The sequence below is a fragment of the Kaistella sp. SH40-3 genome (assembly GCF_030686865.1).
Classification (GTDB): domain Bacteria; phylum Bacteroidota; class Bacteroidia; order Flavobacteriales; family Weeksellaceae; genus Kaistella.
Window position 1 is genome coordinate 1 of sequence record NZ_JAQYUS010000008.1, and the last position, 55,596, is coordinate 55,596.

Genomic DNA, 55,596 nt, shown 5'->3' on the forward strand with positions numbered 1-55,596 from the left:
TCTGAAGACTATTTCGTAGCAGGCGCTTCGTTTTGAGGAGCAACTAAATCATTTTGCAAAGTTGCTGCTGGTGCTTCTGGCGCTTTTAAACCTGTAATTTTGTCAAGTACCGGAACCAATTCTGGATCTCCTAAGTTGTAGAAAAATTTGCTGGCCACTTTACCTTCTTTATCAATGATAATAAATGATGGAAGTTTGAAACCATAGATTCCTAAATCTTTAGCAATTTGAGAATTCATACCGCCTTCAGCATAAACATTTGTTCCAGGCATTCCTTGTAACATTGCTTTGCTGGTTTTAGAAAACTGATCTTTGGTGTCGTCTAAATTCACATAAATGAAATCCATTTTCGACTGGTAAAATTTGCTTACCTCTTTCAAGACAGGAATAGTAGCTTCTGAAATATACGGGTTCCAAGATGCGTAAAACATTACCATTGCAGGTTTTGCTTTATTGTCTGTCAGTTTATAAGCGCTACCATCTTCTTTTACTAATTTCGCAGAAGAGATCGCGTCGCCCATTTTAGGACCAGAAAGTACAAACTGAATACGCTCTAAATCTTTTTTAATATCAGCATCTTTAATTTTCTCTTTGATGATTTTATTGATTTTCTCAGCGTTTTCTGGAGTAGTTGAAGGGTTGATATCGCTGTTTGACATTACAAATGCTAACAGATAATCTTTCTCTAACTGAGACAGATCTTTTTTAGTATCTAAATATTGAGAAAACAGAACGGAAGAAGTTTCCTGACCTGTTTTGTTATTTGCCGATGCAAAAGCCTGGAAATCCTGACTTAATTTACCTAACAAATAATTTCTGTAGATCGGTTGATTTTTCAACATTCGTGCGCTTTCTTTCTTCAATTTATCTTCAGCATCGGTAAAGTTTTTAGAAACTTTGAAGTTTGGTTTTCCACTTACTTGTGCGTGATTCATTTCGTACTGACTCATCAATCCAAGAACACTTGCATTCATTTCATCTTTTTTCCACTGAATAACTTCGCTGTCTGGTGAAGTTTTTTTAGCGGCAGCATCGATTCTTTTTTCTAATTCTGATCTTACCTTTTCAAGTTCCTTTAGGAAAGCAGGTTCCTCTTTGGTAACCATTTCACCAACATTAATTTTGCTTGCGTAAGTTTGAATCTCCTCTAATGATTCTTGAAGAAAGTCATTGTTTTTCTTAGCATCACCGGTAACGGTAAATTTAGCTGGGAAAGCATCTGCTTGTCCAGAAATATTTATTTTTTGTCCACCCTTCAAATAAATCATTGCTTGTTTACCTGCGTAAGTCATGATGTACATTCCATCTTTTGGTGCATCGAACGATCCAGAGAAACTTCCTTTGCTATCAACTCCAATGTTGATTAAAGGTAATGTTGCCACTCCAGATGCCTCTATAAATTCTATTCTTTCTAATGGAGAACCACCGGCAAAATTACCAGAAACTTCTACTTTTTTCGAACATGACATTGCAACGAATGCAACCAATAACATCATAAAATACTTACTCATCTTTTATTGTTTTTTCTTTTTTGTAATTAACATTGATTTCAACTTACTGAATCGGGTTCCAAATCGGGGCAAAAATAAGGTTTTCACCGAGTTATTAAAAATATTTTGTTAAGATTTGTGAAAGTTTAACAAAGAAAAACTGCTTTCATTTCTGAAAGCAGTTTTTTATGATTGTCAATCTAATATTAACCTTGATCGATATTCGCTGAAATGTACTCTCTGTTCATTCTGGCGATTACAGAAAGCGTAATTCCTTTCGGACATTCAACTTCACAAGCACCGGTATTTGAACAGTTTCCAAATCCTTCTTCATCCATTGCAGACACCATATTAAGAACTCTTCGTTTGGCTTCTACTCTACCTTGCGGAAGTAATGCGAACTGAGAAACTTTAGCCCCAACAAATAACATTGCGGAACCATTTACACAAGTGGCTACACAGGCACCACAACCGATACAGGCAGCAGCATCCATCGCGTGGTCAGCGTCATCTTTTGGAACCGGGATTGCGTTTGCATCCAACGTGTTACCTGAGGTGTTTACGGAAATGAATCCACCCGCAGCCATTACTCTGTCGAAAGCACTTCTGTCAACCACTAAATCTTTAATGATTGGGAAAGCAGCACTTCTCCAAGGTTCAATATGAATGGTTTCACCGTCTTTGAACATTCTCATGTGCAACTGACAAGTGGTGATCCCAGTATCTGGTCCGTGAGGTCTTCCATTGATATACAATGAACACATTCCACAGATTCCTTCTCTACAGTCGTGGTCAAATGCGATTGGCTCTTGACCTTCGTTAATTAAGTTCTCGTTGAGCATATCCAACATTTCCAGGAAAGAAGAATCCGTAGAAACGCCGGAGATTTTGTAAGTCTCAAACTGTCCTTTTGTTTTATTGTTTTTCTGTCTCCAAATTTTAAGAGTCAGGTTTAATCCTTTTTGTGCACTCATTTTATTAACTTTTTTGGAGATTATTTATAACTTCTTGTTTTAACTTCGATATTTTCATAAATCAAATCTTCTTTATGCATCTTCTCTTGATTAATATCATCTCCCTGATATTCCCATACCGCAACATACTTGAAATTTTCATCATCTCTCTCTGCCTCACCTTCTGGTGTTGCATGATCCCAACGGAAGTGCCCACCACAAGATTCTTCTCTTGCCAAAGCATCTTTCGCCATCAATTGTCCTAACTCCAAGAAGTCTGCAACGCGGAAGGCTTTCTCCAATTCCATGTTCATTCCGTTTGCTTCACCCGGAACTTTTACATCTGCCCAGAATTCTTTTTTAACTTCTTCGATTTCTTGAATTGCTTCCTGTAAACCTTCAGGAGTTCTTCCCATTCCAACTTTGTTCCACATAATGTGACCCAGTTTTTTATGGAAATAATCAACACTGTGTTTACCATTATTGTTCAAAAAGAAATTTACTTTATCCTGAATTTCTTTTTCAGCGGCAGTAAACTCTGGAGTGTCCGTAGGAATGGTTCCGGTTCTAATATCCGCTGCCAGATAATCTGCAATCGTGTAAGGAAGAACGAAGTATCCATCTGCCAAACCTTGCATCAAAGCAGAAGCACCCAATCTGTTTGCACCGTGATCAGAGAAATTCGCTTCTCCAATTACGAAACATCCTGGAATGGTAGACTGTAAATTGTAATCAACCCAAACTCCACCCATGGTATAGTGAACCGCTGGATAAATCTTCATTGGAGTTACATAAGGATTGTCGGCGGTAATTTTTTCGTACATCACGAAAAGGTTTCCGTATTTTTCTTCAATCCACGCTTTTCCTAAGTCGTAAATCTGCTGATCGGTAGGATTATGAATATTTTTTTCGATAGCGGCTTCTTTACCTTTCTTCTGAATTTCAGTAGAGAAATCTAAGTAAACCCCTTCTTTGGTATCGTTATTTTCGATTCCGTAACCTGCGTCACATCTTTCTTTTGCTGCTCTTGACGCAACATCCCTTGGAACTAAGTTACCAAATGCTGGATATCTTCTTTCCAAATAGTAATCACGATTTTCCGGAGCAATGTTTTCAGGTTTCAATTTTCCTTCACGAATTGCCACTGCATCTTCGATATTTTTAGGAACCCAAATTCTTCCGGAGTTTCTTAAAGATTCTGACATCAAAGTCAGTTTCGACTGTGCCGTACCGTGAACAGGAATACAAGTTGGGTGAATCTGTACATAACAAGGATTTGCGAAATACGCTCCTTTTTTATGAATTTTCCAGGCGGCAGAAACGTTAGAACCCATTGCATTGGTAGAAAGGAAATAAACATTTCCATAACCTCCGGAAGCAATAACTACAGCGTGTGCAGAATGTCTTTCGATTTCTCCGGTAACTAAGTTTCTGGCGATAATTCCTCTCGCTTTTCCATCAACGATTACTAAATCAAGCATTTCGTGACGGTTGTGCATTTTGATTCTACCTTTACCGATTTGACGGCTCATTGCTGAATATGCTCCTAATAATAACTGTTGTCCTGTTTGTCCTTTTGCGTAAAAAGTTCTTTTAACCTGAACTCCACCAAACGAACGGTTGTCTAACTGGCCACCATATTCACGTCCGAAAGGAACACCCTGTGCAACACATTGATCGATGATACTCGCCGAAACTTCTGCAAGACGATAAACGTTTGCTTCTCTTGAACGGTAATCTCCACCTTTAATAGTATCGTAAAACAATCTATAAACCGAGTCACCATCACCTTGATAATTTTTAGCAGCATTAATACCACCTTGAGCAGCAATCGAGTGCGCTCTTCTAGGTGAATCCTGGTAACAAAACGCTTTTACATTATACCCTTGCTCTGCTAATGTTGCGGCGGCTGAACCACCTGCTAAACCGGTTCCTACAACAATGATATCGATTTTATCACGGTTGTTTGGCGAAACCAAGTTCATATGATCTTTATGATTTTTCCATTTGTCCGCTAAAGGACCAGCCGGAATTTTTGAATCTAATTTGCTCATTTTTAGAAATTTTAAATTTTAGATTTTAAATTTTAATGTCGATATAAAATTTAAAATTTATTGAGTTACGTAATGAAAAACGGCGATAAAAATAAAACCTGCAGGAATAAGGATTGAATACCAAGTTCCTAAAGTTTTAATCATTGGTGTATACTTCGGGTGTCTTGCTCCTACCGACTGGAAAGAAGATTGAAAACCATGTGCTAAGTGTAATCCTAAAAGAACAAAAGCAACTACGTAGAAAAGAACTCTTCCAATGTTACCGAACTGTGCATGAAGTTCTGGCCAAAACCTTGCTTCATCGCGTACATTTCCTACAACATACTTGTAGTCCATTTCATGCCACCAAAAATCATACATGTGCAATCCTAAAAATGCCAAAACAACCAGTCCTGAAATAATCATATTTCTCGACATCCAGGTTGAGTTTGCTGCTGAACCGTTGACTGCATACTTCACCGGTCTTGCATTTCTATTTCTGATTTCCAGAATAAAGCCCATTACAAAGTGGAAAATAACTGCGAAACCAAGAACAGGTTGCATTAAAAATTGAATTAGCGGGTTGTAACCCATGAACTCCGATGCCGAATTGAATGCATCTGGACTAATAACTGAGAGTAAATTCACCGAGAGGTGCATCACTAGGAAAATGAGCAAGAACATTGCAGATAATGCCATTGCGTACTTTCTACCAATAGTAGAACTAGTTAATCCTGCCATAATTAATGTTTAAATTTGAAATTCCCACAAAGTTAGAAAATTGTGAAGCGATACGCACGTGAGAAATGTCAGAATATTTTAGTTTGTAATCTTTCTAAATAAGAAGTTAAAATTTAGTTAAAATCACTTCCTGTTAAACTCATATTGCTTACCTCGAATTTCAATATTGGAAATATTTTTGGGTATTGCAGTAAGAGTAAAGTTCTTAGTTCTTCTCGACGTTAAATAAGGTCCTATAATATACTGTTGTATTTTTTCCTGATTAGAATTTTCGCCACAATAAAAATGAACTGCACTTCCCTCTTTCACCGAAATTATTTTTTCTTTAAAAAATTGATGAACCAAAACCTCATCTAATTTCTCCGCCCTATAATTTAACATGAATCGCAGCGAAACAAAAATCAGAACAAAATAGGTGACTTTGGCTACATTTTTAATGGTAATTTTTTTAATCGCAAATCTTAGAAAATAAAAGAGCAAATATAAAAGCAGCACTTCTAATAAAGTTAACGGAATCATCTTCTGCATAAACGAATCAGCGTCGGCAAAGAAGTGAATTACCTTTAAAGTAAAACTGATAAGTTCGTCATAAAGAACATTTAGCCAACTGAAATTAAGATTCAACGAAATTAAAATCACTATTAATAATGAAAATACAATCACGATTTCAGCAAAGGGAATTATCACCAAATTCGCAAGAATCGAAACCGCGGAATACTGATGGAAATAATAAATTACCAAAGGAATCGTCCCGAGTTGTGCAGATAAACTGATGGATAAAACATTCACCATGAAATTTTGAAACTTATTTTTCGGCTGTGGTAAATATTTTAAAATGGGTTGATTAAACCAATATATTCCGAAAACAGCCGCAAAACTTAATTGAAATCCGACCTCAAAAAGTTGATTTGAATTTAAAAACAAAATAATAAATCCTGCCAAAGCCATAGAGTGCAGTAAGTCGGTTTTCCGTTGCAATAAAATAAAAGTGTAATAGGCGGAAATCATGATACAACTTCTGACAACCGAATTTCCGAAATCAATAAAAACGGCAAAAGACCAAATCAAGAGGAGCGCGAGAACAATCTTATATCTTCGATATTTCGGTGGAAAAACAAAATTTAAAATCAGCAAAATCACGCCGAAAATAATCGCCATGTGCGTTCCTGAAATGGCCAGAATATGCATCATTCCGGAATCTCGGAAATCACGAACGGTTTCCTGATCCATTTCAGTGCGGTCGGCAAGAATAATTCCTTTGGCAAATTCACGGGTACGCTTTTGCAAATTTGTATGATCGATTTTTGCCAAAGTTTCTAAACGCCGTTGTTTCACTTTTTCACTGAAAACCAGATCTTCCCGTTTTGCAAACTGTAACGAATTTGGCAAGTAACTTTGAAAGTAAATTCCTTTTCTGGAAAGGTATTTCCCGTAATCAAACTGAAAGTCGCTGTACGGCTTTTCAATCTGATTAACGTAAACTTCTCCTTTATAATAATGAAGATAATTCAGTTCCTTTTCAGTTTTCGGAAAAGACAAAACGCTTTTGAAATACGCTTTATCTTTCCACGCATCGATTTCATATCGGCGGTTTTTATCGTTGGAATTAAGTTTTTTTGTAATTTTAAAAGTAATCGTTTCCTTACCTTTCAATAGAGGAAGTTCTGGTTTTTGAGAATGTAGAGAATGAATGAAAACTCCAATAACAAAGGCCAAAAAACCAAATAGTACAGGACGAAATTTATAGAAATAAAAACTTTTAACAACGGTAATGAACAGCGATAAGAAACCACCAGTCAGTAAAATATAAATTGTACAATCGGACAGAAAAAGATAATCCTGAAAGAAAATTCCAAGGACGAAACAGACGAACAGAATAAGTAAAGGTTGTTTATGCAATTTCTTTTACCGTAAAATTATCAACTTCCGCTGATAAAATCACGGGTAAAATCACCCATTTATGATGAGATCTGCGGCTTCATCACTTGCTCCTTTTCCACCTAACTTTTTTCGCAGTTGTTCGAAATTGGCAAGCATGCGTTCTCTTTTGTCGCCTTCGATAATTGCTCTTAATTCGGTTACTAAATTTTTCGTATTTAACTCACGTTGAATAAGTTCTGTCACAATTTCCTTGTCCATAATTAAATTGACCAAAGAAATATATTTAATGTTTTTAACAACACGTTTTCCAATTTCGTAAGAAATCGTGCTGCTTCGGTAACAAACCACTTCGGGAATATTTAGAAGTGCCGTTTCTAAAGTTGCCGTTCCAGAAGTGACCAGAGCTGCTTTTGAACATCTCAATAAATCATACGTTTTGTTGGAAACGAAATGCACATTGTCATCAACATATTTTTGATAAAATTCCTTTGGCAAACTCGGCGCACCGGCAATTACAAACTGATACTCTTTAAACTGCTGACGAACAGAAAGCATTAATTCTAACATCTTGGCAACTTCCTGCTCCCGAGAACCAGGCAAAAGTGCGATGATTTCTTTTTCATTTAAATTGTTTTCTTTCTTAAACTGATCAATATTGATTTCGGGCAAATCGGAAATCGCATCTAATAAAGGATGTCCCACGAAATGAGCATTTACATTATGCTTTTTATAAAAGTCTTTTTCAAAAGGAAGAATCACCAGCATCTCATCTACGAACTTTCTGATTTTCTCTACACGACCTTCTTTCCAGGCCCAGAGTTGCGGTGAAATATAATAGATAACTTTAATTCCTAAACCTTTAGCGAACTCAGCAATCCGTAAATTGAAACCAGGATAATCAACCAGAATTAAAACATCGGGTTGATAACTTTTAATATCTTCTTTACAGAATTTAATGTTTTTCAGAATCGTTCTCAGGTTTTTAGCAACTTCTAAAAATCCCATAAATGCTAACTCCTTGTAATGTTTCACTGGTTCAAATCCTGCCACAGCCGTCATTAAATCTCCGCCCCAAAAACGAAATTCCGCTTCAGAATCTTTTTTGAGAAGTGATTTCATTAAATTAGAAGCGTGCAGATCTCCCGATGCTTCGCCAGCGATGATGTAATATTTCAATTGATATTTTAGATTTTAGATTTAGATTTTAGATTTTTCAACCCTCAATTTAAATCGATTATTTACCTTAATTTTGTTCAAAGATAAAATAAAAAAATGTCTGATTTAGAAATAAAAAATAAAATAGCCGAAAGCGGATTGGTCAATTTCGATCTGTCACAACTGGTACCAAAAGGTAAGAGAATCGGCATCGATTTGAAAGACTATCTCTTTCAGGAATTGATTTTGAAGGAAAAAGATTTCCGGGAAAAAATAGCCAATCTAAATGTGGAAGATTACAGAGATGATTACGTTTACATTTATAATTCAGCCGATGCCATTGTTCCACTTTGGGCATACTTTCTCCTTACCGCAAAATTAACCGAAACGGCCAAAAAAATTGTTTTCGGAAATCGGGAAGATTTAGAAGTTCTGTTGATGCATAATGCAGTTCAAACTTATGACTTCACCGAGATGATCGGAAAAAGAGTTTTGGTAAAGGGATGCAGCGATGAATCGATTCCAGAAAACGCTTATATCGAATTGGTGCAACAGTTAAAGCCGCTCGTTAAATCGCTGATGTTTGGTGAAGCATGTTCAAACGTTCCTATTTTCAAAAACTAAAATTTAACAACAATTTAAGTGTTTGAGAAAATAGTAGGAATAATTTTTGATAACTTTAATCGTCAAAATTACTAATTTTAAAAACAAACAAATATGAGTTTAATTGACCTTATCACAGGGAACGCAGGAAATCAAGTGGCTGCAGATGCTGAAAACAAATTCGGAATAAGTAAAAACCAGGTAATCGCTTTACTAGCAGTTGCTGCACCATTAGTCATTTCTTATTTAAGAAAAAAATCACAGGAAGATCCTAAGGAAGCAGATGCTTTGAATAGTGCCCTGGATAAAGATCACGATGGAAGTATTTTAAATGACCCCTCACAAGCAGCAGCGAGACAACAGGAAGGCGGATCGATTCTGGACCATATTTTCGGAGGTCAAAAAGCAGATGTTGAAAATCAACTTTCTCAAAATACTGGAATTTCAATGGATAAAATCGGACCGATTTTAGCGATGTTAGCCCCTGTAATTATGGGATTCATCGGCAAAGAAAAACAAGCCAGCGGTGTAACTTCAGGGGGTGGTTTAGGAGATTTACTGGGTGGTATCTTAGGCACTGCAACTAACCAGGTTCAGCAACAGCAAGCACAGGGAGGTTCAAATCCTTTAACAGATATTTTAGGAAGTGTTCTTGGCGGAGCGACGCAAAATTCAGGAGGAGGACTCGGAGATATTCTGGGTAGCGTTCTCGGCGGTGGCGGTCAGCAACAAACTCAAGGAGGTTTAGGGGGACTTTTAGGAAATCTTTTTGGCGGAAAATAATCATACAAAAATACAATCATAAAAAAACCGAAGATTATTCTTCGGTTTTTTTAGTTTTGGTTTCCTTTGGCTTTTCTTCTTTTAGGTCTTCCTTATTCTCTGCTTTAGGTTTTGCAGCAACTTTAGGTTTTTCATCTACTTCAGCGTTTTCAGATTTTTCAGTAGGATAACCGACGTCTTTTCTTACTTTTTCTTTAGGCGCTTTTTTATCGTTCTCATCTAAAGCTTTTACCGGGATATGACTTACTGAACTAACTTTTCTTGGTCTTTTCTTACCATAACTGCCTGCAATAATTTTTCCTTTTTTTGACTTTTGATCTCCTTTTCCCATAATAATTTTATTTTTTTGGATGTTGATATACACAAAGTTAAATAATATATAAGCAATGGACTTCTTAAAAATTCATAAATTTTTAGTCTTTACATTTTCTAACGTTTACAAAATATCATAATAATTTAGAGCATATTGGATGGGCTTTTTGTTGTATATTTTTTCGTATTTCATTTTCGATAGAAATATGAACACTCATCAACTTATATTAAATGGATAGAATTCATAAAGCAAGGAAGCGTTTAACAAAAAAATATAATTAATAAATTTTAACAATTAATTATCGTAAAATAATAATTAATTATCATGAAAATCGTAGGAAAAAATTCACTCTCGCGTTACATTAGTTTCTTTCTTTATCTTGCTTATATTATTTTTCTTTTCCATTTGCTTTATTTTATAATTGGAGTGTCAATTTGCTATCTCAATTATAATCAGGATGTTAATATATTCCCAGAAATTTTCAGCGTTGAAAAAAAACTGTACCATGAAAATTATTTAGCAAATATGTTTGCAATAAAGTTTCCTTTTAGTGAACAGAATTTTTTTAATGGAGAACTGAAGTGGCGTACAATAATTACCGCCAGTCTGGGATTCGCATTTCTTACCTATTTTTTCTACAGCAGTTTTAGAATATTTAAGAATTTAAGTTCTGAAATTATTTTCACTGAAAGCACGATTAAATGGTTGCAAAGATTTGCATACATTAATGTTATATCGGGAATTCTTTTTATAATATTTTGGTATTTCGTGTGGCATTTAATTAATCCCACTGAATTGATATTTTATAGTCTATTTCTATTCCTGTTAGGTGGTACTTTCCTTTATCTTGCAGCGTTTTTCAAGAAAGGGCATGAATTACAAACCGAAAACGATTTAACAATTTAAATTATGCCTATCATCATCAACATCGACGTTATGCTTGCAAAACGCAAGATGCAAAGTCAGGAATTGGCAGAGAAAATTGGAATTACACAAGCCAATCTTTCTATTCTAAAAACCGGAAAAGCAAAGGCCTTAAAATTATCGACTCTAGATGCAATTTGTAAAGCCTTAGATTGTCAGCCAGGAGATTTAATAGAATATAAACCTTAGCAATCTCATTTGAAAATTATAGAATTTAACCTGATCTTGAGTATTGACTGGTTTCGTTTAAAAGACAACGCTTTTATTTCACCTCTTCCAACCAAAAATATTATCTTTGCACCTGGAATTTTAGACCAAATCTATCTTTCAATTTTAACTTCTAATATCTGAAAATTATGTTTCGTACGCACACCAACGGAGAATTAAATATCCAAAATCTAGATCAAAACGTAACCCTCTCCGGCTGGGTTCAAACCATTCGTGACAAAGGATTTATGATGTGGATCGATTTACGCGACCGTTATGGAATTACGCAATTGGTATTTGATGCAGACCGTTCATCAGCGGAACTATTAGAAAATGCTCACAAACTTGGAAGAGAATTCGTGATTCAAATCGAAGGAAAGGTTATTGAAAGAGTGAGTAAGAATCCAAAAATTCCGACTGGAGAAATCGAAATTCTTGTTGAAAAACTGACAATTTTAAACCAATCAGAAGTTCCACCATTTACCATTGAAGACCAAACTGATGGCGGTGAAGAACTTCGTATGAAATACAGATATTTAGATATTCGACGTAATCCGGTAAAAGACAAATTGATTTTCCGTCACAAAATGGCGCAGAAAGTCCGCAATTATTTATCCGCACAAGATTTTATCGAAGTAGAAACTCCGGTTCTTATTAAATCGACTCCGGAAGGAGCGCGTGATTTCGTAGTTCCAAGCCGTATGAATCCGGGACAGTTTTACGCGTTGCCACAGTCGCCACAAACTTTCAAACAATTATTGATGATTGGTGGAATGGACCGTTATTTTCAGATTGTAAAATGTTTCCGTGATGAAGATTTAAGAGCAGACAGACAACCGGAATTTACACAGATCGATTGCGAAATGGCATTCGTAGAACAGGAAGATGTTCTGCAAATCTTCGAAGGAATGACCGCAACTTTATTGAAAGGTATTGCCGGAAAAGAATTTGGAAAATTCCCAAGAATGACTTTCGCCGACGCGATGCAAAAATACGGAAACGACAAACCGGACATCAGATTCGGGATGGAATTCGTGGAAGTAAACGAATTGGTCAAAGGAAAAGATTTCAAAATTTTCGACGATGCAGATTTGATTGTCGGAATCAACGTTGAAGGTTGTGCGGAATATACCAGAAAACAAATCGACGAATTGATCGATTGGGTAAAACGTCCACAAATTGGCGCCAATGGAATGATTTGGATTAAATTCCAAAATGACGGAACAGTTACTTCTTCCGTAAATAAATTTTACAATGAAGAAGACTTAAAGAAAATCACAGAAAAATTCGGCGCAAAAGCAGGTGATTTAATTTTCCTAATGTCCGGAAACGAAAATAAAGTAAGAGCCCAACTTTCCGCCTTAAGAATGGAATTGGGGAACAGATTAGGATTAAGAAATCCGAAAGAATTTGCGCCACTTTGGGTCATTGATTTCCCGTTATTAGAATGGGACGAAGAAACAAACCGTTATCACGCAATGCACCATCCATTCACTTCACCAAAACCAGAAGACGTTCATTTATTAAAAACCGATCCAGGAAAAGCAAGAGCTAATGCGTATGATTTAATCCTGAACGGAAATGAAATCGGTGGCGGTTCCGTAAGAATTTTTGATAAAGATTTACAGGCAAAAATGTTTAATTTATTAGGTTTCACCAAAGAGGATGCAGAAGCACAGTTTGGATTTTTGATGAATGCTTTTCAATATGGAGCACCGCCACACGCTGGTTTAGCCTTAGGTTTTGACCGTTTGGTTGCGATTCTTGATGGTAACGAAGTGATCAGAGATTATATCGCTTTCCCAAAAAACAATTCCGGAAGAGACGTGATGATCGATGCGCCAAGTCCGATTGCTGATGAGCAGTTGACTGAGTTGGCTTTGAAAGTTGAACTGAAAGATTAGTTTGAATTAAAATAAATAAAAAAGAGGAAGTTTTGCTTCCTCTTTTTTGTGCGTTATTTAATTAAGAATATTACTATGGCAACTTCGCAACTAAACTTTCCGGTAAAAATTTTAAGATATAATAAATGAATTTCCATTTAAAATTAGGAACAATAGAGAACGAATTCCCAACATTTACAATATGTTTCGCAACATAATCGGGTTCCATCAAAAGGTTTTTATTCAATTCTAAACCTGCATTAATTTTCGTATTAATATATCCGCTTACTAAAACATTAACGATAATATTTCTCGAAGACAACTCTTGTCGAAGTCCGGCTAAATATTGCGTGAATGCCGATTTTGTACTTCCATAAATGAAATTACTTTTTCGACCACGAACTCCGGAAAGTGAAGACAATCCTATAATTCTTTCTAAATTTTTAGTGGATTCATCCATCACAATAATATTCAGAATAGAAACTGCGCCCATATAATTCACTTCCATCATTTGTTTTACTCCAGCAAAATCGTGAAGTGCTTTCTGATTTTCAACCAAAAAACCTGCGGAGTAAATTACGATGTTGGGTTTTGTTGGAAGTTCATCATAAAATCTTTGATGAGAAGAAAAATCTGCAGCATCAAAATATTTGAGAGTAATTTTAGAAGAATCAATATCATTTTCTTCCACGAAATTTTCTAAAGAATCCAGATTTCGAGAAGATGCAATAATTGAAAAATCCTTTTCCTGATATTGCAAAATACATTGTTTTGCAACATCGGAATTGGCTCCTAAAATGAGAACTGTTTTATTGGCATTAGTATTCATCGACTATTTCGCTCGAAGTCGTTCTTTAATCTTCTCAATATTTTTCTTCGCAGAATCTTCTAAAATTAAAGAAGCGCTCATCAAAATTCTTTCCGGCATTAATTGTTCGAAATGTTCTGTTCCTTCCCAAGAAACTTTTTTAATTAATGATAAAGCATCGGAACTTCTGGTCGATAATTTTTCTAAGAATTTATCGATTTCTTCATCCATCATTTGAATATTTTCAGAAACGGAATGGTAGACATCGTGTTTTTCACACCAATCAGCACTTCTGAAATCTGCGTCAATCGACATTGCAGCATAAGCAGATTTGCCCATTTTTCTTTCAACATAAGGTCCAATTACGAATGGTCCAATTCCTAAATTTAATTCTGTTAAAGCCAACGCAGAATCTTTTGTAGCAAAACAGTAATCTGCAGCACACGCAATTCCTACTCCGCCGCCTGTTGTTTTTCCCTGAACTCTTACGATGACTAATTTTCCGCAAGATCGCATTGCATTTAAAACTTTTGCGAAACCTCCAAAGAATTTTTTAGAATTATCTAATTCATCGATTGACAATAATTCATCGAAACTCGCGCCAGCGCAGAATGCTTTTTCACCCTCTGATTTTAAAAGAATTGCTTTTACTTCTTCTTTTGCTCCTTCATCCAAAATCGTTTGAGCGAGCAATTCTAAAATTTCACCTGGCAAAGAATTGCTTTTTGGATGTCCAAAAGTGATTTCTGAAATATTATTTTTAAGTTCTTGATTTACAAATCCGTTGTTCATTATGCTTTGTTTAAGGCTATTAAATATTTATCGATGTATAATTGTTTCTCTTTGCTTTTGTATTGCTGGATATATCTCGGATGTTCTAACACTGTCATTTTATCAAAGAAATGTTCTTGACTGTTGATTTTATCAATGAAAGTGGCGTTCTTTTTTCCCAAAATAAAAACTTCCGAAGTATCTAAACCTAAACTGATATGATCTTTTAAACTTTGAATCATAAATGGTTTTACGGCTTCGAAAAGTTTTTTATCATCATAATAATTGGCGTTTAAATTACCTCTAATCGTATTTCTGACAATCGCCAAAGGAAAGGGCGAATTGATATAAAACTCTTTATAGAACGCTTCAGGTCCACCAAAATTTTCAATGACATCATATAAAAAAACCGAAGAAATTTCATGAGTGTGAGCAGATTTCATTTCTATACCACAAATGGTTTCTAATCTTTTTGTATCGGTGAAAGGAACACCTGTAACTCCTGCTCCGTGACGACTGGGATTAATTCCGACAATGAATTTCCTTTGTAAATCATCATTGTAAAATTTCTGATAAAACTCGGTCATCACCGTTAAAGTTTCGGGATTATCGAAGAAAGGATTAAGCACATTGAAGCCTTCAGGAAGATCTCCTGAATAATGTAAGTTTTCATTGAATTCGACTACTTTTTCTCCGACGGTTTTAATCACTATTTTTTTATTTTTAATTATTCTGTGAAAATCTGTGAAATCTGTGCGCTAAATGACTCACAGATTTCACGGATTTGCACAAATTTATTTAAAGATATCCGTTTATAATTCTAACTATATCGCTATTTATATTATTCGTGTTGAAATTAAAAAGAATACCTAAATGACAATTTGTTAATTTCAAGTAGTTCAGTAATTGTTTATGATGAATCTGCGCTAATTCTACGACAGATTTAATTTCGATAATTATTTTCTCTTCAACTAATATATCTGCACGAAATCCTAGACCTAAATCGGTTCCTTTATAAGTAACTGAAATTGGAACTTGAACTTCCACTCGTAAACCTTGATTTTCGAGTTCGATTGCAAGTGCTTTCTCATAAACACTTTCCAGCAATCCAGGACCAAGAGTATTATAAACTTCAAAAATTGCTTTTCTTATCAAAAAGGTAATTTCATTTTCAGTCATAATTTTAGATTATTTTATTTAAAACTTAATCTCTTATTCTGTGTGAATCTCTGAAATCTGTGCGGTTTTACAGCACACAGATTTCATAGATTTGCACAGATTTTTAATACATCAACTGCTTCTTTTCCTTCTTATTCCAACCTGCCTGACTTTGATATTTCACGAAAAATATTTTTAAATCTGCCTGACTTCCATAATCGACAAAATAAATCTTCTTATCTGCCTGACTAGAATATTTTACAAAGAACCACTTCCCTTCGTTTCCTTCGGCTTGGCTTTGTTAATCGACTTTATACACTTTCAAATCTGCCTGACTTTCATATTTCACGACGAAAACTTTTACATCTGCCTGACGTTGATAATCGACAGAGAAAACTTTCTGCGCAGAAAACTGCACGGTGAATAATAGGATCAAAATTAATGTCAGATATGTTTTCATACTAAAAAATAGAAAGAATTCTTAAGAATTTCATCTGTGGAAATCTGTGGAATCAGTGTGCTTATAATCCAAATTGCTCGAAGTGATGCGTCACATGTTTTTGATGAAACAACTCCATCATTTCTTTATTTAATTTTCCGAAAACAAAATGCAAATGTTCTGCTTCTGGATTTTCGCGGTAATAAATCTGATAATTTTTTACCGATTCAATGAAATGCGTTTTGGCTTCATCCAAATTTTTATATTTTAATTCCGGTAATTTTCCATCTTCTAAGAAAGGTGCAGGAAAATCTTTCGGCATTTTTCTAAAGTTATAAAGTGAATCCTGATATTTTTCTAAATGTTCTTCCGGCGTTTTACATTCTGAAGTTTCTATTTCGCCAGTGCTGTATTTCATGGTAGTTTCTAAATGTTCCAACATTTGTTGAGCATTCATTTTTCCCCAATTTGGAATCGATTTTTCAGATAAATTATTTAATCTTGTGGCAAAATCTTTATAATCTACTTTAATGAAAGGAGATTTCTTCGCAACCAAAGTTAAAATCGTGGCAACACAAACAACTTCTTCACGTTGATTCACAACTTCTACCAACCATTTTACAACGCCACTTGGAACATTTCTTCCTTTTACTCCTTTGTTGATTCTCTCTTTTGCAGTTAAATAAACAGTGATCGTATCTCCGGCGTAAACTGGTTTAAAGAAACTCGCATTTTCTAGTCCGTAGTTCGCAATGACTGGACCTTTTTTACCGGAAACAAATAATCCTGCAGCTGCAGAAAGTATGAAATATCCGTGTGCAACCGTTTGATCGAAGATTGTTCCATTTAATGAAGTTGAATCTGTGTGAGCGTAGAAATGATCCCAAGAAACATTTCCAAAATTGACGATATCTGCTTCTGTTACTGTTCTTCCGGCAGTTTCTAATGAATCGCCGATTTCTACTTCTTCAAAATATTTTCTAAATGGATGTTTATCTGAGAAATGTTGATTTGCTCCTTGCTGATAAATTTTGGTAATCGCGGTCAAAATATCGGGCGAACCTTGAATTGCAGTTTTTTGTAAGAAGAAATGAAGTCCGTTTAATCCACCCATTTCTTCACCACCTCCTGCTCTTCCGGGTCCACCGTGCATTAAGGTTGGTAAAGGTGAACCGTGACCGGTTGATTCTTTTGCATTATCTCTATTTAAAACGAAAATTCTTCCGTGAGAAGATGCCATTTTCCAAGAGGTTTCTGCAACGAATTTTTCATCACGAGAAATAATTGAACCTACCAAACTTCCTTTTCCACGTTTTGCCAAAGCGGCTGCTTCTTCAGCATCTTTGTACGGCATCAAAGTTGAAACCGGTCCGAATGCTTCTACATCGTGTGAAATATTTTTTTCGAAAGGTTTATCGTTGTAAAAGACTTTTGGAGTCATAAAGGCTCCAGTTTCGTAATCGGCATCTACTAATTCTTGTTTACCATCGTAAATCAATTCAGTTTCCGCTTTCAGTAAGTTTATTTTTTCCTGAAGAACTGCCATTTCTTTTTTGCCAACAATAGATCCCATTCTGGTTTCGCGGCTTAATGGATTTCCAATTTTGGTTTGATCTAATGCTTTACTTAAAGCGTTCTGAACATCACCAACTAAATTCTCCGGAACAATAATTCTTCGGATTGCGGTACACTTTTGTCCAGCTTTAGTCGTCATTTCGGTGCGAACTTCTTTGATGAAAAGATCAAATTCTGGTGTTCCAGGTTTTGCATCGAGGCCGAGAATTGAGCAGTTTAAAGAATCTGCTTCCATGTTGAAACGGACCGAATTACTTGAAACTGAAGGTAAAGATTTTAATTTTTTTCCGGTAGAAGCGGAACCTGTGAAAAGTACAGAATCGCCATCTTGAACATAATCCAAAATATTTCCCGGTTCACCACAAACTAATTGGATGGCTCCTTCCGGAAGGATTCCACTTTCAATCATGTCCTGGAAAACGGCGTTGGTTAAATAAGATCCTGGAGTTGCCGGTTTCACAATGCTTGGAACCCCGGCTAAAAGTGAAGTCGATAATTTTTCTAACATTCCCCAAACCGGGAAATTGTACGCATTAATTTGTACTGAAACTCCTTCGCTCGGCGTTAAAATATGCGTTCCCAGAAAAGTTCCGTTTGCTGAAATTTTCTGGGTATCTCCATCAACCCAAAATGGTGTGTTGGGCAACATTCTTTTTGCAAGACCAGAATAGGTAAAGAACGTTCCGAAACCTCCTTCGATATCTACCCAAGAATCTGAATGAGTTGCTCCGGTTTTATAGGACAGATCGTAATATTTCTTTTTTCTTTCTAATAAATACAAAGCAACTTTCTTCAACATTTCGCCACGATCGTAGAACGTCATGGAGGAAAGATTTTTGTAACCAACGGTTCTTCCGTAATCTAAGGCTTGCTCAAAATCGATTCCTTCGGTATCTGAAATTGCAACCAATTCACCATTAACTGCATTATAAAGTGGGACTTCATTTCCTGATCCTTCGATCCATTGTCCTCTGATGTAATTTTTTAGTTTCATTATTTATTAGATGTGGATTTTTTTAAACTTTTGATCAATGATTTAATTAAAAGATAACAAAGAAAAAATAGCAATGCTATATCAATTGTGAAAATTAAGGAAGGTACAACATCACTCAGGATTTGTTTTTGTTCTAATGACTTTAGGGCTTCTTTATTTTGTGTATTACTTATAGCTTTTGCGATTCTGATTCCTTCTTGAAGAGTATAGAATGCGAAAATATTGAGTGCAACCAGGAATATTCCTGAAGCTGCGAGTATCTTTTTATTTTTTGAATTCATTTTTTTGAGTAAAATTAATTTAATCGAACGCGTTATCCTTTGTGGTTATTCAACAATAGTAAATCCTGAAAATAATTCTTTAACTTCTTCAAGACTGTACACTTTATATTCGAAATTTTTTCCAAATAAATCTTTCGAATACTGTTCGACGGTTTGCGAAAATCCTGCTTTTTTCCTTAGTGCATTAACGTTAGCAGGATCTTTTATAGGCCAGATAACAGAAATTCCACCCATTTCTAAACCTTGTGATCCATAAATTTGCTGTTCTTCTTTTTCCATGAGATGTCGATCTAGCATCAGAGCATAACTTCGAAAAGGTAACTCTTTTTTCTCAGCGGCAATTCTGACGATTGGTAAATACTTCGAAATCTTGTCGGAGTGTTGAATTACTAGAAATGCTGCTCGGTTAGTGGGTTCACCAACTAAAGACTTTCCTGGATAACCATATTTTGAAATAATTGTTTCAACTTTTTTAATATTTTCTGCATCATATTTATTCATGAGAACTAAAAGATTTTTTCGCATGGTGTCATAATCCATATTAAGACTGTCTGCAATATTCCTTCTTTCTTGTTCTGGCATATTAGGATCATACTGTCGTCGGAAGGCTTGATCTGTAAACATTATTACATCTAATTCTTTTTTTAAATCCGTATTAATCCTCGTTTGAGAATTACAGGAAAACAAAATAAGGCCTGTGATAATGACAAAAAGAATTTGATAAATGAATTTCATTTGGTGAAGAATATCTTGAGTAATTTTTCTAGGGGTTAAGATACTGAAATTTTCAATTTTGCTGAAATCTAATTTTATAACCGAGTTGCGCCCCGGCTTGAGTGGAGCTCTTTTTTGTTATTGCAGAGACGAACATGCTCAACAAACTGCTTCTCTTCGATCGCAATGACAAAAAAAGCGGGAACGGAAGACGGAAATGTGCGCCCAAAAAAAATCCCTCTCAAACTAAATTGAAAGGGAAATTATGAATATGATTTCAGATTATCTTGCGCTCATGTCAACGTAATCACGTTTTGCAGCACCTTGATAAACCTGTCTTGGTCTTCCGATTGGATCGTTATGCAAACGCATTTCTTTCCATTGAGAGATCCATCCTGGCAGTCTTCCTAAAGCGAACATTACGGTAAACATTTCGGTTGGAATTCCTAATGCTCTGTAGATTATTCCTGAGTAGAAATCTACGTTTGGATACAATTTTCTTTCGATGAAGTATTCATCTTCTAAGGCTACTTTTTCTAACTGTAAAGCGATGTCTAAAGCTTTGTCTTCAATTCCTAAAGCTGCAAAAATATCATCTGCTGCTTTTTTAATGATGCGTGCTCTTGGATCGAAGTTTTTGTAAACTCTGTGTCCAAAGCCCATCAAACGGAAATCGTCATCTTTATTTTTAGCTTTCTCCACGTATTTTGCAACGTCGCCACCATCCTGTTCGATCATCTCCAACATTTCGATCACAGCCTGGTTTGCACCACCGTGAAGTGGTCCCCAAAGTGCAGAGATCCCTGCTGAAACTGAAGCAAATAATCCAGTATGTGCTGAACCAACCATTCTTACCGTCGATGTAGAACAGTTTTGCTCGTGGTCTGCGTGAAGAATTAATAATTTATCTAAAGCATTAACAACGGTAGAATCTAAATGGAATTCCTGGTTTGGACGACGGAAACACATTTTGTAGAAATTCTCTACATAGTTTAAGCTGTCGTCTCCATGATTGATCGGTAAGCCCATTTTCTTACGGTAAGTCCACGCACAAAGGTGAGAGAACTTGGCGATCAGCATTTCTGCGGCGTGGTCCATTTCTTCTTTTGATCTTACATCAACAGCTTTTGGATTAAAGGCAGTAAGCGCAGATGTTAAGGAAGATAAAACTCCCATTGGGTGTGCTGAACGAGGGAAAACGTCGATCAATCTTTTCATTTCGTCAGCAACGAAATTGTATTTTTTAATACCTTTTTCGAAACCAGCAAACTGGTCTGTCGTAGGTAAATTACCATTTAACAAAAGATACATAACTTCTGTAAAACTGGATTTTTCAGCGATTTGCTCGATTGGATATCCTCTGTAATACAATTCGCCGTGATCACCATCAAGATAAGTGATGTCGCTTAAAGTGGCTCCAGTATTTTTATATCCTAAATCTAAAGTAATTAACCCGGTTTGGTCTCTTAACTTTGAAATATCGATTCCTCTGTCACCGATGGTGCTTTCTACGATTGGGTATTCAAATGCTTTCCCATCATAGTTTAATATAACTTTGTTATCTGACATTATAATTTATTTTTTTACTAATTTATAAATATTGGAATGAAACCGCAAGTGTTTTTTACGGTCGCTCCATTAATTTTTTCTATTATCGTTTTATTTTAAAAGCATCTAATCCTGGGAATACTGCTGTTTCTCCTAATGCTTCTTCAATTCTAAGTAACTGGTTGTATTTCGCCATTCTGTCTGAACGTGATGCTGATCCTGTTTTGATTTGACCACAGTTCATTGCTACAGCTAAATCAGCAATGGTCGCATCTTCTGTTTCACCAGATCTATGAGACATTACGGTAGTGTATTTATTATTCTGCGCCATTTGAACAGCTGCCATAGTTTCTGATAAAGTACCGATTTGATTCACTTTAATTAAAATTGAATTTGCGATATCTCCTTTTATTCCCTTGCCTAAAATCTCGGTATTTGTTACAAATAAATCGTCACCTACTAACTGTGTCTTATTTCCTATTTTTTCAGTTAATAATTTCCAACCTTCCCAATCATTTTCATCCATTCCGTCTTCAATTGAAATAATTGGATATTTTGATGCCAATTCTGCTAAGTACTCAACCTGTTCTTCACGAGTTCTGCATGCACCATTTTCTCCTTCAAATTTTCTGTAATCATATTTACCATCAACATAAAATTCGGACGAGGCGCAGTCTAAGGCAAACATAATATCGTCTCCGGCTTTGTAACCAGCGTTAGCAATGGCTTGCGTTAAAGTATCCAGGGCGTCTTCGGTTCCATTGAATTTTGGTGCAAAACCACCTTCGTCACCAACTGCAGTCGAAAGATTTCTAGATTTTAAGATTGATTTTAATTCATGAAATATCTCCGTTCCTTTTTGTAATGCGTGAGAAAAAGAATCTGCTTTCACCGGCATCACCATAAACTCTTGGAAAGCAATAGGTGCATCTGAATGGGAACCACCATTAATAACATTCATCATAGGAACTGGAAGTGTATTTGCGTTTACACCACCAATATATTTGTACAAAGGAATTTTAAGGTCCAATGCAGCTGCTTTTGCCACTGCTAAGGATACGCCTAAAATTGCATTTGCTCCAAGATTTGCTTTGTTAGGTGTTCCATCTAATTCAATCATAATTTGATCGATCAGATTTTGCTCGAAAACTGAAATACCAATTAATTCTGGTGCGATGATTTCTCTTACATTTTCTACTGCTTTTAAAACTCCTTTCCCACCAAATTCTTTTGCTCCATCACGTAACTCTACTGCTTCATGTTCGCCTGTAGATGCTCCAGAAGGAACAGCCGCACGACCCATAGAACCGGCTTCTGTGAACACATCAACTTCAATTGTAGGGTTTCCTCTAGAATCTAAAATTTGTCTTGCTTCAATGTAAGAAATGTAACTCATTGTATAATTTTTTAGTATGATTTATTAAGAATTACAAATTTAGTTAAAATTGAATGATTGCCACGGGTTTATCCTATGATTTTAATGAGGTTTTGAGTTAAATTTTAGTTAATTGTATCGGTATAATCATAATTAAAAAAGATATCATTAAATTTGATTATCCCTAAAACTTTAACAATGAAAAAAACGTTCATCATCGCAGCATGTTCTCTTCTAATGCTAACACTAAGTTGTAAGAAGAACACTGAAGGAAACAAAAGTGTCATCAAACAAGAAAATGGTTATTCTGCTGATCTTCCTAAAGACAGTACCACTATCGCTACCACTGAAACTGACGAGTCAAATTATAATGCTAAAGATTATACTGACCGTTATGTAGCGGACGATGGTTCATCAGCATTAGTCACGTTTAACAATACTGCAAAAGTAAAAACCATCAGCATTAAAAGTAATAACAAAACAATCACAACTCCGCAGACAGAAGCGTTCGAAAAAGGTGGCATTTATAAAGACTTCGATATTACTATCGTGGCTAAAAATGACAGCATTACCATTACGCAGGAAAATAATGTGATTCATTTGAAGAAAGCCAGAGGACAATAGTCAACAGCCAAATAAAAAGTTAAAAGAACCAAGATTGTTGAGTGATTAAACTCTTAAATGCTTAGTGCGAATAATTTTAATTATAGCAAGTACTTCTAAACGCACAATTATTTACAAACAAAAATCCGTCTCGTTATAAAACAAGACGGATTTTAATTTCTAAAGCGTGGCGAATATTATTCTCCTGCTTTTTCTTCTGTAGAATCTGCAACTTCTGCAGTTGGCTCTTCAGTTTTAACTTCTTTAGCAGGAGTTTCTTTTACTTCAGCAACAGTTTCTGCTGCTTTAGGAGTGGCTCTTCTGCTTCTTCTAGTTACTTTTTTCTCTTCAGCATTCGGGTTGTAAAGTTCATTGAAATCTACAAGTTCGATCATTGCAGTATCTGCAGCATCTCCCGGTCTGAATCCAGTTTTGATGATTCTAGTGTAACCACCGTTTCTTTCTGCAATTTTAGGAGCAATTGTTCTGAATAATTCAGTAACTGCTTCTTTACTTTGCAGGTATGCGAAAACTGTTCTTCTGTTGTGTGTTGTATCTTCTTTCGCTTTTGTAAGGATCGGCTCAACATATACTCTTAAAGCTTTCGCTTTAGCGACAGTTGTGTTGATTCTTTTATGCTCAATAAGAGAACAAGCCATATTAGAAAGCAAAGCACTTCTGTGAGAAGCTGTTCTAGATAAGTGATTGAATTTTTTACCGTGTCTCATTGTTTGTTATTTATCAGCGTCTAATTTATATTTAGCAACGTCGAAACCGAAGTTAAGACCTTTTGCATGCACTAATTCTTCTAATTCTGTTAAAGATTTTTTACCGAAATTTCTGAATTTCATCAAATCAGACTTTGTGTAAGAAACCAGTTCTCCTAAAGTCTCAACTTCAGCAGCTTTCAAGCAGTTTAGTGCTCTTACAGACAGATCCATATCTACTAATTTCGATTTAAGGAGTTGTCTTGTATGTAAAGTTTCTTCGTCGTATTGAATTGAGGCTTTCACCGCTTCAGTTTCCAACGTAATTCTCTCATCAGAGAACAACATGAAATGATAAATTAATATCTTAGAAGCTTCTGTTAAAGCATTCTGAGGAGTGATAGACCCATCAGTTTCAATATCTAAAACGAGTTTTTCGTAGTCTGTTTTTTGCTCGACACGGTAGTTTTCAACACTATACTGTACTTTCTTGATCGGGGTATAAATTGAATCAATTGCAATAGTTCCGATAGGAGCATTGCTTGATTTATTTTGGTCAGATGGTACATAACCTCTCCCTTTCTCAATATTGAACGTGATTTCAAATTTCACATCTTTATTGGTTGAGCAGATTACCAAGTCAGGATTCAATACTTCGAATTCCTGCATTGATTTTCCTAAGTCACCAGCAGTTACAGTAGTTTGTCCAGATACTTTAGCAGTTACTTGCTCTGCAGTTGCAGTTTCAGTTTTTGCTTTCAGACGCAATTGCTTTAAGTTAAGAATGATTTCTGTAACGTCCTCAATTACTCCTGGGATTGTTGAAAATTCGTGCTCTACGCCTTCTATTTTAATAGATGAAATAGCATATCCTTCAAGAGAAGAAAGTAAAACTCTTCTCAATGCATTACCGATAGTAAGTCCGAAACCTTGCTCTAATGGTCTGAATTCAAATTGACCTTTGAATTCATTAGAGTTAAGAAGGATTACTTTATCGGGTTTAATAAATGTTAAAATTGCCATATAATTAGGTTGAGCAAAAATTTGAAATTATTATTTAGAGTAAAGTTCGACGATCAATTGTTCTCTCAAATCTTCCGGAATTTGAATTCTTTCCGGTGCTGATACGAAAGTACCTGATTTAGTTTCGTCGTTGAATTGTAACCACTCATAGTTTGTTCTGTAAGCTAATGCATCAGCAATTACTTCAAGAGATTTTGATTTCTCTCTAACAGCAACTACGTCACCAACTTTCATAGAATATGAAGCGATGTTTACCAATTCACCATTTACAGTGATGTGTCTGTGAGATACCAATTGTCTTGCACCTGCTCTGGTTTTTGCAAACCCTAATCTGTACACTACATTGTCTAATCTCGACTCACATAATTGTAAAAGAACTTCACCTGTTACGCCTCTTGCTCTTACTGCTTTTTCGTATAGGTTAGCAAATTGTTTTTCTAAAATACCATAAGTATATTTAGCTTTTTGCTTTTCCATCAACTGAACAGCGTACTCAGATTTTTTCGATCCTCTTCTTTTGTTAACACCATGTTGTCCTGGCGGTTGGTTTTTTCTTTTCTCGAAGTTTTTATCATCTCCGTAGATTGCAGCCCCAAACTTTCTTGCAATCTTTGTTTTTGGTCCAATATATCTTGCCATATTTTTTTAAGATTTTAGATTCTCGATTTAAAGTTTTTAATTAAAATGTAAACCACCTTATTAACATTTAAATCATAAGATTCTTTAGATTATACTCTTCTTCTTTTTGGAGGTCTACATCCGTTGTGTGGCATTGGAGTCACGTCAACGATTTCACTTACTTCAATTCCTGAATTGTGAATAGTTCTGATCGCAGATTCTCTACCTGCTCCAGGACCTTTCACGTAAACCTTTACTCTACGTAGTCCAGCATCGTGTGCTACGGTTGAGCAATTTTCTGCAGCCATTTGCGCTGCAAAAGGAGTATTCTTCTTAGAACCTCTGAATCCCATCTTTCCGGCTGATGCCCAAGAGATGACTTCTCCACTTTTATTTGTTAAAGAAATGATGATATTATTGAAAGTCGCTTGGATGTGTGCTTCACCAATTGCTTCAACTTTTACTTTTCTTTTCTTTACTGCTTTAGTCTGTTTTGCCATAATTCTTACCGATTATTTACTTGCTTTTTTCTTGTTAGCAACAGTTTTTCTCTTTCCTTTTCGGGTTCTAGAATTATTCTTAGTTCTTTGTCCTCTTAAAGGTAATCCCAGTCTGTGACGTATTCCTCGTTGGCAACCAATATCCATCAATCGCTTGATGTTTAGTTGTGTTTCAGAACGCAATTCACCTTCAACTTTAATGTTTTCAGTGATGTAGTTTCTGATCAATGCCAATTCATCGTCATTCCATTCGTTGACTTTCTTGTCTTCGCTGATTCCGGCTGCTTTCAAGATCTCAGAAGAAGTACTTCTTCCAACACCATAGATATAAGTTAAACCGATAACGCCTCTTTTGTTTTTTGGTAAATCAATACCGGAAATTCTCGCCATAATTTAATTTTAGCCTTGTCTTTGTTTAAATTTTGGGTTCTTCTTGTTGATCACAAACAGAACGCCTTTTCTGCGAACAATTTTGCAATCAGCACTTCTTTTTTTGATAGATGCTCTAACTTTCATTTTAAGTTTTCTTTTCTAATTTTGCAACGGTTAAATGAGATCTTACGGAATCATTCCCATTTTGTTTAAATTTAAAACTTTAATAAAATCTTTCGACTTTACAAGTCCTCTTTTATAGTAAAGTTCAGTTGTACTGAATTTAATATCTAAATGTAATTCTCCCCTTTGATAAATCATAAGGAGACAATTCTAATTTCACCTTGTCGCCAGGTAAAAGTTTAATGTAGTGCATTCTCATCTTACCAGAAATATGGGCAATAAGTACATGCCCGTTTTCTAGTTCAACGCGAAACTGCGCATTCGAAAGTGCTTCCGTAATGACGCCGTCTTGTTCAATATGTTTTTGTTTTGCCATTTATCTAATTACAGATTATTGCTTGTTCTGGACAATTTAGACTGCATCAAGCCATCATAATGGTGATTTAACAGATAAGTATTAATCTGTTGTACAGTATCTAAGATTACTCCGACCATAATTAAAAGCGATGTACCCCCGAAAAACAGGGCAAAACGATCGGTCTGAACAAACGCTCCATACACAAGTGCTGGAAGGATTGCAAAGATAGCTAAAAATATTGAGCCAGGCAAAGTGATTTTTGATAAAATATCATCCAGGTAATCAGCGGTTTCTTTCCCTGGTCTAACCTTAGGAATTAAGCCACCGTTTCTCTTTAAATCATCAGCCATTTGATTCACAGGAATCGTAATTGCTGTGTAGAAAAAGGAGAAGATGATAATTAATATCGCAAACAATACATTGTACTGCCAACTAAATACATTTTTGAATCCTGCAAGAAAAGTGTTGGACTCATCAACTTTCGTTAATAATCCCGGTACAAACATTAATGCCTGAGCGAAAATGATTGGCATTACTCCAGAAGCATTCACTTTTAGAGGAATCCATTGTCTTGCACCTTGCATTAAGTTTCTATTTACACCACCTCTTGCTTGGGCTCTACTTACATATTGGATAGGAATTTTTCTTACAGCGACCGATAGAACGATTGCCAAGAGTACGACTACCATCCAGAAGAGAACTTCAATCAGAATCATAATGGTACCAAAACCACCTTTACCTGTTTGAGTTGCAACTTCCTGAATAAAAGCTCCTGGGAAATCAGCAAGAATCCCTACCATAATTAAGATAGAAATACCATTCCCGATTCCTTTATCAGTAATCTTTTCTCCTAACCACATTGCGAATACAGAACCAGCAACTAAAATTACGATACTTGGCAACCAGAACATAATGGACTGCGGATGTACATAGTAGGCAGAAGCAAACTGTGCATGAGGCAAGAACATTTGAGTGATTGAAGTAAGGTAAGAAGGTGCTTGTACCAAACAAACTGCAATAGTTAACCATCTTGTAATTTGGTTTAAGGTATTTCTACCACTTTCACCATCTTTCTGCAATTTCTGAAGATATGGAATTGCCATACCCATTAATTGCACAATAATGGAAGCAGAAATATAAGGCATAATTCCGAGTGCCATAATTGACGCTCGGGAGAAAGCCCCACCTGTAAACGAAGAAAGCAAGCCAAGAAGTCCTGCTCCTTGCTTGTTGCCTCCTTGGTTTTTATAAATATCCAAAAGATTCCCTACCTCGGCCATGTTAATGGCGGGTAAGGAAATATAAGATGCGAATCTATACACGAGGACGATCCCTAGAGTGAACATGATTTTCTCTCTAAGTTCCTTAAGACTCCAAATGTTTTTTAGTGTTTGTATAAATTCTTTCATTGTAAATATTATAGAGTAATTGCTTTACCTCCTGCTTTAGAAATTGCTTCTTCTGCAGATTTAGTGAATTTGTGTGCAGAAACTGAAATACCAGCTTTCAATTCTCCTCTACCCATAATTTTTACAATTTCGCTTTTCTTAGCCAAACCATTCTCTACTAAAACCTCTTGTGTAATTTCAGTGATATTTTTGGTATCAGCCAAAAGTTGAAGGGTATCAATATTAATTCCTCTATACTCTTTTCTGTTGATGTTGGTAAAACCGAATTTCGGTAATCTTCTTTGCAAAGGCATCTGTCCACCTTCGAAACCAATCTTCTGAGAATAACCAGCTCTTGCTTGCTGACCGTTGTGACCTTTTCCAGCTGTTCCCCCTTTACCACTACCTTGTCCTCTACCGATTCTTTTAGTACTGTGAGTAGAACCTGCTGCAGGTCTAATATTATTTAAATTCATTATTTTTAGATTTGAGATTTAAAGATTAGAGAGAAGAGACTATCATGATCAAGTCTCTTTTTCTCTTTGTCAATTTTCTATTTTTGTACTTCTAGTAAGTGATTTACTGCCGCTACCATTCCTAAAATTGCAGGAGTATCGTCATGTTCTACCACTTGGTGAAGTTTTTTCAATCCTAATGCTTCAAGCGTTCTTTTTTGGGTTTTGGTTCTACCAATAGCGCTTCTTACTTGTTTGATTCTAATTTTTGCCATTGCTTTACTTATTAACCGTTAAACACTTTATCTAATGAAATACCTCTCAATTTAGCAACCTCTTCTGGTCTTCTGATATCCAATAGCGCTTTGAAAGTTGCTTTCACTACGTTATGTGGGTTAGATGAACCTTTTGATTTTGAAAGAATATCTTTAATACCAGCAGCTTCAACTACCATACGAACTGTACCACCAGCGATTACACCGGTACCATGAGTTGCAGGTCTCAAGAAGATATCTGCTCCACCGTATCTTGCAGATGTTTGGTGAGGAATGGTATGGTTTACTACAGGAACTTTAACTAAATTTTTCTTAGCATCTTCTACTGCTTTTGCAATAGCTGAAGCAACTTCTTTAGATTTCCCTAAACCGAAACCAACAGTTCCAGCTTCGTCTCCTACAACAACAATTGCAGAAAAACCGAAAGCTCTACCTCCCTTGGTTACTTTAGTAACTCTGTTTACTGAAACGAGACGATCTTTAAGTTCTAATCCTCCCGGTTTTATTTTTTCTATATTATCTAGTCCTAACATATTTCCGAAATTTAATGATTAGAATTTTAGTCCGCCTTCTCTCGCACCGTCAGCTAAAGCTTTCACTCTACCATGGTATACGAATCCGTTTCTGTCGAACACTATATTTTCAATTCCTGCAGCTTTAGCTTTTTCAGCGATTGCTTTACCAACTTCTGCAGAGATTTCTACTTTGTTTCCTTTTACATTCAGCGCTCTAGATGAAGCTGAAGCTAAAGTTTTACCTTCTTTATCGTCGATTAATTGAGCGTAAATTTCTTTATTGCTTTTGTAAACAGATAATCTTGGTAATTCAGCAGAGCCAGAGATTTTTCCTCTTACTCTTCTTTTAATTCTATTTCTTTTTTGTACTTTGCTTAGTGCCATTTTCTTAAGTTTTAAAAATTAAGCAGATTTACCAGCTTTACGTCTTACAATTTCTCCTACGAATCTAACTCCTTTTCCTTTATATGGTTCTGGTTTTCTGAAAGATCTGATCTTTGCAGCTACCATTCCTAATAATTGTTTGTCAAAAGATGTTAAGGTAATAATTGGATTTTTACCTTTTTCAGATAATGTTTCTACTACCACTTCTTTTGGAAGATCCAGTACAATACCGTGTGAGAATCCCAAAGCCAAATCTAATCTGTTTCCTTGATTAGATGCTCTGTATCCTACTCCTACAAGTTCAAGTTTTTTAGTCCATCCTTCGGATGTTCCTTGAACCATGTTATTGATTAACGCTCTGTAAAGACCGTGTAATGCTTTGTGTTGTTTTGATTCCGACGCGCGATCTAAAGTTAGAATCCCGTCTTCTTGCTTAAGAGTGATTCCTTCGCCTAATTGCTGTGTAAGTTCTCCTTTCGGTCCTTTCACAGTTACCAATCCGTCTTTCTCAGTTACGGTAACATTAGCGGGAATTTCTATAATTGCTTTACCAATTCTTGACATTTTCCTTTAATTAAAAATTAATAAACATAGCAGATTACTTCTCCACCAACTTTTTCCTGACGTGCTTTTTTATCAGTCATAACTCCTCTTGAAGTTGAGATAATTGCAATTCCTAATCCGTTCAATACTCTTGGCAGTTCACCTGATCCTTTGTATTGTCTTAAACCTGGTCTTGAAGCTCTTTGAATGCTTTTGATAACCGGCTTGTTGGTTAGTTTATCGTACTTTAAAGCGATTTTGATGTTTCCTTGAACAGCGTTATCTTCGAACTTGTAGTTCAAAATATACCCTTGATCAAACAAAATTTTTGTAATCTCCTTTTTGATTTTCGATGCAGGAATATCCACCACTTTGTGGCCTGCGCTTTGTGCGTTCCTTACTCTGGTTAGGAAATCTGAAATTGGATCTGTTACCATTTTTCTATTTTAAATTATTGGTTTATGATAGTTAGTTTTAAAAGGTGGTAGGCTTTAGGTTCTAGTTAAAAACTATTTACTATAACCTACAACCTAATAACTTTACTATCTCGATTGTTCTAAATTTGTTACCAACTAGCTTTTTTCACTCCCGGGATAAGACCTTTGTTAGCCATTTCTCTGAAAGTTACTCTTGAAAGACCGAATGTTCTCATGTAACCTCTTGGTCTTCCTGTTAATTTACATCTGTTGTGTAGTCTTACTGGTGAAGCATCTTTCGGCAATAATTGCAAACCTGCATAGTCATTCGCTTCTTTCAAAGCTTTTCTTTTCTCTGCATATTTTGCTACCGTAGCTTCTCTTTTGCGCTCACGCGCTTTCATTGATTCTTTAGCCATCTTAGTTCTTTTTGAAAGGCATACCGAAATGCGTTAATAGTGATTTAGCTTCTTTGTCAGTTTTCGCTGAAGTTACAAAAGTAATGTCCATCCCTTGGATTTTTTTCACTTTGTCAATTGCAATCTCTGGGAAAATAATTTGCTCCGTAATCCCTAAATTGTAATTTCCTCTTCCGTCGAACCCGTCTGCTTTGATACCGTTAAAATCACGGATACGTGGTAAAGCTGAAGAAGTTAATCGGTCTAAGAACTCATACATTTGATTTGATCTTAAAGTAACTCTAGCTCCTACAGGCATTCCTTTTCTTAATTTAAAAGCTGCTTCATCTTTCTTAGAAAGAGTTCCAACTGCTTTTTGACCAGTGATTGCCGTAAGTTCTTCAATTCCGTAATCAACAATTTTCTTGTCAGCTGTTGCTGCACCCAAACCTTGTGACACAACGATTTTCAATAATTTAGGAACCTGCATAACAGATTTGTACCCAAATTCTTCCATCATTGTAGGAATAATTTTCTCTTTATATATTTGTTTTGGTCTTGCTATATATTCCATCTTCGTTTAATTATAAAGTTTCACCGGTTGATTTAGCAACTCTCACTTTTTTATCACCCTCTACCTTACTTCCTGTTTTAGTTGGTTTACCGTTTTTGTCGATAAGCATAACATTCGAAATATGGATTGATGCTTCTTTTTCTACAATTCCGCCTTGTGGGTTACCTGCAGATGGTTTAGTATGTTTTTTAACAATATTTAAACCTGCAACAACTACTCTAGCGTCTTTGCCTTCTTTTCTGATCACTTCAATAACTTCACCTTTTTTACCTTTAATTTCTTTCTTTCCGGTAGTGATGATTACGTTATCTCCTCTTTTGATTTTTAACTTTGTCATTTTCTGTAAATTTTAAAATTAAAGTACTTCAGGAGCTAATGAAATGACTTTCATATATTCTTTGTCTCTTAGTTCACGAGCAACAGGTCCGAAAACACGGGTCCCTCTCATTTCACCAGTAGCGTTTAAAAGAACACAAGCGTTATCGTCAAATTTGATGTATGATCCATCTTTTCTTCTTACTGCTTTTTTAGTTCTTACGACTACCGCTTTAGAAATAGTTCCTTTTTTTGCGGTTCCTTGTGGTGTAGAATCTTTGATAGTAACTACGACTTTATCACCAACTGAAGCATATCTTCTTCTAGTTCCTCCTAGAACTCTAATAACTAGTACTTCTTTTGCACCTGTGTTATCAGCAACTTTTAATCTTGATTCGGTTTGTAACATTACTTAGCTTTTTCAATGATTCTTACTAATCTCCATCTCTTACTTTTACTTAAAGGTCTTGTTTCAGTAATTAATACTGTATCCCCTTCAGTACACTCGTTGTTCTCATCATGAGCGGTATATTTTTTCGTTTTTAAAACGAATTTACCATACATCGGGTGTTTTACTCTCGTCGTTTCACTTACAACAATGGTTTTTTCCATTTTATTGCTAGAAACAATTCCGATTCTTTCTTTTCTTAAATTTCTATCCATGATAAAAGGAAAATTATGATTGTTGTTTTAGTGTTAATTCAGTTTCAAGACGAGCGATCATTCTTCTCATGTCTTTAATTTGAATTGGATTTTCAATCGGGCTAATGCTGTGAGACAATTTCATTTTATTGAAATCTGCTTTTACTTCAGCCAATTTGTTTTGAATATCTCCTGCGCTTAGATTTTTGATGTCAGCTTTTTTCATTTTTAAATAAATTAATTAGGTTGAACAAAATCGTTAGCAACTACAAATCTTGTAGTAACAGGAAGTTTTTGTGCTGCTAAACGAAGAGCTTCTTTCGCTACTTCGTAAGGTACACCACCTACTTCAAACATAATTTTACCAGGTTTCACTACAGATACCCAATATTCCACTGCACCTTTACCTTTCCCCATCCTTACTTCGGCTGGTTTTTTAGTAATAGGCTTGTCTGGAAATATTTTGATCCATAACTGACCTTCTCTTTTCATATATCTTGTTGCAGCAATACGCGCTGCTTCAATTTGTCTTGCAGTGATCCAAGCTCCTTCGTTAGCTTTGATCCCGAAAGTTCCGTATGCAAGTTGACTACCTCTTTGGGCAATCCCCTTCATTTTCATCTTGTGAACTTTACGGAATTTGGTTCTTCTTGGTTGTAACATAATTTCTAGGAATTTTAGATTTTAGATTTTAGATTTTAAAAAAGTAACGGTTCATTTAAAAAATAGCCTCCAAAATTTCATTAATTATTTTCTATCTCTTGGTCTACGGTCGTCTCTGCTTCTTCTGTCATCACGATCTCCTCTTCCTGCAGATGGTCCTTTTTTCTGTTGTCCTACTAGTGGGCTTAAGTCTCTTTTACCGTAAACTTCACCTTTCATAATCCAAACCTTAACTCCTAATTTACCGTACTGAGTAAGGGCTTCACCGATATGGTAATCGATGTCTGCTCTAAAGGTTGACAAGGGGATTCTTCCGTCTTTGAAAGATTCACTTCTTGCCATCTCCGCTCCGTTTAATCTACCAGAGATTTGAACTTTGATTCCTTCAGCACCCATTCTCATGGTACTTTGAATTGCCATTTTCACAGCTCTTCTATACGAAATTCTATTTTCGATTTGTTTTGCGATACTGTCTGCAACTAAAACTGCGTCAAGTTCAGGTCTTTTGATTTCGAAGATATTGATCTGGATATCTTTATCCGTCAATTTTTTTAATTCTTCTTTTAATTTATCAACTTCCTGTCCTCCTTTACCGATGATTAATCCCGGTCTAGCAGTAGTAATTGTAATGGTTACTAATTTCAATGTTCTCTCGATGTAGATTTTTGAAATTCCACCTTTAGATAATCTTGCCTCAAGGTATCTTCTGATCTTGTAGTCTTCTGCGATTCTGTCTCCATAATCTTTACCACCATACCAGTTTGAATCCCATCCTCTGATGATACCTAATCTGTTACCAATTGGATTTGTCTTCTGTCCCATACCTTGATTATTTATTATCTTTAGTTCCTAAAATTAAAGTGATGTGGTTTGATCTTTTTCTGATTCTATGACCTCTACCTTGTGGTGCTGGTCTTAGTCTCTTCAATTGTCTTGCACTGTCAACCATAATTTCTTTTACGATTAAGTTTGCTTCTTCAATATCAGCACCTTCGTTCTTTGATTGCCAGTTAGCCATCGCAGAAAGAAGTACTTTCTCTAATTTGTTAGAAGCATCTTTTTTGGAAAATTTAAGGATACTCAACGCCTTTTCTACTTCAACTCCTCTAATGATATCAACTACTAATCTCATTTTTCTTGGAGAAGAAGGGCAGTCATTATGTAACGCTTTTGCTACATCTTGGTTTGCTATTTTACGTGCTAATGCACTTTCTCTTTTTCTTGATCCCATGATTATCTACCTCCTTTATTTTTGTTACCGCCGTGACCTCTGAAAGATCTTGTCGGAGAAAATTCGCCTAACTTATGACCTACCATATTTTCAGTTACATAAACTGGGATAAAAGATTTCCCGTTATGTACTGCGATGGTTTGTCCTACGAAGTCTGGAGAGATCATTGATGCTCTAGACCAAGTTTTGATTACTGTCTTCTTACCAGACTCTATATTTGTCTGAACCTTCTTATCTAAAGTGTGATGAATGAAAGGTCCTTTTTTAAGTGATCTTGACATAATTATTTTCTTTTAGATATGATATGACGGTTAGACGCTTTGTTTTTCTTTCTGGTTTTGTAACCTTTAGCAGGCATACCATTTCTTGATCTTGGGTGACCTCCAGAAGATTTACCTTCTCCACCTCCCATTGGGTGATCGACAGGGTTCATTACTACTGCTCTTGTTCGAGGTCTTCTACCCAACCATCTGCTTCTACCTGCTTTACCAGAAACGGTAAGCATGTGATCGTGGTTAGATACTGCACCAATCATTGCCATACACTCCCCAAGAACCATTCTAGATTCTCCTGAAGGTAATTTAATGATCACGTATTTCTTATCTCTTGAAGTTAATTGTGCCGATGATCCTGCACTTCTCGCCATAATTCCACCTTGACCAGGCTTCAATTCGATACAAGAAATAACAGTTCCCAAAGGAATGTTTTTCAACTTCATTGCATTACCAACATTTGGTTCTGCGCTTTCTGAGGAGATTACTTTCTGATCTACTTTGATACCAGTTGGAGCGATGATATATCTCTTCTCTCCGTCCGCATATTCTAATAGAGCGATGAAAGCAGTTCTGTTTGGATCGTACTCAACAGTTTTTACCGTAGCTTCAACATCAAACTTGTTTCTTTTGAAGTCGATAATTCTGTATTTTTGTTTGTGTCCACCTCCGGTGTAACGCATGGTCATTTTACCAGTATTGTTACGACCACCTGACTTACTAATACCTACTGTTAGAGATTTCTCTGGTTTGTTGGTAGTAATTTCATCAAAGTTGTTAACAACTCTGAATCTCTGTCCCGGGGTGATAGGTTTTAATTTTCTAACAGACATTACAATTATTTATAATTAATAAAATTTTATTGTTGTCATAAGGTATTCCCTTATGCTAATTTAGTTGGTTGCAAAAATATCAATCACTTCTCCTTCTGCAAGGGCAACGACTGCTTTTTTCAATTTGCTGGTTTTCCCAACTTGTAATCCTTTTTTGGTGTGTTTCGAAGAAACTTTAGGAGCATAAATCATTGTACTAATGTCTGCTACTTTTACACCGTAAGCAAGTTCTATCGCTTTTTTGATCTGGATTTTATTCGATTTAGGGTTAACTAAAAAAGAATATTGTCCTCTCAAATCTGTAAGATAGTTTGCTTTTTCTGAGATGATTGGTTTAATGATAATCGACATGATTTATTTTCTTAAATTTTCTTGGAATTTTTCTATAGCACCTTCTAAGAATATGATCTCTCCAGCGTGTACCAAATCGTAAGAACTGATTTCGTTATAAGTCAAAACTTTCGTTTTCGGTAAGTTTCTTGATGACAAATAAACGTTTTTGTTCGCTTCTGGTAAAATATAAAGAGCTTTTTTACCTTCAAATCCTAACGCATTGTTCAAAGTGATAAATTCTTTAGTTTTAGGAGCATCAAAATTGATAGTTTCTAATACTTTAATTGAATTATCTCTCATTTTTTGCGAAAGAACTGATTTCTTAGCCAATCTTTTCAAAGCTTTGTTTAATTTGAATCTGTAGTCTCTTGGTTTTGGACCAAAAATCCTACCTCCACCTTTGAAAATTGGGGATTTTATACTTCCGTATCTAGCAGAACCTGAACCTTTTTGTTTCTTAAGTTTCTTAGTTGATCCTGAGATTTCGTTTCTTTCTTTTGATTTGTGCGTACCTTGTCTTTGTGCTGCAAGATATTGCTTAACCTCTAAGTAAACCGCGTGCTGATTTGGCTCAATTCCGAAGATTGCTTCGTCAAGAGTTACTTTTCTTCCGGTCTCTTTTCCTGATGTATTAAATACTACTAGTTCCATTTTCTGATAATTACATAAGAATTTTTCGCTCCCGGAACAGCACCTTTTACTACTAAAAGATTTTGTTCTTCATCTACTCTTAACACTTCTAGGTTTTGTACGGTAACTTGCTTACCACCCATTCTACCCGCCATACGCATTCCTTTGAATACTCTTGATGGATCCGAACCTGCACCGATTGAACCTGGGGCTCTTAATCTATTGTGCTGTCCGTGAGTTGCTTGCATTACCCCCGCAAAGTTGTGTCTTTTTACAACCCCTTGGAAACCTTTACCTTTTGAAGTTCCAGTTACATCAACATATTCGCCTTGCGCAAATAAGTTTACTTTCACTTCATCTCCTACGCTTAAAGTTTCTACGAATTCATGATAGAATTCTACTAACTTAGCTTTTGGAGCTGAACCCGCCTTTTTGAAATGGCCGGCTAACGCTTTACCAACGTTCTTTTCACTCTTGTCATCGAAACCAAGTTGAGCAGCTTTGTACCCATCCTTTTCTATGGTTCTGACCTGTAAAACCGAGCAAGGACCTGCTTGAATAACGGTACAAGGAATATTCTTCCCAGTCTCGTCAAACAGCGATGTCATCCCGATTTTTTTACCAATAATACCTGACATGTTTATATATATCTAATTAAGTTCTTGTTTGTCAATCAAGGTTTGGGTGATTTCTACTTTTGAAATAGGCGCACTTCTTCCTTAAATTGAGTGTGCAAATGTATGAAGAATATTTGAATTGACAAATAATGATTTAAAATAATTTCAACTTTTTTGCTTGAACGTAAGAGACTTGCAATAAAAAAAGATCCTCAAACACTGAGAATCTTTTTGGGGAAACTTTTTCTGGAAATTTAATCTAAATAATTATTCTTCTTTTTTCTATTTTCTACAATCCTATCTCGCATTCCTTTAGTTAATGGAGTATTTAGAAGTTTTTGAGCTTCTGCTGCAGGATTTTCATCTACTTGTTTTCGCTTCTTAATAAAGTCAGTATAATTCGTTTTAATGAATCTATTTATTGGCTGGATTACTTCTGCCAAGTTTTGAATTGATAGTAGTGTAATCAAGAAATATTTTTCAGAATCGTAAACTTCAAGAACTAACCCGGGTAAGTCTTTAAAAGTGTAGGGTCCTTCTGCTATAGGAATTTCCGTAGTAAACCATGCAGTATAAATACGATTGTTATAAACTCCTGTTGCTTCTGCACACTCATAATCTCCAATTCGTTTTTTAGATTCACCAATCTTCCAATTAATTTTATGATTAGGTGAATAAACAAACTGGTCTTTACCTATTCTATCGAAAATCTGCAATTCTTGGTTATTTTTGTAAACCTCGTGAACTAATTTAACCGTGGGAATTTTGGAAAAATCTACCACCATTGAACCGGTCGTTTTCAGTTCGGCAAGGCTTTTATTAAATGCTAAATGCCGCACTGAATCAATAGACCGTTTTTGTTGACTTTTATATAAAGAAACTTGATCCCCCATTTGCAAAACCATTATTTCATTGCCTTTACTTTCAACATTCAAAGTATCTTTCAGAAATTCAACATTATATTTACAAACCAAATGAGAATTGTTTGTTGAACTTTTATTCTGCGAAAAAGAATTCCCGTTTAATACTAGAATTAAAATGAGCAGAATAGACTTTTTAAACATAAAACTTAAGGTTAAAGAAATTAATCATAATTAAATATTAAAACTATACTTATAAACTAAACGATGCAAATTGTTAAATCTAATTTATAAACTTATGTTCGTTAAGTTTTATTAAAAAAAAGCAACTTCATTAAAATGATATTTAATAAATTTAAGCAATGAAAAAATTCTTCTTCCTCTTTTCGATTTTAATGATGACTTCTTGCAACCACGAAAACATTAAATCTTATACGTTTTATTATTGGCGAACTCATCTTTCTTTAAACGCTGCAGAAAAAACTGTTTTGCAAAAAGCAACGAGTCCTTATATATATACCCGATTTTTTGACATTGAAAAAGTAGATGGAAAATTTCAGCCCGTTGCAGTAATAACCAAAGACCAAACTTTTGAAACCGATAAAGAAATCGTCCCCGTGGTTTTCATTAAGAATGACGTATTTTATGATATCAGTTCAAATGAAATTAATTTCCTGGCAGAAAACGTAAATTCTTTAATTAAGAAAAAACAGACTGAATTCGGAATTAAAATATCAAAGGAAATACAAATCGATTGTGACTGGACCGCGGGAACCCGGAAAGAATATTTTGAATTTCTACAAAGACTAAAAGATTTTTCTAAAAAAGAAATCACTTGTACTTTGAGATTGCACCAAGTAAAAAACAGCAAACTGTCGGGAATTCCACCTGCGGAGAAAGTTTATTTAATGTGCTACTCTACTTCGTCGCCTTTAGAAAACTCAGACCGTAATTCAATCTTGGATCTACCGACTTTAAAAAACTATCTGAAAAACGTTGATCTTTATCCTTTAGATATGGATATTGCGTTACCGATTTACTCCTGGGGAATTGTAACCAATCATGTCGGCAAACACAAATTAATCAACGCATTATCGACCGAAGATTTAAAAAATGCTAACTTTAGAAAAATATCGGATAACGAAGTTGAAATTATGAAAGACGGTTTCTATTTCGGAAACTTCCTCAACAAAGGGTTTACCATTAAAGTAGAAGAGATTTCTGAAGATCAGTTAACGGAAACCAAGAATTTTTTAAATAAAAAACTAACTAATTATGCAATCGTCTATTATCAGTTAGACCATCGCTTTCTCGACAAACACCAATTTTAGATATGAAAAAAACCATTCTCTCTGCAGCCCTATTTTTCCTGATGTTTTCTAAATCGAATGCCTGTGCGTGGGACGATTCGGATTACGATTATTTTAATCTGTTCACCCAAACCATCATTAAAGATAAATCCTATTTGCCTTTTCTACACACTTTGTCGAATCGATTTTATGGTCATGAGCATTACGAGATTCCAAATGAGAATATCGAAAGTTGGCAGAAATTTTTCGGCAATTCACTTTCTTATTTAGAAACTCAAATCCTGGTAGAGAAAATGCCAATGAAGGATCTGAACGATTTTAAAAATGGTGGCGCGGGAAATTCTATTCTTAAAAAATTAGGTTCTTATAAAAAATATGAAGAAGCAATTGATTATTTGATTGAGGCAAAATACCTGGAACCATACATGCGGATTAATTATGTTGAAAGTCCAAATTCGTTCTACTTCGAGGCTAATGAAAATGCAGAGAATGCGACGCAACTCAATTATGACAAAACGATTGCAGCCTTAACTTCTCTTTATAACGCAGCAAAAATTCCGGAAATAAAATTGCGTTACGGTTATCAGTTGGTTCGATTCAATCATTATACGCGACATTATACAGAATCTACCGAGGCATTTAAAAAATATGTTCAGCCTTTACAATTACGAACTTCTCCTTATTTCATGGCGCTCGATCAATTGGCGGGTGCGCAGCGTGGACTGGAAATGTCGCAAGAAGCGAACTGGAATTTCTTTCAGGTTTTTATGAAAAGTCCAAATCGAAGAGAAAGTGCATTTGTCTCGATGCAATTATCTGACTCGGCCTCTTTCAATAATATTTTGAAAAGAGCCCAAAGTCCGGAAGATAAAAACATGGCATATTTTCTTTTGGCTTATCAAGATTACAGCAATCCAATTCCGATGATGGAAAAGATGTATGACATTGATCCGAACTCTGAAATCCTAAAAGTTCTGGCTGCCAGAAGCATCAACGAACTCGAAAGAAATTATTTGCCCGTTTACTTTAGTGATGATAATAATGCAACGGTAAATTCTACATATCAAAATACAACAGCGCCAACTGCAAAAACAGAGACTTCTGGTGAAATCAGTTTTTGGCAAACGATTAAAAACTTCTTTAGCAATTTATTTAGTTCTGATGCTACAGAAACTCCAAAAAAAGGTGCAGATCAAAGTGATAAAGATTTACTGAAAAATCCAAACCGACTTCCTTTTTATACTCAAAATGAATATTATGGACCACCAGAAAACACCCCGCAAAACTTCATTAATGATTTCGCAAAATTAACCTCAAAAATAAAGGAAAAATCAAACGATGAGTTTTGGCAAATTGCAGATGCCTATCTCTTGTTTTTACAAAAGGATTATGAAAAGAGTTCAGAAATTTTAACCAAAATAAAAACTACGAATCCGGAATATATTACTGAAATCAACCGCATGAAAATGCTAAACGATATTGTTTCACAACCAAAAATCACAGCTGAATATGAAGATTATTTGTTGAAAACTTATCCGCAAATTTTCAATGATATTGCCTCCAATACAGAACGGCCAAATTACGGATATGGTGTGGACCAAAATTCTACCCAGAATTTTATTCGTGATATTTTGGCGAACCGATATTTTATTCAAGGCGAAGAAGGTAAATCATTTTTAATGAGCAACAATCTTTCTGACTTGCAATACAATCCGAATTCTAAATTGGTGAAAAGTGTAGATGAATTTTACAAGAAACCAAACAAGTCTGCTTTTGAGCAAAAGATAATTGCTAAAAACATTGATGACGTTGGCGATATTGATGCCTTCTTTAATGTGATTTATGGCGACCGCGAAATGCGACTTGCCAATTTCGATAAAGCGAAAACTTTTTATGATCAAGCCAATAATTTTAAAGGAATTCCGAGAAGTTCTTACTCCTCGTACGAAAATGGAGAAAGTGAAGATGCAGAATATACTGCAACGAAACTTCCGGCTAACGCTTATAATGGATATAAAAATATTTCGTCTTTAATATTCGGTCACAATGTTTGGGAAAGTTTTGAAAGTCCGGAAAGTGAAAGTATGAAGTCTGAAGATTTCACAGGTTTTCCTTTCATTAAAAAAGAGATGAATAAATCGGAACTTGCCGAGGCAGCGAATCAACTAAAAAAGCTCGGATCAGGAACCGATGAAAAAGCCGCTGAAGCAAATCAGTTGCTGGGGAATCTTTTGTACAACACTTCTGTTCTGGGATATTTCCGGGAAGTTTTTGTAATGGATCTTGATAATGCAAATAGTCAAAAATATCAATTTTATAATAATGACCATCCCACGTTTAAATATTATTACAAAGGTTTTACATCAACCAGTTTTATAGAACCTGATAATTTTGATTTGTCGATTGGGTATTATCAAAAAGCATTAACATTAAGTAAAGATGATGAACAGAAAGCCAGAATTCTTTTTCAGATGGCAAGTGCAGAACAGGGGAAATATTATCAATATGAGCAAAAGCAATCTTACGATTTAAAATATGATGATCCTGATTATGACAAAAAACAACAAGCCTACGTGAAAAATATGGATCAAACGAAAAACCAGAAATACAGAACCTATTTTGCACAATTGAAGAAAGACTACAGCCACACTAAAACTTTGAAATCGTTAGAGGGAAGTTGTACTTATTTCGATTATTTTATGAAAAGAAATTAAGATAAAAAAGGAATCATTGTGATTCCTTTTTTTATTATTTTTTTGGGTAGTGAATGGCTTTATCCAATTCGATTGGGTTATTTTCTTTTCGCATCTGATCTTGAGTTTGCTGAGAAAGTTCTTTAAACTGATCAATCGATTTCACCTGCGTTCCCATCACCCAAAAAATAGTATTTTCTGTAGCAGATTTAAAATCTTCTTTGAAATCTTGCAGCGGATCATTGAATAATTCTAACTGCTTTTTTAATAACGTTTTTTGACTGACCAAAATCGATTTCTCACCAGCAAAAGTTTCTAGAATTTCTTCGGTATTATACGTTTCCTTTAATTGATAACTTTTGATTAATGTAAATTTAAAATTTTGTTTATCATCGGTAATGTCAAAAATAAGTCCTGGCAATCCACGGAATTTATAAGGACCTTCATTGAGAGTGATTTCCGAATTGAACCAGGCAGTCCAGTTGCGGCCACCAAATTTTGTTGCAGCATTTTGCAATTTATAGTTGCCGATTGTTTTAGTCTCTGAGGAAAGTTCCCAAGTCATTTCGTCTTTGGATTCTATTTTGAAAAAATCGTTTAGTAAGACAAATGTTGTATTTAGATTTGAATTTCTTTTCCGAGTCAGCGCGGGTAAATTTTCTTCCCAGATAAAACTTCGGGTCTTTTGTATTTTATTAATGGAATCTTTTTCTGCATAGATATAAGGATAGAATTTCACGTCATCTGGATTGATGTCGAGAATCATATTGTCTTTGGTAAATTCTTTTGCAAGCGAATCATTTTTGTATTGATATTCAAAAATGAAACGGTGGGTTTGTGCAGAGATTAGTAATGGAAAAAGAATGAATAGTATATATTTCATTTGGTATAATTGTAAATCAAATATATTACTAAAATTTGTAACAGGATTATTCCAAGAATTTTCAGCACAAAACTTCTCTTAGAAATTTTGTGATTAAAGAGGAGCATTCCTAAAACTGATCCAATTGTTCCGCCCAAAAGGGTCATAATTAATAATAATCTTTCTGGGATACGGTGTTTATTTTTTTGTGCTTTTCTTTTATCGAGTCCGAAGCAGATGAAACTCCCGATATTCAAGGTTGCAAAAAAGGCAGTGGAAAATTCGTTCATTTAACAAAAATACTAAAGTTTGTTTGTAAAAAAAAGGACTGAGATTCTAGCCCCGATTGAAATGAAAATCTTTTTTTTGTGGCTGCTTTGGCTGTCGAAAAAAAGATTGCAATGGAAAGCTGGACTGGTTTTGTAGATAAAAAATAACCTAGATGCTTCTAATCAAGAACTGCTTTTTAAAAATTTTGTCAAAGACTGGAAACTTTGCCCAACTAAAAAATCCCTAATCTTTCGAAAAGGGATTTTATTATCATAGCAAAGTGCAAATTATCACACTTTAATTTCTACGTCAACTCCTGAAGGTAACTCTAATTTCATTAGGGCATCTACAGTTTTAGAAGAAGAAGAATAGATGTCCATCAATCTTTTGTGTGCAGATAGTTGGAACTGTTCTCTTGCTTTTTTGTTTACGTGAGGAGATCTCAACACGGTGAAGATTCTCTTATTCGTTGGCAAAGGAATCGGACCGTTTACAACAGCACCGGTAGCTTTTACCGTTTTTACGATTTTCTCAGCAGACTTGTCTACTAAACTGTAATCGTAAGATTTTAATTTTATTCTGATTCTTTGTGACATTTTGATCTAATTTAAATATTAACCTCTTGCTTTTTCGATTACTTTTTCAGCGACGTTTTGTGGTGCTGCTTCGTATTTTTCGAATTCCATAGAAGATGTTGCTCTACCTGAAGATAGGGTTCTCAATGAAGTTACATAACCGAACATCTCTGAAAGTGGAACGAATCCTTTGATTACTTTCGCGTTGTTTCTGTCATCCATACCGTTTACGGTTCCTCTTCTTCTGTTAAGGTCACCTACGATATCTCCCATGTATTCTTCTGGAGTTACTACTTCCAATTTCATGATTGGTTCCATGATAACCGGTTTCGCTTTTTTACCTGCTTCTCTGAAGCCCATTTTTGCTGCAAGTTCGAAAGATAATGCATCTGAATCCACTGCGTGGAAAGATCCGTCTTTCAAAGTTACTTTAATTCCTTCTACTTCAAATCCTGCTAAAGGACCGTTTTTCATAGATTCTTTGAAACCTTTTTCTACAGATGGGATAAATTCTCTAGGAATGTTACCACCTTTAATTTCATTTACGAACACAAGACCTGGCTTACCATCATCGGTTGGGCCTAATTCGAATTGAATATCTGCAAATTTACCACGACCACCTGATTGTTTTTTGTAAACTTCTCTGTGAGCAGCAACTTGTGTTAGGTTTTCTTTGTATTCTACTTGTGGTTCACCTTGGTTTACCTCTACCTTAAACTCTCTTCTCATACGGTCGATCAAGATATCTAGGTGAAGTTCACCCATTCCTGAAATAATCGTTTGACCAGAAGCTTCGTCAGTTTTTACTTGGAAAGTAGGATCTTCTTCAGACAATTTTGCCAAAGCGTTCCCCATTTTATCCTGATCTGCTTTTGTTTTAGGTTCTACTGCGATACCGATTACTGGATCTGGGAATACCATCGATTCTAGAACGATTGGCGCTTTCTCATCACACAAAGTATCTCCAGTTTTAATATCTTTAAATCCAACCGCTGCACCAATATCTCCCGCTTCAATATACTCTACCGGATTTTGTTTATTAGCGTGCATTTGGTAAATTCTAGAAATTCTTTCTTTATTACCTGATCTAGTGTTTAATACATAAGAACCTGCATCAAGTCTTCCTGAATATGCTCTAAAGAATGCTAATCTTCCTACGAAAGGATCGGTAGCAATTTTAAATGCCAATGCTGCAAATGGATCTGAAACTGTTGGGTGTCTTTCAACTTCCTCGTCAGTTTTTGGATTGGTACCATAGATTGCTTCTTTATCCATTGGTGAAGGCAAGTATTTACATACTGCATCCAACATAAACTGTACTCCTTTATTCTTAAATGAAGAACCACAAGTCATTGGGATAATTGACATATCGATGGTTGCTTTTCTCAAAGCTTCGTTGATTTCGTCTTCTGAAATTGAATCTGGATCTTCGAAGAATTTCTCCATCAAAGTATCATCATAATCAGCAACTGCTTCAACTAATTTTTCTCTGTATGCGTGGACATCTGCCAACATTTCTTCCGGAATTGGAACTACGTCGAAAGTTGCACCTTGAGTTTCATCATGCCACATAATAGCACGGTTCTTAATCAAGTCAACTACACCAGTGAAAGTTTCTTCAGCACCGATTGGTAAAACGATTGGCACTGCATTCGATCCTAACATTTCCTTAACTTGGTTTACAACCATAAGGAAGTCAGCACCTTGTCTGTCCATTTTGTTTACAAATCCCATTCTCGCAACTTTGTAATTGTCAGCCAATCTCCAGTTGGTTTCTGATTGAGGCTCAACACCATCAACCGCTGAGAATAAAAATACCAAACCATCTAATACTCTTAATGAACGATTTACCTCAACCGTAAAATCTACGTGTCCTGGTGTATCGATAATATTAAAGTGGTATTCGTGTGAATCTTTAGTAGGTTCTCCGTTGAATCTTGGGAAGACCCATTTACAGGTTGTTGCTGCAGAAGTAATGGTAATACCTCTTTCTGCTTCCTGCTCCATCCAGTCCATTTGTGATGAACCTTGGTGAGTTTCTCCTAGTTTGTGAACTTTACCTGTGTAGAATAAAATCCTCTCTGTCGTGGTGGTTTTACCGGCATCAATGTGCGCGGCAATACCGATATTTCTTGTGAATTTAAGATCTCTTGCCATTTCAGATTAGAATTTAAAGTGTGAAAATGCTTTGTTTGCTTCAGCCATTCTATGAGTGTCTGTTTTCTTTTTGTACGCAGCACCTTCTTCTTTAGCAGCAGCGATAACTTCAGAAGCTAATTTCTGAGCCATTGATTTATCGTTTCTTGCTTTAGAATATTTAATTAACCATTTCATTGCCATAGAAATTTTTCTATCCGCACGAATTGGCATTGGGATTTGGAAGTTAGCACCACCGATTCTTCTTGAACGTACTTCTACGTGCGGCATAACGTTGGTTAAAGCATCTTTCCAAATTTCCAAAGATGATTTTTCATTTTCACCTTTCTTGTTCTCTACGATTTCTAATGCATCATAGAAAATTTTGAATGCGATTGATTTTTTACCATCAAACATCAAATTGTTTACAAATCTCGTTACCAGTTGATCATTAAATTTAGGATCCGGTAACAACGGTCTTTTTTTCGCTTTTGTCTTTCTCATTGTTTCGTTTCTTTACTAATTAATGATTACTTTTTCTTACCTTTTGCTGGTGCTGCTGCAGCCTGACCTGGTTTTGGTCTTTTTGCTCCGTACTTAGATCGTCTCTGGGTTCTCCCAGCTACACCTGCGGTATCCAAAGCTCCACGAACAATGTGATAACGTACTCCCGGTAGGTCTTTCACCCTTCCGCCTCTAACCAATACTATCGAGTGCTCTTGAAGATTGTGTCCTTCGCCCGGGATATAGGCGTTAACTTCTTTACCATTAGAAAGTCTTACCCTTGCAACTTTTCTAAGTGCAGAGTTAGGTTTCTTTGGAGTTGTGGTGTATACTCTTGTACATACACCTCGTCTTTGTGGACATGATTCAAGGGCAGCCGATTTGCTCTTCTTGGCAAGCGAGACTCTTCCTTTTCTTACTAGTTGTTGAATAGTAGGCATTAAATTGCTTTTTATTTTAGGGGGCAAAAGTATGAAATTATTTTCGAACGAACAAATGAAAAGAATTAATAATGTTTTTTCTGAATTTAATCTTTAACTCATCTTTAATCTAAAACAAGTTCAGAGGTGTAAAGTATTAAGGATTTCTCTGGGATGGTATCGTACTTCAACCACTTAATGCTCGGATTTACAGTGCCTGCAATACTTTGTTTTATAAATCCTTTCTGGGCATTAGTATGCTTATATTTAAAAGATTTTTTCACAACTGGTATGTGGTAAGTTGTCGTTATTTTTTGATTCTGCTCATCATCAAACAAATACTTTTTTGAACTGAATTTTGGCATCTGCTGCTCAATCTGTTTCTTATTTTTTAAATAATTCTCCGGACTTTTTAAACCATATAAAGTTAGAAAAGCCAGAAAAAAGCAACCTAATCGAAATATAAAACGATCAGACTTTAAACCTTTAAAATAAATAATCAGGAAAGAAAAGAACAAACAAAAATTAGCTGCAGCCAACATTCTAACATTCATTTCTTCGATCTGCTGAAAAAGTCCAGACATAAACAGAGAAATGGTATAAACTCCGGCAATCATCCAAAGAAGATGATGAAATTCAACTGTTAGGATTTCTTTCTTACGTCGATATAATTTAATGAGATAATTCAAGAAGATAAAATCAACCACCATAAGCAAGACCTGAAAAGTCAAACTTGCAAAACTATTTGAGGCGGGCTTTAGACCAATAAAAGGATCGATTACATTGGTCATTCCCAGCAAATCTCTAAAAATATAAATCGGCGAAAATTGAGCCGGGGCACCTCGAAGATGCTCTCCGGTAAAACTGCCAAAGGTGAAATAGTTGAAACATAAATAACCTCCGATCCCAACTCCAGAAAGAACTAAAAATTTAAACAGATCAATTTTTGAAGCAAATGTTTTTCTCTTCAAAACCATGATTAACCAAAAAAGCCCAACTCCTAAATAAATGTAAATACCCGAATATCTTACCGCAAATAAAAGAATCATTAATAAGGACGCACAAATTACAAAGGTTCCCGATTTGATTTTATCTTGAAATTTTTCATGAAAAAAATAGAGCAAGAAATAGAGCAGAAAAAGAAAAGGTCCTTCTGAAGAAACAAGAGTTAGTCCGAAAAAAAGCGCTTTCCCGGTAAATAACAAAACCGTTTCTTTAAAATAAAATCGCTTAAAATAAGAGAACAACAGAATCGTAATTACCATAGAAATATTCAGAACTTTAGAAGCCCAAAAATAATCCTGAACAAAAATATGAAAGAACTTTATCAGGGCAGGAAATCCTAAGGGAAAAAGGTTGGTTACCAATTCTGGCATATCTGCCGCAATCCCAAAATAAGAAAGACTGTCTGCACCAATCCCAGCTGCTGCCAGAAAAAAGGAGTAAAAAATGTAAATAATTGCTACGACTGCTGCCAAATAAATATATTTCTTCATAGATAAAATTAAAATATTCCCTTCATTTGGCAAATATGCATATTTTTCTGCTTTTCATTTTCTATTCTAAGTTTTAATTTATATTTGCCGAAAGATAAACAACATAAATAGTGAAAAAAACTTTATTCTTTATCCTTCTTTCTACCCTGTGTTTTGGGCAGAAATGGAGTATTTCTTTCGCTGAAAGAGCATCTTTAATCAATCTGTACAACGCAACAAATGGAGAAAACTGGAGCACTACCTGGGATCTAGAAAAAGATCCTAAAAATTGGTACGGCATCAAAATTAAAAAAGGAAATGTAAGCGAAATTAACCTGCGCGGAAATGCTTTGAAAGGAAATTTCCCAACTGCAGTTTCTGGGTTCACAAAATTAGAAAAACTCGATCTGAGTTCAAATCAATTAACAGGAGAAATTTCTACCGCACTTTCCGGTTTAACCACTTTAGTTCGTTTAGATCTTAGCAACAACCGTTTTTCGGGAGATCCAACTGCGGCTATTTTACCACTTTCACAATTGTTAGAAATTTCTGTCGGTAACAACAATTTCACTTTTGGAGACATAGAAACTTTCTTACAAAACTTTCCGAATGTGGAAGTTCTGGATTTATCAAACATTGGCTTAATTGCCGTTCCACAAAAAATTTCTACTTTAAATAAATTACAATCTTTAAATTTAAGCAACAATTTAATTGCTCAGAATTTTAATTATCTTTCAACATTAATTACTTTAAAAGAATTAAATCTCTCTGGAAATCAATTAACAAAAATCCCTACAGATTTATCTACACTTACTCAATTAACGGTTCTTGATTTTAGCAATAATGCAATATCGCCAAGTTTCACCGCAACTTTAGCAAATCTGAAAAATCTGGAATGGCTGTGTTTTTCTGGTAATCAAATGAGGAGTTTTCCCAGTGAACTCTCTCAATTGACGAAATTAATTCATGTGAATTTTTCCGATAATCAAATTTCTGGTGGTTTTGAAAGTTTGGTTGGATTACAGAATTTAGAACAGATTTATTTAGATAAAAATTTAATCTCCGGCACTTTTCCAAGTTCTATTTTACAATTAAAAAAATTGCAAATGTTGTCGCTCAATGGCAACAAATTATCTGGTGAAATTCCAGAAACAATTCCCGCCCTTACTTTCATTGATAATAATCTTTATTCAAAAGAGGACATTAAAACCTTTTTACTAAAAGCGAAATCGCGGGCAGATTTCACTTATTCTCCACAAAGATATGATGAGCCAAAAACCGTTTTTGCAAATCTAGGAACCTCTAAGACTTTGCCGCAATCTCTTTCTGGAGAAGAATATCAATATACTTGGTTTAAAAATCTGGATCAAAAAACTCCGAGTACTGCAGAGAATTACTACATCAACAATATTGAACAGGAAGATTTTACCGACTACACTTGTGAAGCCTACTATTTTGAAGTTCTCCCCAATGAGTTGATGGAACTTTCGTTCTTCCGTGAGCCTGTTACTTTAGCCCAAGGTTTAGGAACCGCTGAATTTAAAACCGATTTGGCTGTTTACCCAAACCCGACGACAGATTTCCTACATATTAAAACCACAAAAATAGATATTGAAAAAGTATTCATTTTTGATTTAAGCGGAAAATTAATAATGACCGAAAAGACAAAAAGAATTGACGTAAATCATCTGCCATCTGCGACCTATATTATTTCTATTAAAACTTCCGAGGGGGTGAAATCATTTAAATTCATCAAGCAATAATCGATAAAAAGAATCACTAAAATTGGTTCAATAGACTTCATCAATCAAACAAACTTGGAAATCGAGGATATGTTCAGTATATTTGAGTTTAAAATAACAAGTCTATGAATAATTCAAAAATTATCGGTTTAAATGAAACCGACTGTAAACAGATTTCGGAAAAATTAAATATTCTTTTGGCAGATTATTCTGTTTTTTACCAAAACACAAGAGGAGCGCACTGGAATATAAAAGGAGACAAATTTTTCACACTTCATCCAAAATTTGAAGAACTCTATAATAACTTAGTTTTGAAAATAGATGAAATCGCAGAAAGAATTCTTACTTTAGGTTCTACTCCAAATCATAACTATTCTGATTATTTAACACTTTCAACCATTAAAGAAAGTAAAGAAGTTTCTGATGCAAACAAAGCGGTCGAAAACATTTTGGCTTCTTTTAAAATTGTTATTGATTTGCAAAGGGAAATTCTAGAGATGACAGAAAAAGCCGGCGACGAAGGAACTAATTCGCAAATGAGTGATTATATCACCGAACAGGAAAAAGAAGTTTGGATGTATAATTCTTACTTAGGAAAATAAAAACTTCCTCCATAATTTTATAAAATCGCCTTTAAAGAGGCGATTTTTGTTTTTGAATTTTTACATTTGTTTTTATATACCATAAATTATGATTGAAGTTCGATTAAAATCAATTCTTGATAATGATTTCTATAAGATCACAATGCAAAATGCGGTCATCAAACTTTTTCCGAATGAAAAGGTAAAATACCAATTCATTAATCGGGGCAGACATCATTTCCCAGAAGGATTTGCAGAAGAACTTAGAAAGTCGGTCAACGCAATGGCAGAACTAAAATTGACGAAGGACGAAAAACAATTCCTAAAAGAAACTTGTCCTTATTTGGATCTTCCATATCTTGATTTCCTTGGTGGTTATCACTATGATCCGAGCGAAGTTCACATTATACAAACTGAGGATTCACTGGAAGTAACCGTAGAAGGAGAATGGTACCGCACAATTCTTTGGGAAGTTCCTATTCTTTCCCTAATCTCAGAATTGCATTACGAAATGAATCATATGGAGCGTAATTCCAACGAAGTTGTGATTCATAAAACCCTAGAAAAAGCAAAACAACTTGATCGACTCCATGTTACGTTTGCCGAATTCGGAACACGCAGAAGACATTCTTACCAAGTACAGGATTTAGTCGTAGATTCATTGATTAAGAATAATCAAACAGGTAATTTCATTGGAAGTTCAAATGTTCATTTTGCAATGAAATACGGCGTAAAACCAATCGGAACCCACGCTCACGAATGGTTTATGTTTCACGCTGCAGAATATGGATTTAAAATGGCAAACGCCCTTTCACTCGAACATTGGGTTGATGTGTATCGTGGTGATTTAGGAGTTGCCCTTTCCGACACTTATACAACGGAAGTTTTCTTTCAGCAATTTGACAAGAAGTTTGCAAAACTGTTTGATGGTGTTCGTCATGATAGTGGCGATCCAATTGAATTCGCCAATAAAACCATTGAACATTATAAGAAAAACGGCATTAATCCTCTATTTAAATACATTATTTTTTCTGATGGTTTGAATCTGGAGAAAGTAGGGGAAATCACTAAAGCTTGTGAAGGAAGAATCGGAATTTCTTTCGGAATCGGAACAAATTTAACGAATGATGTAGGTTTAAAGCCGATGAATATTGTAATGAAACTTATTGCCGCACAATCAATTAACGGAGATTGGATTCCAACCGTGAAACTATCAGATGAGCATGGAAAATATACCGGCGACCCTAAAATGATTGAACTTGCAAAAGAGTTTTTGAGAATTAAAGAATAATTTTCTAAAATCTATTTTCTACAAAACGAATTAATCACTTTTTTTCTTACTATTTTTGAAAAATGGAATTGACCTCTCTATTTATCGGATTGCTAATCGGTGCTGTTATCGGTGCTATAATTCTTTATTTTATTTTAAAATCCTCTTCTGTTCCAAGATCTTCATTTGATGATCTGAATCAAAAGTTCATTAAAACAAATTCCGATTTAGAGAATTCTACCAGGAGAATTACAGAACTTCAACAGGATTTTACCGGAGAAAAAGAGAAGAATCAAGTGCAGCAAGAAGTCATCAATGAACTAAAAAATCACTTAGCAAAGTTTTCTGCTGAATACACTTCATTAAATTCTCAGTTTCAGGAACAGCGTGAATTTAATTCAAAACAAAGTTTGCAAATCGAAACTTTGAACCAAGACAGACAAAATGTTTATGAAAAAAATGCGGAACTCTCTGCTATTAATGAAAGTTTAAAAAACTCTTTAGAAAATCAAAAAGAGGAAATTACCAAAATGCAGGAGTTGGCAAAAAATGAATTTCAAAATTTAGCAAACAAAATTTTAGAGGAAAAATCGGAAAAATTCACGGAACAAAATCAAATTCAACTCAAGACGATTCTCCATCCACTACAGGAAAAAATAAATGATTTCGAGAAAAAAGTAGAAAATACACATAAAGAAAGTATCGATTATCATGCGGCTTTACGACAGCAGATTATTGGATTGCAGGATTTGAATAAGCAAATGAGCAAAGAAACTCTGAATCTAACCAAGGCTTTAAAAGGAGATAATAAAATTCAGGGAAATTGGGGCGAGTTGGTTTTGGAAAGAGTTTTAGAAAAATCGGGATTAGAAAAAGGCCGAGAATACGAAGTTCAGAAAAGTCACAGTACGGAGCAAGGTCGTTTGCAACCAGACGTTGTGATTAATTTACCTGATGGAAAGAAAATGATCATCGATTCTAAGGTTTCTCTTAATGCTTATGAAAGGCTCATTAATGAAGAAAATGAAGAACTAAAACCAACGCATTTAAAAGAACATGTTCAGTCTCTGAAAAGGCATGTGGAACAATTAAGTGAGAAAAACTATCAAAGTCTTTATCATATTGAAAGTCCGGATTTCGTTTTACTATTCGTACCAATTGAACCGGCTTTTGCGATTGCATTAAATGAGGACACGCATCTTTACAATAAAGCCTTCGAAAAAAACATTATCATCGTAACTCCATCTACGCTATTGGCGACCTTGAAAACCATCGACAGCATGTGGACAAATCAGAAACAGCAGGACAACGCAGTGGAAATCGCGAGACAAGCTGGCGCACTTTACGATAAATTTGATGGCTTCGTAACTGATTTATTAAAAATCGGCAAAAAAATGGAAGAAGCCAAAACGGAATATGAAGGGGCTATGAATAAGCTGGTAACCGGAAAAGGAAACTTGGTAAACAGTGTTCAAAAATTGAAAATAATGGGTGCAAAAGCAAAAAAATCTTTACCCGAAAATCTAATCTCCCAAGCATCTCCAGACCATCAACTGGAACTAACAATGGAAGAAGACGAACAAAACCTTAATTAAAAGAAATGATCGAAAGTTTTCAAAACGAAAAAATAAAATACATCACTCGTCTTTTAACCGATAACCGATTCCGGAAAAAGGAAGATGTTTTTGTGGTAGAAGGAAAGCAGGAAAATGAACGCGCGCTGAAATTTGGTTTTAAGTCTCAGGAATTTTATATCGCTGATGCTATTTTTAATGATAATTTGCCAGAAGGAAAAGTGCATTTGGTTTCAGAAAAGATATATGACAAAATAGCGTATCGCGGTTCTTCTGAAGGAATTATAGGAATTTACAAATCAAGAATTTCAGATTTAAAGGATTTTACGCCAGAAAAGAATTCAACGGTGATCATCGTCGAAAGTATTGAAAAGCCAGGAAATCTTGGCGCAATATTAAGAAGTTGTGAAGCGTTTGGAATTGATGCTTTGATTGTGACTGATGCAAAAGTTGATTTTTATAATCCAAATGTAATCCGGTCAAGTGTTGGCTGTCTTTTTGGAATGAATCTTTTTTATTCGAGCAATGATGAAGTTTATCAATTTCTGACTGAAAACAATTATCATATCTATACTACAATTATGGATACGGAAGCAGAAAATGTACAAACTAGAAATCTTAAAGATAAAAGCGCAGTTGTATTTGGAACAGAACATTCTGGTTTAACAGATTTCTGGATTGACAAAGGCAAGAATACGGTTATTCCAATGTCAGGAAGTATTGACTCTTTGAATTTGAGTAATGCTGTAGCCATTTGTTGCTACGAAACTCTACGACAGAAAATGTTATAAAAAAAAAATAACCGCTTCTCTGAGAGAAACGGTTACATTGTAATAAGTTGTTACTAATTATTTAGTAGCGTCTTTTGCGTCTTTAGCAGCATCAGTTGCAGCGTCAGCAGCACCTTTAGCAGCATCAGCAGCACCTTCTACAGTAGCATTAGCAGCATCAGCAGTAACAGTAGCAGCAGAATCAACAACAGCAGCAGCAGAATCAACAACAGCAGCAGCAGAATCAACTACAACAGCAGCAGAATCAGAAGCGTTAGCAGTTTCTACAGTTTCAGTTTTGTTACAAGCTACAAGAGCTAAAGCAGCGATAGCAGCTACGAATAATGACTTTTTCATAATAATTAAATTTAATTGTTTTGTTATTTTAAAATTTGTTTTGTTCTCGTTTATCATTTTGAACAGGACAAAGATATGGTGACAAATAAATTTGTATTGGAAAATTAATTGTAATATATTTGTAAAATTGTTTTACAAAATTACAATACTGAAAATCAATAAATTACATAAAATTAGCAATTGAGCGATTTAGATTTATTACACTTTGAACAGCTAAAAAATGAGGTGCAAACTCAATATTTAGTCAACCACACCCCTTCCTTTGATGATATATCAAAATGGAAAGGTATAGATATCATCTATTTTCAAGAAGATTTACGAAAAATCGCCAAAGGAAACATCAGCGAAAAATCCTTTTACACTTACTTTAAAAACTCTCCGGTTACCAAACTTCCGAGAATAGATATGTTGAATATTCTCAGCATCTATGCGGGTTATGTATCTTGGTATGACTTTAAAAAGAATCATCTTTTTGTTGATGAAATCTTAAAAGAAGGAGAGGAATTAGATGAAAATTTAGAACACAAATTAGAAAAATCTTTAGAAAATGCGGGAATCATTGAAGCAGAAATTGAAAATGATCAAAAAAATTCTATTTCAGTTCAAAAACCAGTAGAAAACTTAAATGAAGAATCTAATTTACAAAAAAACAATACTGATAATCAAATAATTAAAGAAAAAAAACAAATTTTCTCCACTTATGACACGAGTGAACAAAAATCAACTTTTTCAATTGTAAAAAAATATATTTGGCTCGGTATTTCAGGAATTCTTGCTATTT

At 35.1% G+C, this 55,596-nt stretch carries 67 protein-coding genes and 1 pseudogene (1 of these 68 only partly in view); 14 read left to right on the top strand and 54 right to left on the bottom strand.

Going from position 1 to position 55,596, the window contains the following annotated elements:
- Positions 1-8: 8 nt before the first annotated feature.
- The 6 genes from PUH65_RS12285 to lpxB all read right to left on the bottom strand — a co-directional run bounded on the left by PUH65_RS12285 (position 9) and on the right by lpxB (position 8,274).
- Positions 9-1,511, bottom strand: a complete 1,503-nt coding sequence (locus PUH65_RS12285; RefSeq protein WP_305520441.1) for a TlpA disulfide reductase family protein — start codon at positions 1,509-1,511, stop codon at positions 9-11.
- A gap of 185 nt (positions 1,512-1,696) precedes the next feature.
- Complete coding sequence (locus PUH65_RS12290; protein ID WP_305520442.1) at positions 1,697-2,464, bottom strand: succinate dehydrogenase/fumarate reductase iron-sulfur subunit; 768 nt, start codon at positions 2,462-2,464, stop codon at positions 1,697-1,699.
- A 20-nt stretch (positions 2,465-2,484) separates the two neighbouring features.
- Positions 2,485-4,497 carry a fumarate reductase/succinate dehydrogenase flavoprotein subunit gene (locus PUH65_RS12295; protein WP_305520443.1) on the bottom strand — a complete coding sequence of 671 codons (2,013 nt, stop codon included), beginning with the start codon at positions 4,495-4,497 and terminating at the stop codon, positions 2,485-2,487.
- Between the two features lie 57 nt (positions 4,498-4,554).
- Positions 4,555-5,217 carry a succinate dehydrogenase cytochrome b subunit gene (locus tag PUH65_RS12300; RefSeq protein WP_305520444.1) on the bottom strand — a complete coding sequence of 221 codons (663 nt, stop codon included), beginning with the start codon at positions 5,215-5,217 and terminating at the stop codon, positions 4,555-4,557.
- Between the two features lie 123 nt (positions 5,218-5,340).
- Complete coding sequence (locus tag PUH65_RS12305; protein ID WP_305520445.1) at positions 5,341-7,116, bottom strand: ComEC/Rec2 family competence protein; 1,776 nt, start codon at positions 7,114-7,116, stop codon at positions 5,341-5,343.
- A gap of 51 nt (positions 7,117-7,167) precedes the next feature.
- Positions 7,168-8,274 (bottom strand): lipid-A-disaccharide synthase, encoded by a 1,107-nt coding sequence (gene lpxB / locus PUH65_RS12310; protein ID WP_305520446.1) that lies wholly within the window; start codon positions 8,272-8,274, stop codon positions 7,168-7,170.
- A 96-nt stretch (positions 8,275-8,370) separates the two neighbouring features.
- Between lpxB and PUH65_RS12315 the strand changes: the two genes are divergently transcribed.
- Positions 8,371-8,877, top strand: a complete 507-nt coding sequence (locus PUH65_RS12315; RefSeq protein WP_305520447.1) for a DUF2480 family protein — start codon at positions 8,371-8,373, stop codon at positions 8,875-8,877.
- A gap of 93 nt (positions 8,878-8,970) precedes the next feature.
- Positions 8,971-9,639, top strand: a complete 669-nt coding sequence (locus tag PUH65_RS12320) for a DUF937 domain-containing protein (protein ID WP_305520448.1) — start codon at positions 8,971-8,973, stop codon at positions 9,637-9,639.
- Positions 9,640-9,673: 34 nt separating this feature from the next.
- On the opposite strand, the gene PUH65_RS14935 is transcribed toward PUH65_RS12320, so the two are convergent.
- Positions 9,674-9,970 (bottom strand): 30S ribosomal protein THX, encoded by a 297-nt coding sequence (locus PUH65_RS14935; RefSeq protein WP_370692043.1) that lies wholly within the window; start codon positions 9,968-9,970, stop codon positions 9,674-9,676.
- A gap of 507 nt (positions 9,971-10,477) precedes the next feature.
- On the opposite strand from PUH65_RS14935, the gene PUH65_RS14940 reads away from it, so the two are divergent.
- The 3 genes from PUH65_RS14940 (at position 10,478) to aspS (ending at position 12,987) form a co-directional block, all read left to right on the top strand.
- Positions 10,478-10,858, top strand: a complete 381-nt coding sequence (locus PUH65_RS14940; protein ID WP_370692044.1) for a DUF2975 domain-containing protein — start codon at positions 10,478-10,480, stop codon at positions 10,856-10,858.
- Between the two features lie 3 nt (positions 10,859-10,861).
- Positions 10,862-11,065, top strand: coding sequence for a helix-turn-helix transcriptional regulator (locus PUH65_RS12330; protein ID WP_305520449.1), 204 nt, complete (start codon positions 10,862-10,864; stop codon positions 11,063-11,065).
- A gap of 167 nt (positions 11,066-11,232) precedes the next feature.
- Positions 11,233-12,987 carry an aspartate--tRNA ligase gene (gene aspS / locus PUH65_RS12335; protein WP_305520450.1) on the top strand — a complete coding sequence of 585 codons (1,755 nt, stop codon included), beginning with the start codon at positions 11,233-11,235 and terminating at the stop codon, positions 12,985-12,987.
- A 73-nt stretch (positions 12,988-13,060) separates the two neighbouring features.
- Here aspS and PUH65_RS12340 read toward each other — a convergent pair whose 3' ends face one another.
- The 10 genes and pseudogenes from PUH65_RS12340 to eno form a co-directional block, all read right to left on the bottom strand.
- Positions 13,061-13,795 (bottom strand): SDR family NAD(P)-dependent oxidoreductase, encoded by a 735-nt coding sequence (locus PUH65_RS12340; RefSeq protein ID WP_305520451.1) that lies wholly within the window; start codon positions 13,793-13,795, stop codon positions 13,061-13,063.
- A gap of 3 nt (positions 13,796-13,798) precedes the next feature.
- The gene (locus PUH65_RS12345; protein ID WP_305520452.1) at positions 13,799-14,566 is read right to left on the bottom strand and encodes an enoyl-CoA hydratase/isomerase family protein; all 768 of its coding nucleotides are present in this window, start codon (positions 14,564-14,566) and stop codon (positions 13,799-13,801) included.
- A complete protein-coding gene (locus PUH65_RS12350) occupies positions 14,566-15,252 on the bottom strand; it encodes an SMUG2 DNA glycosylase family protein (protein ID WP_305520570.1) in 687 nt (228 codons plus the stop codon). Before PUH65_RS12350 ends, PUH65_RS12345 begins: the two co-directional genes overlap by 1 nt.
- A 91-nt stretch (positions 15,253-15,343) precedes the next feature.
- Positions 15,344-15,724, bottom strand: coding sequence for a GxxExxY protein (locus tag PUH65_RS12355; RefSeq protein ID WP_305520453.1), 381 nt, complete (start codon positions 15,722-15,724; stop codon positions 15,344-15,346).
- Positions 15,725-15,827: 103 nt separating this feature from the next.
- Positions 15,828-16,163, bottom strand: a pseudogene (locus PUH65_RS12360) (DUF6150 family protein).
- Positions 16,164-16,224: 61 nt separating this feature from the next.
- Positions 16,225-18,714: a phenylacetic acid degradation bifunctional protein PaaZ gene (paaZ, locus tag PUH65_RS12365; RefSeq protein ID WP_305520571.1), complete on the bottom strand. Its 2,490-nt coding sequence runs from the start codon at positions 18,712-18,714 to the stop codon at positions 16,225-16,227.
- Entirely contained in the window at positions 18,711-18,992 is a 282-nt protein-coding gene (locus PUH65_RS12370) for a hypothetical protein (RefSeq protein ID WP_305520454.1), read from the bottom strand. Before PUH65_RS12370 ends, paaZ begins: the two co-directional genes overlap by 4 nt.
- A gap of 45 nt (positions 18,993-19,037) precedes the next feature.
- A complete protein-coding gene (locus PUH65_RS12375) occupies positions 19,038-19,727 on the bottom strand; it encodes a DUF6624 domain-containing protein (protein WP_305520455.1) in 690 nt (229 codons plus the stop codon).
- Between the two features lie 261 nt (positions 19,728-19,988).
- Complete coding sequence (locus PUH65_RS12380; RefSeq protein ID WP_305520456.1) at positions 19,989-21,275, bottom strand: citrate synthase; 1,287 nt, start codon at positions 21,273-21,275, stop codon at positions 19,989-19,991.
- A gap of 82 nt (positions 21,276-21,357) precedes the next feature.
- A complete protein-coding gene (eno, locus tag PUH65_RS12385; RefSeq protein WP_305520457.1) occupies positions 21,358-22,650 on the bottom strand; it encodes a phosphopyruvate hydratase in 1,293 nt (430 codons plus the stop codon).
- Positions 22,651-22,827: 177 nt separating this feature from the next.
- On the opposite strand from eno, the gene PUH65_RS12390 reads away from it, so the two are divergent.
- A complete protein-coding gene (locus PUH65_RS12390; protein WP_305520458.1) occupies positions 22,828-23,253 on the top strand; it encodes a hypothetical protein in 426 nt (141 codons plus the stop codon).
- A gap of 176 nt (positions 23,254-23,429) precedes the next feature.
- Here PUH65_RS12390 and rplQ read toward each other — a convergent pair whose 3' ends face one another.
- The 29 genes from rplQ to PUH65_RS12535 all read right to left on the bottom strand — a co-directional run bounded on the left by rplQ (position 23,430) and on the right by PUH65_RS12535 (position 38,481).
- Entirely contained in the window at positions 23,430-23,960 is a 531-nt protein-coding gene (gene rplQ, locus PUH65_RS12395) for a 50S ribosomal protein L17 (RefSeq protein ID WP_305520459.1), read from the bottom strand.
- Positions 23,961-23,966: 6 nt separating this feature from the next.
- The gene (locus tag PUH65_RS12400; RefSeq protein WP_305520460.1) at positions 23,967-24,962 is read right to left on the bottom strand and encodes a DNA-directed RNA polymerase subunit alpha; all 996 of its coding nucleotides are present in this window, start codon (positions 24,960-24,962) and stop codon (positions 23,967-23,969) included.
- Between the two features lie 30 nt (positions 24,963-24,992).
- Positions 24,993-25,601, bottom strand: a complete 609-nt coding sequence (gene rpsD, locus PUH65_RS12405; protein WP_305520461.1) for a 30S ribosomal protein S4 — start codon at positions 25,599-25,601, stop codon at positions 24,993-24,995.
- Positions 25,602-25,690: 89 nt separating this feature from the next.
- Positions 25,691-26,080, bottom strand: a complete 390-nt coding sequence (gene rpsK, locus PUH65_RS12410) for a 30S ribosomal protein S11 (RefSeq protein ID WP_027376638.1) — start codon at positions 26,078-26,080, stop codon at positions 25,691-25,693.
- Positions 26,081-26,092: 12 nt separating this feature from the next.
- Complete coding sequence (rpsM, locus tag PUH65_RS12415) at positions 26,093-26,470, bottom strand: 30S ribosomal protein S13 (protein WP_133439512.1); 378 nt, start codon at positions 26,468-26,470, stop codon at positions 26,093-26,095.
- Positions 26,471-26,479: 9 nt separating this feature from the next.
- A complete protein-coding gene (gene rpmJ / locus PUH65_RS12420; RefSeq protein WP_007839480.1) occupies positions 26,480-26,596 on the bottom strand; it encodes a 50S ribosomal protein L36 in 117 nt (38 codons plus the stop codon).
- Between the two features lie 139 nt (positions 26,597-26,735).
- Positions 26,736-26,951 carry a translation initiation factor IF-1 gene (gene infA, locus PUH65_RS12425; RefSeq protein WP_031503426.1) on the bottom strand — a complete coding sequence of 72 codons (216 nt, stop codon included), beginning with the start codon at positions 26,949-26,951 and terminating at the stop codon, positions 26,736-26,738.
- A gap of 8 nt (positions 26,952-26,959) precedes the next feature.
- Complete coding sequence (gene secY / locus PUH65_RS12430) at positions 26,960-28,342, bottom strand: preprotein translocase subunit SecY (protein ID WP_305520462.1); 1,383 nt, start codon at positions 28,340-28,342, stop codon at positions 26,960-26,962.
- Positions 28,343-28,350: 8 nt separating this feature from the next.
- The gene (gene rplO, locus PUH65_RS12435; RefSeq protein ID WP_305520463.1) at positions 28,351-28,797 is read right to left on the bottom strand and encodes a 50S ribosomal protein L15; all 447 of its coding nucleotides are present in this window, start codon (positions 28,795-28,797) and stop codon (positions 28,351-28,353) included.
- A gap of 77 nt (positions 28,798-28,874) precedes the next feature.
- Positions 28,875-29,051: a 50S ribosomal protein L30 gene (gene rpmD / locus PUH65_RS12440; protein ID WP_305520464.1), complete on the bottom strand. Its 177-nt coding sequence runs from the start codon at positions 29,049-29,051 to the stop codon at positions 28,875-28,877.
- Positions 29,052-29,062: 11 nt separating this feature from the next.
- A complete protein-coding gene (gene rpsE, locus PUH65_RS12445) occupies positions 29,063-29,584 on the bottom strand; it encodes a 30S ribosomal protein S5 (protein ID WP_305520465.1) in 522 nt (173 codons plus the stop codon).
- Positions 29,585-29,602: 18 nt separating this feature from the next.
- The gene (gene rplR, locus PUH65_RS12450; protein ID WP_305520466.1) at positions 29,603-29,950 is read right to left on the bottom strand and encodes a 50S ribosomal protein L18; all 348 of its coding nucleotides are present in this window, start codon (positions 29,948-29,950) and stop codon (positions 29,603-29,605) included.
- Between the two features lie 18 nt (positions 29,951-29,968).
- Entirely contained in the window at positions 29,969-30,514 is a 546-nt protein-coding gene (gene rplF, locus PUH65_RS12455; protein ID WP_305520467.1) for a 50S ribosomal protein L6, read from the bottom strand.
- A gap of 17 nt (positions 30,515-30,531) precedes the next feature.
- Entirely contained in the window at positions 30,532-30,930 is a 399-nt protein-coding gene (rpsH, locus tag PUH65_RS12460) for a 30S ribosomal protein S8 (protein ID WP_305520468.1), read from the bottom strand.
- A gap of 128 nt (positions 30,931-31,058) precedes the next feature.
- Positions 31,059-31,328 (bottom strand): 30S ribosomal protein S14, encoded by a 270-nt coding sequence (rpsN, locus tag PUH65_RS12465; protein ID WP_034718706.1) that lies wholly within the window; start codon positions 31,326-31,328, stop codon positions 31,059-31,061.
- A 1-nt stretch (position 31,329) separates the two neighbouring features.
- Positions 31,330-31,881, bottom strand: a complete 552-nt coding sequence (rplE, locus tag PUH65_RS12470) for a 50S ribosomal protein L5 (protein ID WP_305520469.1) — start codon at positions 31,879-31,881, stop codon at positions 31,330-31,332.
- A gap of 10 nt (positions 31,882-31,891) precedes the next feature.
- Positions 31,892-32,218, bottom strand: coding sequence for a 50S ribosomal protein L24 (gene rplX / locus PUH65_RS12475; RefSeq protein WP_305520470.1), 327 nt, complete (start codon positions 32,216-32,218; stop codon positions 31,892-31,894).
- Positions 32,219-32,236: 18 nt separating this feature from the next.
- Positions 32,237-32,605 carry a 50S ribosomal protein L14 gene (gene rplN, locus PUH65_RS12480; RefSeq protein WP_305520471.1) on the bottom strand — a complete coding sequence of 123 codons (369 nt, stop codon included), beginning with the start codon at positions 32,603-32,605 and terminating at the stop codon, positions 32,237-32,239.
- Positions 32,605-32,862: a 30S ribosomal protein S17 gene (gene rpsQ / locus PUH65_RS12485; protein WP_088263399.1), complete on the bottom strand. Its 258-nt coding sequence runs from the start codon at positions 32,860-32,862 to the stop codon at positions 32,605-32,607. Before rpsQ ends, rplN begins: the two co-directional genes overlap by 1 nt.
- A 10-nt stretch (positions 32,863-32,872) precedes the next feature.
- The gene (gene rpmC, locus PUH65_RS12490) at positions 32,873-33,064 is read right to left on the bottom strand and encodes a 50S ribosomal protein L29 (RefSeq protein ID WP_305520472.1); all 192 of its coding nucleotides are present in this window, start codon (positions 33,062-33,064) and stop codon (positions 32,873-32,875) included.
- An 11-nt stretch (positions 33,065-33,075) separates the two neighbouring features.
- Positions 33,076-33,501 carry a 50S ribosomal protein L16 gene (gene rplP, locus PUH65_RS12495; RefSeq protein ID WP_305520473.1) on the bottom strand — a complete coding sequence of 142 codons (426 nt, stop codon included), beginning with the start codon at positions 33,499-33,501 and terminating at the stop codon, positions 33,076-33,078.
- An 84-nt stretch (positions 33,502-33,585) separates the two neighbouring features.
- Positions 33,586-34,323, bottom strand: coding sequence for a 30S ribosomal protein S3 (rpsC, locus tag PUH65_RS12500; protein ID WP_305520474.1), 738 nt, complete (start codon positions 34,321-34,323; stop codon positions 33,586-33,588).
- Positions 34,324-34,330: 7 nt separating this feature from the next.
- Entirely contained in the window at positions 34,331-34,732 is a 402-nt protein-coding gene (gene rplV, locus PUH65_RS12505) for a 50S ribosomal protein L22 (protein WP_305520475.1), read from the bottom strand.
- 2 nt (positions 34,733-34,734) lie between these two features.
- A complete protein-coding gene (gene rpsS, locus PUH65_RS12510) occupies positions 34,735-35,013 on the bottom strand; it encodes a 30S ribosomal protein S19 (protein WP_039341565.1) in 279 nt (92 codons plus the stop codon).
- 2 nt (positions 35,014-35,015) lie between these two features.
- The gene (gene rplB / locus PUH65_RS12515) at positions 35,016-35,837 is read right to left on the bottom strand and encodes a 50S ribosomal protein L2 (RefSeq protein ID WP_305520476.1); all 822 of its coding nucleotides are present in this window, start codon (positions 35,835-35,837) and stop codon (positions 35,016-35,018) included.
- A 60-nt stretch (positions 35,838-35,897) separates the two neighbouring features.
- Positions 35,898-36,188, bottom strand: a complete 291-nt coding sequence (gene rplW, locus PUH65_RS12520) for a 50S ribosomal protein L23 (RefSeq protein ID WP_305520477.1) — start codon at positions 36,186-36,188, stop codon at positions 35,898-35,900.
- A gap of 3 nt (positions 36,189-36,191) precedes the next feature.
- Positions 36,192-36,821, bottom strand: a complete 630-nt coding sequence (rplD, locus tag PUH65_RS12525) for a 50S ribosomal protein L4 (protein ID WP_305520478.1) — start codon at positions 36,819-36,821, stop codon at positions 36,192-36,194.
- Positions 36,812-37,438 (bottom strand): 50S ribosomal protein L3, encoded by a 627-nt coding sequence (rplC, locus tag PUH65_RS12530; protein ID WP_305520479.1) that lies wholly within the window; start codon positions 37,436-37,438, stop codon positions 36,812-36,814. The genes rplD and rplC overlap by 10 nt, the downstream gene beginning before the upstream one ends.
- Before the next feature lie 233 nt (positions 37,439-37,671).
- The gene (locus PUH65_RS12535; protein ID WP_305520480.1) at positions 37,672-38,481 is read right to left on the bottom strand and encodes a GLPGLI family protein; all 810 of its coding nucleotides are present in this window, start codon (positions 38,479-38,481) and stop codon (positions 37,672-37,674) included.
- 158 nt (positions 38,482-38,639) lie between these two features.
- Here PUH65_RS12535 and PUH65_RS12540 point away from each other — a divergent pair, with 158 nt between their 5' ends.
- Complete coding sequence (locus PUH65_RS12540; RefSeq protein WP_305520481.1) at positions 38,640-39,608, top strand: hypothetical protein; 969 nt, start codon at positions 38,640-38,642, stop codon at positions 39,606-39,608.
- Positions 39,609-39,610: 2 nt separating this feature from the next.
- A complete protein-coding gene (locus tag PUH65_RS12545; RefSeq protein WP_305520482.1) occupies positions 39,611-42,301 on the top strand; it encodes a hypothetical protein in 2,691 nt (896 codons plus the stop codon).
- A 34-nt stretch (positions 42,302-42,335) separates the two neighbouring features.
- Here the strand turns inward: PUH65_RS12545 and PUH65_RS12550 are convergent, their stop codons facing one another.
- The 7 genes from PUH65_RS12550 to PUH65_RS12580 all read right to left on the bottom strand — a co-directional run bounded on the left by PUH65_RS12550 (position 42,336) and on the right by PUH65_RS12580 (position 48,542).
- The gene (locus tag PUH65_RS12550) at positions 42,336-43,163 is read right to left on the bottom strand and encodes a GLPGLI family protein (protein WP_305520483.1); all 828 of its coding nucleotides are present in this window, start codon (positions 43,161-43,163) and stop codon (positions 42,336-42,338) included.
- The gene (locus PUH65_RS12555; RefSeq protein ID WP_305520484.1) at positions 43,160-43,432 is read right to left on the bottom strand and encodes a DUF1294 domain-containing protein; all 273 of its coding nucleotides are present in this window, start codon (positions 43,430-43,432) and stop codon (positions 43,160-43,162) included. Before PUH65_RS12555 ends, PUH65_RS12550 begins: the two co-directional genes overlap by 4 nt.
- Before the next feature lie 270 nt (positions 43,433-43,702).
- Complete coding sequence (gene rpsJ / locus PUH65_RS12560) at positions 43,703-44,008, bottom strand: 30S ribosomal protein S10 (protein ID WP_056035238.1); 306 nt, start codon at positions 44,006-44,008, stop codon at positions 43,703-43,705.
- Between the two features lie 18 nt (positions 44,009-44,026).
- The gene (fusA, locus tag PUH65_RS12565; RefSeq protein WP_305520485.1) at positions 44,027-46,144 is read right to left on the bottom strand and encodes an elongation factor G; all 2,118 of its coding nucleotides are present in this window, start codon (positions 46,142-46,144) and stop codon (positions 44,027-44,029) included.
- A gap of 6 nt (positions 46,145-46,150) precedes the next feature.
- Complete coding sequence (gene rpsG / locus PUH65_RS12570; protein ID WP_305520486.1) at positions 46,151-46,627, bottom strand: 30S ribosomal protein S7; 477 nt, start codon at positions 46,625-46,627, stop codon at positions 46,151-46,153.
- A 26-nt stretch (positions 46,628-46,653) separates the two neighbouring features.
- A complete protein-coding gene (gene rpsL / locus PUH65_RS12575; RefSeq protein ID WP_034718671.1) occupies positions 46,654-47,067 on the bottom strand; it encodes a 30S ribosomal protein S12 in 414 nt (137 codons plus the stop codon).
- Positions 47,068-47,171: 104 nt separating this feature from the next.
- Positions 47,172-48,542: a hypothetical protein gene (locus PUH65_RS12580; protein WP_305520487.1), complete on the bottom strand. Its 1,371-nt coding sequence runs from the start codon at positions 48,540-48,542 to the stop codon at positions 47,172-47,174.
- Positions 48,543-48,652: 110 nt separating this feature from the next.
- Here PUH65_RS12580 and PUH65_RS12585 point away from each other — a divergent pair, with 110 nt between their 5' ends.
- The 5 genes from PUH65_RS12585 (at position 48,653) to PUH65_RS12605 (ending at position 54,479) form a co-directional block, all read left to right on the top strand.
- On the top strand, positions 48,653-50,284 hold the full coding sequence (locus PUH65_RS12585; protein ID WP_305520488.1) for a leucine-rich repeat domain-containing protein: 1,632 nt from the start codon (positions 48,653-48,655) through the stop codon (positions 50,282-50,284).
- A gap of 104 nt (positions 50,285-50,388) precedes the next feature.
- Positions 50,389-50,865, top strand: a complete 477-nt coding sequence (locus tag PUH65_RS12590) for a Dps family protein (RefSeq protein ID WP_305520489.1) — start codon at positions 50,389-50,391, stop codon at positions 50,863-50,865.
- Positions 50,866-50,953: 88 nt separating this feature from the next.
- Positions 50,954-52,135 carry a nicotinate phosphoribosyltransferase gene (gene pncB / locus PUH65_RS12595; protein WP_305520490.1) on the top strand — a complete coding sequence of 394 codons (1,182 nt, stop codon included), beginning with the start codon at positions 50,954-50,956 and terminating at the stop codon, positions 52,133-52,135.
- A gap of 62 nt (positions 52,136-52,197) precedes the next feature.
- Entirely contained in the window at positions 52,198-53,709 is a 1,512-nt protein-coding gene (gene rmuC, locus PUH65_RS12600; protein WP_305520491.1) for a DNA recombination protein RmuC, read from the top strand.
- A 5-nt stretch (positions 53,710-53,714) separates the two neighbouring features.
- Entirely contained in the window at positions 53,715-54,479 is a 765-nt protein-coding gene (locus PUH65_RS12605) for an RNA methyltransferase (RefSeq protein WP_305520492.1), read from the top strand.
- A gap of 57 nt (positions 54,480-54,536) precedes the next feature.
- On the opposite strand, the gene PUH65_RS12610 is transcribed toward PUH65_RS12605, so the two are convergent.
- The gene (locus tag PUH65_RS12610; protein ID WP_305520493.1) at positions 54,537-54,815 is read right to left on the bottom strand and encodes a hypothetical protein; all 279 of its coding nucleotides are present in this window, start codon (positions 54,813-54,815) and stop codon (positions 54,537-54,539) included.
- A gap of 180 nt (positions 54,816-54,995) precedes the next feature.
- Between PUH65_RS12610 and PUH65_RS12615 the strand changes: the two genes are divergently transcribed.
- Positions 54,996-55,596, top strand: partial view of a hypothetical protein gene (locus PUH65_RS12615; RefSeq protein WP_305520494.1) — the 5' portion only. The gene runs 569 nt beyond the window's last position; 601 of the gene's 1,170 nt are visible here — the first part of the coding sequence; it begins with the start codon at positions 54,996-54,998; its stop codon lies beyond the right edge, outside the window.

Bases quoted from the DNA above. Each gene is read 5' to 3' on its own strand.
- PUH65_RS12340 (WP_305520451.1), bottom strand. From the start codon at position 13,795: ATGAATACTAATGCCAATAAAACAGTTCTCATTTTAGGAGCCAATTCC.
- rpsD (WP_305520461.1), bottom strand. From the start codon at position 25,601: ATGGCAAGATATATTGGACCAAAAACAAAGATTGCAAGAAAGTTTGGG.
- PUH65_RS12300 (WP_305520444.1), bottom strand. From the start codon at position 5,217: ATGGCAGGATTAACTAGTTCTACTATTGGTAGAAAGTACGCAATGGCA.
- secY (WP_305520462.1), bottom strand. From the start codon at position 28,342: ATGAAAGAATTTATACAAACACTAAAAAACATTTGGAGTCTTAAGGAA.
- PUH65_RS12330 (WP_305520449.1), top strand. From the start codon at position 10,862: ATGCCTATCATCATCAACATCGACGTTATGCTTGCAAAACGCAAGATG.
- rpmD (WP_305520464.1), bottom strand. From the start codon at position 29,051: ATGGCAAAAATTAGAATCAAACAAGTAAGAAGCGCTATTGGTAGAACC.
- rpsN (WP_034718706.1), bottom strand. From the start codon at position 31,328: ATGGCTAAAGAATCAATGAAAGCGCGTGAGCGCAAAAGAGAAGCTACG.
- rpmC (WP_305520472.1), bottom strand. From the start codon at position 33,064: ATGAAAAAAGCTGACATCAAAAATCTAAGCGCAGGAGATATTCAAAAC.
- rpsL (WP_034718671.1), bottom strand. From the start codon at position 47,067: ATGCCTACTATTCAACAACTAGTAAGAAAAGGAAGAGTCTCGCTTGCC.
- PUH65_RS12545 (WP_305520482.1), top strand. From the start codon at position 39,611: ATGAAAAAAACCATTCTCTCTGCAGCCCTATTTTTCCTGATGTTTTCT.
- PUH65_RS12535 (WP_305520480.1), bottom strand. From the start codon at position 38,481: ATGTTTAAAAAGTCTATTCTGCTCATTTTAATTCTAGTATTAAACGGG.
- rplR (WP_305520466.1), bottom strand. From the start codon at position 29,950: ATGGCACTAAGCAAAGTACAAAAAAGAAATAGAATTAAAAGAAGAGTA.
- PUH65_RS12315 (WP_305520447.1), top strand. From the start codon at position 8,371: ATGTCTGATTTAGAAATAAAAAATAAAATAGCCGAAAGCGGATTGGTC.
- PUH65_RS12400 (WP_305520460.1), bottom strand. From the start codon at position 24,962: ATGGCAATTTTAACATTTATTAAACCCGATAAAGTAATCCTTCTTAAC.
- PUH65_RS12345 (WP_305520452.1), bottom strand. From the start codon at position 14,566: ATGAACAACGGATTTGTAAATCAAGAACTTAAAAATAATATTTCAGAA.
- PUH65_RS12375 (WP_305520455.1), bottom strand. From the start codon at position 19,727: ATGAAATTCATTTATCAAATTCTTTTTGTCATTATCACAGGCCTTATT.
- rplX (WP_305520470.1), bottom strand. From the start codon at position 32,218: ATGACAAAGTTAAAAATCAAAAGAGGAGATAACGTAATCATCACTACC.
- rpsM (WP_133439512.1), bottom strand. From the start codon at position 26,470: ATGGCGAGAATTTCCGGTATTGATTTACCAAAAAACAAAAGAGGCGTT.
- PUH65_RS12550 (WP_305520483.1), bottom strand. From the start codon at position 43,163: ATGAAATATATACTATTCATTCTTTTTCCATTACTAATCTCTGCACAA.
- PUH65_RS12295 (WP_305520443.1), bottom strand. From the start codon at position 4,497: ATGAGCAAATTAGATTCAAAAATTCCGGCTGGTCCTTTAGCGGACAAA.
- rpsK (WP_027376638.1), bottom strand. From the start codon at position 26,080: ATGGCAAAACAGACTAAAGCAGTAAAGAAAAGAAAAGTAAAAGTTGAA.
- PUH65_RS14940 (WP_370692044.1), top strand. From the start codon at position 10,478: ATGTTTGCAATAAAGTTTCCTTTTAGTGAACAGAATTTTTTTAATGGA.
- rplC (WP_305520479.1), bottom strand. From the start codon at position 37,438: ATGTCAGGTATTATTGGTAAAAAAATCGGGATGACATCGCTGTTTGAC.
- PUH65_RS12555 (WP_305520484.1), bottom strand. From the start codon at position 43,432: ATGAACGAATTTTCCACTGCCTTTTTTGCAACCTTGAATATCGGGAGT.
- PUH65_RS12355 (WP_305520453.1), bottom strand. From the start codon at position 15,724: ATGACTGAAAATGAAATTACCTTTTTGATAAGAAAAGCAATTTTTGAA.
- rplQ (WP_305520459.1), bottom strand. From the start codon at position 23,960: ATGAGACACGGTAAAAAATTCAATCACTTATCTAGAACAGCTTCTCAC.
- rplD (WP_305520478.1), bottom strand. From the start codon at position 36,821: ATGGAACTAGTAGTATTTAATACATCAGGAAAAGAGACCGGAAGAAAA.
- rpsJ (WP_056035238.1), bottom strand. From the start codon at position 44,008: ATGTCACAAAGAATCAGAATAAAATTAAAATCTTACGATTACAGTTTA.
- rplF (WP_305520467.1), bottom strand. From the start codon at position 30,514: ATGTCAAGAATTGGTAAAGCAATTATAGAAATTCCCGCTAATGTTACC.
- pncB (WP_305520490.1), top strand. From the start codon at position 50,954: ATGATTGAAGTTCGATTAAAATCAATTCTTGATAATGATTTCTATAAG.
- rpsE (WP_305520465.1), bottom strand. From the start codon at position 29,584: ATGTTAGGACTAGATAATATAGAAAAAATAAAACCGGGAGGATTAGAA.
- PUH65_RS14935 (WP_370692043.1), bottom strand. From the start codon at position 9,970: ATGGGAAAAGGAGATCAAAAGTCAAAAAAAGGAAAAATTATTGCAGGC.
- rplV (WP_305520475.1), bottom strand. From the start codon at position 34,732: ATGGGATCAAGAAAAAGAGAAAGTGCATTAGCACGTAAAATAGCAAAC.
- PUH65_RS12580 (WP_305520487.1), bottom strand. From the start codon at position 48,542: ATGAAGAAATATATTTATTTGGCAGCAGTCGTAGCAATTATTTACATT.
- rplO (WP_305520463.1), bottom strand. From the start codon at position 28,797: ATGAATTTAAATAATATTAGACCTGCAGCAGGTTCTACTCACAGTACT.
- PUH65_RS12290 (WP_305520442.1), bottom strand. From the start codon at position 2,464: ATGAGTGCACAAAAAGGATTAAACCTGACTCTTAAAATTTGGAGACAG.
- rpsS (WP_039341565.1), bottom strand. From the start codon at position 35,013: ATGTCAAGATCACTTAAAAAAGGACCTTTCATTCATCACACTTTAGAT.
- PUH65_RS12590 (WP_305520489.1), top strand. From the start codon at position 50,389: ATGAATAATTCAAAAATTATCGGTTTAAATGAAACCGACTGTAAACAG.
- rpsC (WP_305520474.1), bottom strand. From the start codon at position 34,323: ATGGGACAGAAGACAAATCCAATTGGTAACAGATTAGGTATCATCAGA.
- rplE (WP_305520469.1), bottom strand. From the start codon at position 31,881: ATGGAATATATAGCAAGACCAAAACAAATATATAAAGAGAAAATTATT.
- PUH65_RS12370 (WP_305520454.1), bottom strand. From the start codon at position 18,992: ATGAATTCAAAAAATAAAAAGATACTCGCAGCTTCAGGAATATTCCTG.
- PUH65_RS12610 (WP_305520493.1), bottom strand. From the start codon at position 54,815: ATGAAAAAGTCATTATTCGTAGCTGCTATCGCTGCTTTAGCTCTTGTA.
- rplW (WP_305520477.1), bottom strand. From the start codon at position 36,188: ATGTCGATTATCATTAAACCAATCATCTCAGAAAAAGCAAACTATCTT.
- infA (WP_031503426.1), bottom strand. From the start codon at position 26,951: ATGGCAAAACAAAAACATATTGAACAAGACGGCGTCATTACGGAAGCA.
- PUH65_RS12320 (WP_305520448.1), top strand. From the start codon at position 8,971: ATGAGTTTAATTGACCTTATCACAGGGAACGCAGGAAATCAAGTGGCT.
- PUH65_RS12540 (WP_305520481.1), top strand. From the start codon at position 38,640: ATGAAAAAATTCTTCTTCCTCTTTTCGATTTTAATGATGACTTCTTGC.
- rpmJ (WP_007839480.1), bottom strand. From the start codon at position 26,596: ATGAAAGTTAGAGCATCTATCAAAAAAAGAAGTGCTGATTGCAAAATT.
- PUH65_RS12605 (WP_305520492.1), top strand. From the start codon at position 53,715: ATGATCGAAAGTTTTCAAAACGAAAAAATAAAATACATCACTCGTCTT.
- aspS (WP_305520450.1), top strand. From the start codon at position 11,233: ATGTTTCGTACGCACACCAACGGAGAATTAAATATCCAAAATCTAGAT.
- rplN (WP_305520471.1), bottom strand. From the start codon at position 32,605: ATGTTACAAACCGAATCAAGATTAAAAGTTGCTGATAACACAGGTGCA.
- rmuC (WP_305520491.1), top strand. From the start codon at position 52,198: ATGGAATTGACCTCTCTATTTATCGGATTGCTAATCGGTGCTGTTATC.
- PUH65_RS12380 (WP_305520456.1), bottom strand. From the start codon at position 21,275: ATGTCAGATAACAAAGTTATATTAAACTATGATGGGAAAGCATTTGAA.
- rpsH (WP_305520468.1), bottom strand. From the start codon at position 30,930: ATGGTAACAGATCCAATTTCAGATTTCCTAACCAGAGTAAGGAACGCA.
- eno (WP_305520457.1), bottom strand. From the start codon at position 22,650: ATGAGTTACATTTCTTACATTGAAGCAAGACAAATTTTAGATTCTAGA.
- rplP (WP_305520473.1), bottom strand. From the start codon at position 33,501: ATGTTACAACCAAGAAGAACCAAATTCCGTAAAGTTCACAAGATGAAA.
- PUH65_RS12285 (WP_305520441.1), bottom strand. From the start codon at position 1,511: ATGAGTAAGTATTTTATGATGTTATTGGTTGCATTCGTTGCAATGTCA.
- PUH65_RS12390 (WP_305520458.1), top strand. From the start codon at position 22,828: ATGAAAAAAACGTTCATCATCGCAGCATGTTCTCTTCTAATGCTAACA.
- rpsG (WP_305520486.1), bottom strand. From the start codon at position 46,627: ATGAGAAAGACAAAAGCGAAAAAAAGACCGTTGTTACCGGATCCTAAA.
- fusA (WP_305520485.1), bottom strand. From the start codon at position 46,144: ATGGCAAGAGATCTTAAATTCACAAGAAATATCGGTATTGCCGCGCAC.
- rplB (WP_305520476.1), bottom strand. From the start codon at position 35,837: ATGTCTGTTAGAAAATTAAAACCTATCACCCCGGGACAGAGATTCAGA.